Raw genomic sequence first — 57,344 nt, forward strand, 5'->3', positions numbered from 1 at the left:
CCTTTGTTAAAAAGCTGTAATTCAAGTTGCCTAGGTCATGATACACAGCACCGCCACCGGACAGCCTGCGGACTGGGATTATCCCATTTGCTTCAACAAAATCAGTATTTATCTCTTCTATCGTATTTTGGTTTCTCCCAATAATAATGGAAGGCTGATTTATGTAAAACAGAAGAAAAGAATCCTTTTCAACGTCCATTGTATTCAATGCATACTCCTCAATAGCTAAGTTAATGCGTGGATCTGTTATTCCTTTATTGTCGATAAAATACATGTTCATCTCTCCTTTATCATTATTTTATCAAAAGTTCCGATAATATGTTGACAAATTGAACTGTGTTATAATACAATGATGATAATAAAGTTAGTTATATAACAGATGGAGGTGGAACAACTATGTTAGAAAACGTAATTGAATTTTTCCGTAACCTGCCCGCTAAGAAATGTGCATCATGTGGTGAAGCAATTGAAGAACAGCATGAATGCTACGGGAACCACTGTGATAAATGCACTAAAATTTAATTAACAATTAAAATCCCACTAGATACTCCCCTTTCTAGTGGTTTTTTTATTAATTAAAAAACGCACACACACTTTAATACCATTACCTATTTCTATCGTTTTCACTGGTCTTAGAACAGACTTGTTACTATTTCATTACTGCGCAATTTTTTTATAAGTCTGTACTAACTTAAGAACTACTCACTTTATTGATTGTAGTGGACGGCGTACGCCTGGAACGGAAATCAGCGGTCTGATTGGATTATACTTTAAACCAAAAACCCACCTCTTTTATGAGATGGGTTTTAAAAATTATACTTCCGCTGTTTCTTTAGAATGACGTTTTTTGAATAATAGCATGAAATAACCCAAAGTTAAGGTCAGACATACTATCATAAATCCTAATAACACACTATTAGTGGACCAGAAATTGCTTATGTCTCCTGTTGAAATGGAAGCTTTAAAGCTTTGTACTGAGTAAGTCATCGGTAAGAATTTATTAAAGATTTGTAGCTGCTGAGGTATTAGCTCCAATGGGAAAGTACCTGCGCTAGTTGTCAATTGAAGTATTAAGATAACAATTGCAACAAAGCGACCTGGATCACCAAGTACTGTTACAAGTAATTGGACAATAGCTAAGTAGGTAAAGCTTGTAATGATGGTCGATAATATAAACAATCCTACACTTTGTGTCTCCAATTTTAAAGCAAATAAAGCAATAGCTACAACAACTAAAGATTGAATAATCCCTACTACTCCCAAAACTGAGATCTTACTTAAAAACCAAGATGCTCCGCTGGTAGGCTTAATCGCGGCCTGTACGAATGGAAATACGATCGAAATGAGTAATGCACCTACAAATAATCCAAGAGATAAGAAGTATGGTGTAAATCCTGTACCATAGTTTGGTACCTCATTTACTCCTTCGACATTCACATCTACTGGAGATGCTACCATTTCATATGTGGAATTATTGGCTGATACCTCTTTAGATTGTTCACTAGCATCCTTTAAGCTCGATTGTAAAATTTCCGTTCCTGCTGCTAACTGTTCCGTTCCCTCTGTTAATTTTGTTGAGCCATCTGCTAATTCTCCAGATTTCTCAGCTAATGTTCCTGTTCCTGTTTTTAACTGACTTGAACCAGATGCTAATTTATTTAGACCGGCTACTAAACTAGAAGAACCATCATATGCTTGCTGCATTCCAGTTGTTAAGTCGTTCATTTTAGCTGCAAGTGTATTAGTTCCTGTTGCTAAACTTGCGGAACCTTCCATTAATGCACTTGAAGAGTCATTTAATTGTGAAATACCTTGTTTTGCCTGCGTGTAACCTGCACTCAATTGTTCAGCTCCGCTACTCACTTGAGTAGTACCTTTTGATAGGGCATCTGTACCATTAGCGAGCTTTTCTAAACCAGCCGATACAGTGGAACTACCATTTTCTATCTGTTTTATTGTTTCTTTTAAGGTTGCTGCCTGTTCAGCTGGTAATGATTCTGAAAGCTGATTTAACTGTTTCGCTAATGCTTGAATGCCAGCAGTAACCTGAGTAGAACCTTCAGATAACTGTATTGCGCTATTATTAATAGCTTCACTGCTTGATTGTAATGTAGCTAATGATTTAAGTATTTCTTTTTCTTTTGCACTTAATAATTGATAACTTTCGTTTAGTTTAGCTACTCCACTTGTATACGTTTGAATTCCACTGTTTAATTTACCTGCACCTGTTGCAGTTTGATTGATGCCGTCTGCTAATTGCTTTGTTCCATCTGTAAGTGTGGATAATCCATTATTTAAATCCGTAGAACCAGTTGCAGCTTTCTGAATACCATCCACAACTGTACTAGTTCCATCTCGAAGTTCGATTGTACTACTTGCCAACTGTCCTAAATAGCCTTTTAAATCAGATGCGCCTGTATTAATTTCTACAGCACCATCTTTTAATGCACCTGCTCCATCGGAGGCTTCAGCAAATCCATCTCCCAATTTCGTAATAGAATCAAATAATTGTTCCGCATAAGTTGCAGATACTTGTTTATTTACCTCCGCCCGAATTCGATCCATTGCGGTTTCACCAATTTGAGAGGATAGAAAGTTATATCCTTCATTTGCTTTGTAAGTAATAACCATCTTTTGAGGTTCTTCATCTAACAATGTTGTTGCATGTTGTGAAAAGTTTTCTGGAATCTCGATTAATAAATAATAGTCTTCATTTACTAATCCTTCATCTGCTTCTTCCTTTGAAACAGAAACAAACTTAAATTGTCCACTTTCCTTTAATTTCTCAGATAGGTCATTTCCTAACGATAAAGTAGTATCGTTATACGTAGCACCCTCGTCTGCATTCACAACTGCTACTGGTAGATCACTTAAATTTGCATAGGGATCCCAAAATGCCCACAAAAACATTCCTGCATACATAACAGGTATGAACAATACTGCAATTATAGGAATAAGTAATTTCCTATTTGTAAAAATACTTTTCCATTCTGATTTAATCATCTCATTCACTCCCAGTACTGAATGACCAATTCGTTCATTCAGTCATTTCATTTTAAAAAATTAGTCTCAATTAATGAGACTTTGAAAAATAGTATCTTGGAAAAAGTCAGCAATTTCACGTTCTGTTAGTGGTTTTTCATGCGTTAAATTCCAGTCGTTTACAAATGCCAAATACCCTTTTAATAATAAATATGCAACGAGTTCACTATTTACTTGGCGTACTTCCCCTGCATTTATATACTTATCAATCTTCTGTTTTATAAAAGAAACAATTGCTTGCTCAATTTGTGCTTTCACAAGTGTAACAGGTGGCGTTCTCCATTCCTGTTCCTCGGCAATTATTTTAGCAAACAGCTGATGTGTATCTCGGAATTCTAGCATTTTCATCAAGGCAGCATACGCATTTTCTTGAAAGGATGCTTCTTCCTTTATCACTATTGTTGCTTCCTGTTTCATTTCTACGATAATACGAAGTACAATTTCTTGAAAAAGTACTTCTTTATTCTCAAAAAAAGTATAAATTGTACCTTTCCCTACATTTGCAATTTTAGCTATTTGCTCCATCGTTGTAGCTTTATAGCCAAACAAGGAAAAAGATTTAGTTGCTGCATCTAATATTTCCTGTCTGCGATCCACATGTTCAACTCCTATCAAAAAATGACTAGAAAACCATTTCGGTCATCTAGTCACTATAATACACTTCTCTTATTTCTTTAGCAAGTTTTTACTCATGATTCATGTGACTCATCGAATCATCCGAATCATCCGGAATTACTTTAGTCATATCTGGATCTCCAACGATCAGTTCCTGCTTAGGCATAACATGAAGTCCTCTTGCATTCGTATGTGCAAACATATAATAGACGCCATCATGATCAAATGTAAAATTCGCTTCATACACGCCGTCTTTCGTTAAAGTACCTTCAATCATATGTCCTTCCTCACGCATACCTGACTCCCATACTTCGAATTCAACAGAAGCATCATCTACCGCTTCACCTGATTGAGATACTTTTGCAGATAATACAACGTCTTCTATAGCAAGTGTTTCATCCGTTTGGATGTCAACTACTACTTCCTCTAGTGTACCTTCATTATGATGTGTTGCATTGCTTCCCGTTTCTTCTTTGTCCCCACAGCCTACAAGTGTCATGGTTGCAAATGCTAGAATTGCTAATGTTTTTTTCATCGTGATACATCCTCCCAATTTGTTAAGGTATATAATATAAATTTTATACTTTGTTAAAAAAAAGTCTTAAACACCTGGCTGATGTTTAAGACATTTAACAAAAGATTTATTTTAAATGCTTTAATACAACATCGGCCATTGCATCAACAAATTGAGGCTGTGCATTTGGCATTTCTGGGCGCACGTATGTCGCTCCGATGTCATCGCATACTACTTTACATTCATAGTCATTATCATAAAGGACCTCTAAATGCTCCGCTACGAATCCTACTGGAGTGTATACAAATGTAGTGTATCCTTTTTGTTCATGTAATTCACGAGTTAAATCCTGTACGTCTGGCCCAATCCAAGGCTCTGGTGTTTGTCCTGCACTTTGCCAACCTACTGCGTAGTTTTTCACGCCTGCAGCTGCGGCAATTAGATCTGCTGTTTCTTGTAATTGGTCTGGATATGGATCGCCTAGTTCTTTTATTTTTTCTGGTAGTGAGTGTGCTGAAACGATTAGACATGCTTTTTCGCGTTGCTCTTCTGTCATTTCTGCGAATGCTGCGCTAACCTTGTCGTTCCAATACTGGATGAATTTTGGTTCATCATACCAGCTTTCTACGGAAGTAATTTTCAAGTTACCAAGCTTTTCTGCTTCCTCTTGAATACGACCATTATAGGACTTAATAGAGAACGTAGAGAAATGAGGTGCCAATACTATAGATACTGCTTCCGTAATGCCATCTTTATGCATTTCCGCAACCGCGTCCTCTAAGAAAGGCTCGATATGCTTCAATCCAATGTATAGCTTAAATTCAATTTCATCCTGCAATTCATTTAAACGGTTACATAATCCTTCTGCTTGGCTTTGCGTAATTTTAGCAAGCGGAGAAATCCCGCCGATTGCTTCGTAACGTCCAGTTAGATCAGCAAGCTGCTCATCACTTGGCTTACGACCATGTCTGATATGTGTATAATATCGTTCAATATCTGCCTCTGTGTAAGGAGTTCCATATGCCATTACTAATAAACCCATTGTCTTTTTCATCATATTCACCTCAAAAATTTAGTTTGATTTTGCTGCGATAAGTTCTTTACTATAATCATGCACAAAAGAGGTTAAACGTTTTAAAGTATCTGGATCTACTTCTGGGAACACTCCATGTCCAAGATTGAAAATATGTCCTGGCTGTGCCACCCCTTGTTCTACAATAATTTTTGCACGTTTTTCAATCTCTTCCCAACCGCCAATTAGATAGGATGGATCTAAATTCCCCATTAACGGCTTCGTTAATCCTTTTGCACGAGCTTCTTCTATAGATAAACGCCAGTCAATCCCAACCACGTTCACAGGAAGGTCATGCCACTCCATTGCTAAGTGGCTCGCACCAACACCGAATGTAATTAGCGGTACTCCTGTTTCACGAAGCTCCGTGAAAATACGTGTCATCACCGGTTTGATGAAAATACGGTAATCCGCTACATTCAATGCGCCAACCCACGAATCAAAGATTTGAATTGCCTTCGCACCCGCTTTAACCTGTGCTTTGATATATACAATAATCATATCCGCAAGCTTGTCCATTAATGCAAACCACGCTTGTGGTTCGGATACCATAAATGCTTTCGTTTTGTTATAGCTTTTAGAAGGTCCCCCTTCAATCATATAACTTGCTAGCGTAAATGGAGCCCCTGCAAATCCGATTAGTGGAACATTTAGCTGCTCTGTCGTTAATAATTTTATTGTCTCTAAAACGAATGGTACATCGTCTTCAGGTGATAATTCGCCTAAATTAGCCACATCTTGTACAGTACGAATTGGATTGGAAATAACAGGACCAACTCCTGATTTGATCTTAACATCTACGCCAATACCAACGAGCGGTGTAACAATATCCTTATAAAGGATGGCTGCATCGACATTGTAATTTTCTACTGGTAAACGTGTAACGTAAGCACATAATTCAGGTTCATGTGTAATTTGTTCCAAGGAATACTTTTCTTTTATTTTTCTGTATTCGGGTTGTGATCTTCCAGCTTGCCTCATAAACCAAACTGGTGTGTGTTCTACTTGCTCTCCACGTGCTGCGCGAAGAAGGGTATCGTTAAATTTAGTCATTAAAGGTACCTGCCTCTCATTATATAAACGTACTGTTTTTACTATACGTTACCACTATAGACGTTCTTTTTTCTAAAGTATAGCAAAATAGGGTATTTGTCATAAAATTGTTCGGATTATTATATGATACTTGTGTATTATGTTTTTAAAGATTAGATTATGGGAAAGATATAATAAATAATAAGAAGGGAGATATTTTCCATGTATTTATATATGACATCCGGAACACCGGAATTTATGCAATCCATAAAGAAGAAATACCCGAACGAACAGCTCTTTCTATTACACGGAACTGGAAATTCAGTTCTTATCCAAGAGTCTTCCAATAAGACAGTTTTCCAAGTTCCAAGAAAATATGAAATTTTGGAATCTGTAGGACAATTTTCACATAAAGGTTACTTCGTATTGCAACATATACCCATTACAGATGAAGGAAAATCTATTTTCGAGCACAAATATACGAACCTTGGTTCTACAGCGCAAATAGAGCCTGGGTTTATCGCATTGCGAGTGTTAAAACCTATTAAATCCGATACATATATTATTTTATCGGAATGGTCTGGTCCAAATAGCTATGAGGTTTGGGAAAAATCAGTCAATCTAGATTTTTCGATGGTTGCTGACAAACAAAATTTATTCACAAGCGCTCCATATATCGCAACTTATAAATCCACAGAAGAAGAGGAAGCTATTTAAAGCTTCCTCTTCTTTTGTTCATATTTTACTAATTCGTAAAGTCAATTCAGAAATAATTATCATCACTAGTGGTATAACGAGCAACTCCATTTTGAATCCTGCTTGTACTAAAATTACAATTAACACGAAAACTGCTTGAATTAGTTGAATCACTCTGATCAATTTATCAACAGCTTTTTTCCGTGTTCCTTCATTAATAGGAAACAATAAATCCATTCGGAATTCTTCGCCAGTAGATAAGGATTGACGTAGCTGTATGACCGTTGCAAATGAAAGTGCACTTGTAAATATAATTGCAACGATTGGAAACGGGATGAATATAGCCCCGACCATCGCAAGCGCCGTGAGACGAACCCACAAATAGAAATAATCATTTGTGCGGATAAATGTACGTAAAACTAAATAAAACTGTGTATTTTTTTGTTCATAAGGTGCTAGTTTGTACAGAACATCAAGCCATTTTCTTCGCTTTGTCATACCTTGAATATGGGGTACATCCGTAAAATAATTGGCAAAACGATAAAAACGCATCATACGCGCCTGTTCCACTTCGATGAAATGATCAAAAGGAAACGGTACTTCTGTTTTCTTCTTCTTCCAAGCTATTAAATACAGCACTTGAATAATGACGATTGCTAATAAAAAGAAATAGTAACCGCTCAACAAGAAATATAATCCCGCGAATAATAAAATCATTCGCATGAAATAATCTATCCAAACGTTTTTACCATTGGATGCCCAGCGATATTGGAACTCTGTTTGTATGCTCCAATACTTCCATATAAGGATTGCAACAAAGAAATATAAAATTTCCCCTGAGGTGGATCCTGCTATTCTTGTTAACAGTGGTATTGATACAACTAAAGCTGCCAACGGTACAATAATGGATGAAAAGAATGTCCAAGAAAGAGCGAGCTTCAGATATTCACCTAGTTTTGTTTCTAAAGGGAGAAAGTAAACACTATCCGCTTTTTTCATTAACGTAACTGGCGTACTAAGCGCTATTAAAATACTCACAATGAAGGACACAACTAAAAAGGCGGGAAAATCCTTTGGAGCTGTATTTAGCCATTCACTATACGTATACCCTGCAGCACCAATTACGAATACAATAACAATTGCGATATGCCCAGAAATAATATACTTCAAGTATTTTTGCAATTCATTTATATAAAATAAAAACCGTTTACTCCATACTTCACGCAAATTGTTCATTTTGCTGTTCCTTCGTCATTTCGATGTAAAGATCATCCAACGTTGCATCAGGCATTTGAAATGCAGCCCGTAGATCATCCATTGTCCCCTGAGCGCGAATTTTCCCATTATGCAAGAGCAATATACGATCGCAGTATTTTTCAGCAGTAGTCAAAATATGAGTCGACATTAATACGGATGCTCCCTCATCTTTTCTTGATTTCATCTGATCCAGTAATGATTGAATTCCTAATGGATCAAGTCCAACAAATGGTTCATCGATAATGAATAATGCTGGATTCACTAGAAACGCACACATAATCATAACCTTTTGTCTCATTCCTTTAGAAAAATGAGCCGGAAACCAATTTAACCTTTTTTCCATACGAAACTCTTTTAGAAGAGCCTCTTTTCTCGCTTCAAAAACAGATTCATCTAGATTGTAGGCCATAGCTGTAAGCTGTAGATGTTCCTTTAATGTCAATTCATCATATAGCACTGGCGTTTCAGGGATATAGGAAAATGATGTACGATATTGTGCTGGATCCTCTTTCAACGTTTTACCATTAAGTAGAATTTCACCCTTTAAAGCGTTCATTGTCCCAATGATATGCTTGATGGTCGTACTTTTACCAGCACCATTCAACCCGATTAACCCTACTAGTTCTCCCTTTTCAATCGAAAAGTTTAAATCATGCAACACAGGCTTTCTAGTATAGCCGCCTGTCACGTCTTTGACTTCTAATACAGTCATCTTACGCACCTCACTTCTTATTCATAAGTTTACCAAAATAATTTCAAAAAATCCTCTATCTTTCCACGGCCTGTCCTATTATATGTTAAACTTTTCATAACGATGAATATGGAGGGTATATGATGAGTGAATGTATTTTTTGTAAAATAATTGATGGTTCTATCCCGAGTGCGAAAATCTATGAAGATGAGTACGTGTATGCTTTTATGGATATAATGCCATTAACAAAAGGTCACACGCTAATTATTCCAAAAAATCACAAAGAGAACGTTTATGATCTTTCTGAAGAGGAAGCAAGTAACTTATTTAAAGTTGTCCCAAAAATCGCTAGTGCACTGAAAGAAAGCTTTGGTCCAGTAGGCATGAACCTATTAAATAATAATGGGGCACCAGCTGGACAAAGCGTGTTCCATTTCCATTTACACTTCATCCCACGCTATGATCAAACGGACGGCTTCCGCGCAACTTGGATCACGAAGGAGAAAATCTATACTCCGGAGGTCATTCAAAATTTAGCAGGAGAATTATATGAAAAATTGAAGAAGTAATTCTTGCTTTTGATACACAGAGCACGTACAATCATAGATAAGATTCTTGCTAACGATCACGAGGATACGTTAGAGGAAACCAACAAACAGAGCTTAGAAAAGTTGAGGAGAGATGAGAAAATGAATACAAAGAATTTAGTCTTGATGGCCTTATTAGTAGGGGTCGGCGCAGTGCTTTACATTATTATCCCTGGAATTAATGGTGGGATGAAACCAGATTTCATGCTGACGATGATGTTCATAGGAATTCTGTTGTTCCCGAATGTTAAAAGTACTTTCTTACTTGGCATTTCAACAGGAGTTATTTCTGGACTGTTTTCTACTTTTCCAGGAGGATTCATTCCTAATATCATTGATAAAGCAGTGACAGCATTTGTTTTTCTAGGACTTGTCTTATTGCTAAACAAATTAGCCAATAAAGTTGCAATCGGGGTAGTACTTACAGGAATCGGTACACTTGTATCTGGTACAGTTTTTCTATCCACTGCTATTTTTGTTTTTGGTGCAGGTGCTATTTTCCAAGAGTTATTTGTTCTAGTTGTACTTCCAGCTATAGTCATTAATGCAATTGCATTCTTCATCATTTATCCGATTATCGGAAAATTGATCAAGCGTACTAATTTTGACACTGCACTTACAGCATAAAATATAAACTATTTGCTTTCCTTTTCGGAGGAAAGCTTTTTTTGTATAAAATAATATGTTTTAATTATCATAAGGTAAGGAATAATACATACAAGCAAAGGAGTGAATTATTATGAAACTAGCACCATTATTTTACGGTATTGCAACGGGTTTACTAGTGGGGGCTTCAACTGTACTTATGACCACTCCAAGATCAGGTTCGGAAGTTCGATCTTCCTTGAAGTCAACTTCCAATGATTTTCGAGATAAGCTTTCAGATGTAAAGCTTCAGCTAGCGGATGTGAAACAAGCGATAAACAACTTAACAAATTCATCTAAAGAAGTTGTTCCAAGTACAATTGAAGATATTAAATCTAGTATTGCCCAATGGAAAACGGAAACTGCCCCTCTACAAGCACATCTTCAGCAAGAAATTTCATCTATTCAAGAGGCAATGGCAGAACTTGAAAGTAAATTGCCAAAGAAAAATGAAGCAACAGTTTAATACCAATGAAAGAATATATCCCATCACTATCGGGATATATTTTTTTATGTGAGTTAATTTCATAATTACTTAATTATTTTAAAACACGATTGTTCACTTAACTTTTTATTCGTTTTTAAGGTTATTCCTGTTGAGTGAAGAGGCAGGCGGCGACTCCAGCGGAAATCAGCGTTGTTCAGTTTCCCTATGTAATATGCTTTTTGGAATTGATTATGTAAAGGTCATTTTAAATCTTCTATACCGACAATTCATTATAAGTATAATAATATTTTTTTAACCTATATTCACTTACATACTTTCTTGCTATAATGTTTGAAAGAAAATAAATACAGAAAGCAGTGTTTATATGGCAGATCAATTTTATACGATGAAAGAAGCAATGCTTTACAGTCAGCGAATAGCTCAACTATCTAAAGCACTTTGGAAAGCAGTAGAAAAAGATTGGCAAACATGGATAAAACCTTTTGACTTGAATATAAATGAACATCATATTTTATGGATATCATACCATCTACAGGGTGCAACTATTTCTGATATAGCAAAATTTGGTGTAATGCATGTTTCTACAGCATTTAATTTTTCGAAAAAATTAGAGGAACGAGGTCTACTTTCTTTTTCTAAACGGGATGACGATAAGCGTAATACATATGTGGATGTAACCAAAAAAGGAAAAGTACTGTTAGAAGGAATGTATGAAAATTATCACGACTCTCCACATGCTGTGCTCGAAGGATCTCTTCCTATAAAAGAGCTATATGGAAAATTTCCAGATTTCATGGATGTAGCGGCTGTTATTCGCAATATTTATGGGGATGATTTCATGGATATTTTTGAAAGATCTTTAAAAAACATCGAAGATACATTTAGCTTCAAAGATGAATAATACTGCATTTGAAAGCGGTTAATAATTCTTTACATTAAAGTAGTTGCTTTTTAGTAAAAAAAGGATTATCTTATGTATCTAATATCAAATTAATATATAGGAGTTGCATACCGTGCACTGCTGGAAAACAATAAACGTGAGAAAACAATATGGTTTAGAGAGATTGTTTATACTATCCTCTTTAGTAGTTATATTAGTTTTTTCATTTGCATATGCCTTATTAGGAATTATTAATAATGAGCATAAATCGGATGATTACTTTTGGATATTCTTAATCGCATTTTTAGGTGTTTATCCTCTTCATAAATTATGTCACTTTATCCCAATGTTTAGCCATAGAGATAAAATAAAGTTCATCGTCGTTAACCAATTTAGATTTATCCCTATTTTGCATTTACGTATAATAGAACCAATTCAAAAGCGTAGATTTCTATTTATCTTAATATCTCCTTTTATATTTGTTAATGTATTACTTATTATCGGTGCTTTTGCAATTCCTAATTTCGCTCACTACTTCACAATGTTATTTGCCTATCATTGTGGCATTTGTTTAATCGATTTAATCTATGTGAAGAATTTAAATAAGTCACCAAAGTCAGCCTATATCGAAGAAACAGACGCTGGGTACGAGATTTTAATAGTGGAACCAAACTATTAACAATATGTAACACTTGTATATCCCCCTCATTGTTTGTTATGCTAAATAAGGATATGAAGGGAGTCTAGACATGATTATATTCACGTTAGTTCTATTCTCAGCATTTTATTTGCTACAAATTAACCGAATGACATATGCTTTAGTAATGTCAAAAGAAATTCCGGAAGAGAAACATCCAAAGATTTTTCGTACAATCAATATTTTGATCACGATTCTTCTTGTTTCCTTTTACGTTGAGCTCGTTTATGCAGTTTAAGAGAAAAAAAGTGGACCCAAATCATATTTGATGATTTAGGGTCATTTCTTTTTTTCGCACTACCATCTGAAGGAAACTAAGATCGTTTTTAAGCAATCTTAGTTTCTCTTTTAAAATTAGTAGATAAACGCTGCGCCCACAATGATCAACAAAATAAATAAAACTACGATCAAAGCAAAACCAGAGCCATTGTTATATCCACCGCCGCCGTTATATTGTCCGCTCATTTAAAACACCTCCTTTTCCATGTATCCTATGCGCTATTTTAAATATTTGGTAGGCTAATGAAGGGAACTATTTTTGTTTTTATTTCGTTTATGTTATAGTTACAACTGGCAACACAAAGAAGTTAGGAGAGAATATTTCATGAAAAAAACAGTATTAACACTAACGCTTGCAGCATCTGTTCTTGCACTAGGAGCTTGTAGTGGTGATTCAGCAGCAGATAACAGTGAGGTAATTGCAACATCAAAAGTTGGAGACATTACACAGAATGATTTGTACGAAGAGATGAAATCATCCATCGGCGACCAAGCATTCCAATTGCTAATGATTGAAAAAGTACTTTCAAATAAGTACGAAGTAACGAAAGAGGAAGTAAACAGCCAACTAGAAGCTGATAAAGCTCAGTTAGGCGAGAACTTTGAAGCGATGATCGCTCAACAAGGCTATACAGAAGAGTCATACAAAAAATACTTAGAACTAAACCTATTGCAAGAAAAAGCTTTAATAGAGGATATTGAAGTATCAGAAGAAGAAATTAAAGCTGAATATGAAAATATCAAAAATGAAATTAATGCTCGTCACGTATTGGTAGAAGACGAAGCAACGGCGAAGAAAGTAAAAGCTGAGTTAGAGTCTGGTAAAGACTTTGCAGAAGTTGCAAAAGAATACTCTACGGAAGAAGCAGCCCAATCAACTGGTGGAGAACTCGGCTGGTTTGGTAAAGGTCAAATGGTTGCTGAATTTGAAGAAGTAGCTTTTGGTTTAGAGAAAAATGTAATATCTGATCCAGTAAAATCAAACTTTGGTTACCACATTATCGAAGTAACGGATAAACGTACAATTAAAGAATCATATGAAGATAAAAAAGCTGAAATTGAAAAACAATTGAAGTTAGACAAAGCTGATCAATCTGCATTGTTACCAAAAGTAGCTAAAATGATGAAAGATGCTGATATCGACATCAAAGATGAAGATCTAAAAACATCTCTAGATCAATTTTTAACAGCAGCTGAAACAAAAGCACCTGCTAAAGATGCTGAGGCTAAAGAAGGTACAGAAACAGATAAAGAAGCAACTGAGGATGAAAAGTAAGTAAGACAAGCATAATGGTTGGCCTGACTTCGGTCACGGCCAACTTTTTTATTTGCTAAGCCTTATAAATAAAAAAGTCGGTGATAAGCGTAAGCGTCCATAAGAAGTTAAACCAGTTTCTATCGTTTTCGAAGGGCTTTGGACAGACTTGATGCTATATGATTACCATTAATTTTTTTAGGAGAGGTTGATCGTGACTAACGTCACGACCATACTCTCCTAGTTATAAAGGAAGCTCTCGAAGATACTATTTCGTTCGCTATTTCGTTTTTATATACTTTCTTGATCATAAAAAAATCGTAAAGGCCAAATGCCTTTACGATTTTTTTCTTATTCAAAGGTAGGCTTATAAAATGAACGGTTTTCCAATGGGAATAATCGCTCGGAGAATTCACCTGGGTTTGTTTTATCTAATGCACGATTTAGCATATTCATTTTTGCATCTATATTATCGATATAATGCAGCATCTCTGCCTCCCGGAGTGCAGGACGTTTCGGGCTACCCCATTCTTCTTTTCCATGATGGGATAGTACCATATGCTGAAGAAGCATGACCTCTTCCCCTTCAATTTCCAACTCTTCAGCTGCTTTAGAAATTTCATTGACCATGATCGTAATATGTCCAAGTAAATTTCCTTCAATTGTGTAAGTTGTTGCAACAGGTCCTGAAAGCTCTATAACCTTCCCTATATCATGTAAAATGATGCCAGCGTATAAAAGGTCCTTGTTGATCGTTGGATACAGTTCACATAGCGCTTTTCCTAGCTTTAACATCGACACCACATGATCGATAAGCCCAGAGGCATAATCATGATGGTTTTTAGTTGCTGCCGGGTATGTCATAAATGCTGTCTGATGTTTTTTCATTAAGTGTCTTGTAATTCGTTGAATTAATGGATTTTTCATCTCAAAGAAGTATTGCAAAAGCTCTTCCATCAACTCTTCTTTTGGTTTGGCTGAGGATGGAACTAAGTCATTAATCGAGATAGGCTCTTCTGATTTTACCGGTCGAATACTTTTTACACGTAGTTGGAACTTTCCGCGGTAATCCTGAATTTCCCCTCCTACGCGAACAATTTGACTAGCAGCATAAAGTTTTTCATGCTCCTCATTTGTATCCCAAAGTTTTGCTTCAATATCTCCGCTCTTATCTTGTAATAATAGTGACATAAATGGTTTTCCAACGGTTGTTACACCTTTTGTTGATTGTTTTATCAGTAAGTAATGATCAACTGGATCCCCTACTCGTAATTGTGTAATGCCTTTCATTTCACAACCCCTACCTTTCTCGGTAATAATGTCGTCACTTGAATGACTGATGCATCTTCCCATACATATTGCATATTGTCATGACAGGTAAAATACAAAAGTTGGTGTTCTTTTTGTAACTCTGCCATTAATTGTACCACTTGTTTAAGTCTGACACGATCGAAATGTACAAATGGATCATCCAGGATAATTGGAAATGGCGCTTTGCTTTGCAAAGAAACAGCAAGTGCAAGTCTCAAGGAAATATAAGCCTGCTCTTTTGTTGCTTGGCTTAGCTCCGCTATTTTAAATCGCTGTCCAGTCGTTTTAACAGCTTCAAAGCTTCCCTCTGGAGATAGTATCATTTGTTCATATGAATTGTTTGTAAGCAGCTTAAAATAATGCTGGGCACTTTCTAATACTTCTGGAAGTCGCTCTTCTTTTAACTGTTTCATGATCTGCTTAATTGATTCCACAATTGCTTTTTGAGCAGCCCATTTTTTCACGAGTTCATGTAGTTCTGTTTTTTTCTGTTCGAGTAATTGTAATTGCTCGCTTTGCTCTTCATCTTCTAATAATTTCTTTGTTTGATAGATCAGTGATGCTTTTTCCTCATTATTATCATGTCTTTGCTTTTGTAAGTGAACTAGCTTTTCCTTACACTCGTCCTCAAATACATCATCAAAATCATTCAGATTTATTTGTTTTCCAGCTAACTGCATGTGAATATGGTGTAGTTCCTTTTCAAGCTCCACTTTTTGTTCATTGATAGAATTTGCTGAATAATAATCGCTTTCTATATCTACATTTGCCTCACGAAACAAAATTTGGATTTGTTCGGTATAGGAATGTTGAAGTAACAATAGTTCATGAAGCTTATTTTGGTGCTCGTAAATTCTTGCCTCTTTATATTGCACGTCTTCAGATTTTTTCTTCTCATCTAGGTAGAACTCTCTCAATTGGTGAAACAGCATATCTTCAGAAAGATTTTTAGGAGTTTTCTCCACAGCTTGTTTAAACAACTGCTGTATTCGCATACGGACTTCATAAAGCTTAGTTTCCATCTGGTCAAGCTCTATTTGCTGTTCCTGAATTATGCGTAGACGCTTAAATAATTCAGGTAATAGACTTGGTGATAATTGTTCACTAATATGATAGCTATTTAAAAACTCGTTTACTTGTTTTGATATATCTGTCTTCTTACTTTCTAACTCACCTATTTCTTGCTTCAATATAGAAATATTTTGTTGTAATGACTCCTGTTCCTTTTTCAATAAATCGACATATGTTTGAACATCATTCGATTGGTGCCATGTTTTCATCATCTGGGTAAAGCCTGCATATACAATTCCACTAATGACAATAGCTGTAAGGGCAACCATCCAATTCGATTGCGTAAAGCCTATGATTATCCCAACAAGGACAATGGCTGCAATGATAGCGTACATTATCCCATTCGCTTTTTGGTTAGCAGATGATTTATTTGCTCGTTTGGTCTCTCTCACTCTTTGTTGTTGCTGAAGGAGATCCTGTTCCTTCATTTGTAATAATCGTTTTTCCTGTTGCAGTTCGAGCTCCAAGTTTCTTTCTGTTTGAAGAATCGTAACTAGTTTGTCCTCTTGCTGGATTGAAACATCTGCTTGGACAATATGCGCCAAGCTTTTTTCCCAGTCAACTCCGACTAATGCCAACTGTTGCATTTGGTTCTGAAGTGTTTTACTTTGTTCCTCTTCTATTTGTATTCGTTTGGAACGAAGCTGATGCCATTCTGTTTCTCGATTTAGAAAGGACTGTAATTCTTCTAATTGCTGTGGGGTTAAGATAGTTGCATGGATTGTTAACAAATCCAATTCTTTTTTCAACTGCTCCATTTCTACATCATTACGATTCAATTTGTCTTTTATTAATTCAAATCGACGGATACCATCTGAGGGGAAGAGCTGGTGCTTTATTAAGTCTAGCTCCTGATTTAACTTAGTTTCTTTTTCTTTCAATGGTTTCAGTTGTTTCCATTCCAAATATCGTTGTAACTGTGTAGAAATCTCTTTCTCTTGTTGATCTAGTTCCTCCACAATTGTTTCAAGCTCGTTAAGACGTTTAATGGAAGGTTCATATTTCTCTACTTCCTCAAGCTGATGCTTATAGGTAGTCTCTAATTCACGTAGCTCTTCTATTTTTTGATTGATAAGAGGCTTTCTACCAGTTGGCTTAAATAGCTCGCCCATATCTTTTATAAATTGATTTTCGACGACTGCTAATGTATCGATCCCAGTCGTTCCAGAGGATAATAATGTTCTCGTTAGCTCCTCTTCTGTCATCTTCTCGAAGCCCTGTAACTGAAGCAATGAAAAAGAGAAAATTGCCTCAAAATCAGCCCGAGAGTACCCATGCAGAATTTTGGTCAGCTCCCTTTCTCCTCCTCTGCTTCCGTCAGGAAAGTATACCGTAACATCCCCGCTTGCCTTTCCTTTAACTCGTTCAATTGTTATAGATTGGCTCTCATGGTCGAAAATCTGGACACTCCCCCCGTATGTGGAACTGTTTTTAGGCTCATAGCGAAGTAATGGAGAATTTCGTTGTGGAAAACCAAATAAAATATGCAAAATAAATTGTTGGATAGTTGTTTTTCCTGCTTCATTCTCACCGAAGAGCACATTGATACCGTTAATCAGATCAATTTCCACATTCTCGTGCTTCCCAAAGCCGTATATATGCAGTTTTGTTAGCTTCAATTATTACTCCCCCTCGCTAAAGCCTTTGAAACTATCAAATCTGCTTCTGTTAACACTTCCTCGATAAAGTCCTGGTCAATTGGCTTTAAATATCTACTCCCTTTAGGATGCTGATAAAGCTCTTTTAAAGCATGCTTCCATCCCGAAGTATCCCATTCATTTAAAGCAGATAGCAGCATAGTAGTTTCTGCGCTCTGCTCAATTGGAAATTCTATATGTAATTCTTTAATTATTAAAAAGTTGTTTGCTTGTTCTAGACTCTCTTGAATCAAAAATAGCCATTCATCTTTATTAGTCGACTGTAATAGTTCAATCGTTTCTTCCGTTATTCCGTTTATTGTAAGCTCAATAATCGCTTTCCCTACTTTTTGACTATAGCTTATCAATTCCTTTTCAAGATGTGTAATTAATTCATTGGCGTGAATCATCCCAGCACACTCTATCGAAAGCTCATCATAAATAAAAGCAGCTGAGGGGACAAATTGAAGCTCTGCCTGATTGTTAACTAACGATACTTCATAAAACCCTTTTACGCCTCTTTCGTTACGATGCCTGCTTTGGGTATTTCCTGGATAAACAATTGGCGGGTCTGAATGAATAATTTGGCGTTTATGTATATGACCGAGCGCCCAATATTGATAGCCTTTTGCTAGTAAATCATTTTTTCTAAATGGCGCATACACATCATGATCATTGTTTCCTTCTAAACTACCATGTAGCATCCCAATATGAATCTCATTGTGTTCTGCAATGGGATAATGGCTATACATAGGTTCTAAAATATGACGCTCTTTGTAACTAAATCCTGTTATATTTACTTTTTCTTCGCTTATTATAAGTGTTTTAGTTTCTACTTTCTCACCGAATACATGAACATTTTCAGGTAGCTGAAAACGAACCCAATTACCACTTAAGTGATCATGATTTCCATGGCAAATAAGCACTGGAATATTTTCTTCATGCAGAGCTTCCATTCCTTTTTGAAATAAATGCTGAGCACGAAGACTACGATTTTCCCCATCATAAATATCACCGACTATTAAAACGAAGTCCGGTTTACTTTCAACTGCATAATTAATCATGTTTTGAAACGCTTGGAAAGTACTCTCCCTTATATCTTTCCATCGATTTTCAGGAATAGAGGAGATACCTTTAAAGGGGCTGTCTAAATGTAAATCTGCCACATGTAGAAAACGTATTCTTGCCATTTAGTACACCTCATTCGAAAATAGAATATTTGTTCTAATTTTACCATAATAGAAAGACTGTATACAACTAAATGCAGGTAGTAAATCATATTATTATTTGCTGTCATTTTTACTAGATTAGAGATTACATTCAAAATAATATAATTTTTATGTATAATATATATAAGTATAATAAAGGGGTGTTTGATTGATGAAAGCATACAAATTTACTGCATTTGAACCAACAGGGGAACTAATTTTAGAAGAAACTTGGGAGTATGAAAATGATGAGGAAGCAAAGCAAAAAGGGGAAGCAGTTATTGGAGAAAAAGGTTTTGCCAATAAAACACATCGTTTAGTAAACAGCTCTGGAAAACTAGTATTATTTCATGTATAGAATTAAAGGGACTTAAACCATTTGATGGCTAAGTCCCTTTTTGTTATTCTCCCTCCCAGTTCCAATAGGTGATTTCACCTAATTGAACACTATGAATTTCATTATTAACGTGATTGAATCATTTGGTCATTAACAAATGCCTTTATGAAAAATAATTCATTATCATTTGGCTCCCTATTGTTCTCTGCCTTAAAGCACTCTAAAGCATTTTCTAATGAAGTGGATTTTACAACTCCACTAGCCGTTGTTAACTCTTTCCAGTAAATATCCATTTCATTCAAATCGCAAATAGTTTCATGACCAAGTAAGAACATTTCAGCATCATATTTTTGAATATCTTTAATCATACTTAATAACCTAGATTGCTTGTAATGAAATAAAGAGTCTGTGGTTGTACCATATGCACAATCACCTAAAAAAACAATTTTTTCATCAGGAATATAAATGATTGTGGAGTCATCTGTATGAGTACTGTCGATTTTTTCAAGTATACAAATTTTATTACCCAAATCAATAGTTAATGTATTTTCGAAGACTATATCTGGAGAGTTCAGCTTAAAACTATCCCTGTTTGGCATATCAGTTTGTATAATCTTCATACACATAGCACTAATTTGATTAGTATTCACATAGTTTTGGAGTGATTTATCGTCAAAAGAATAGCTATTCCATTCTTTTATCGTTTCGTTTGTTTGACTATTAGTTATAACAATTGCATCAAATTCATTCATTCCTAAGAAATGATCCCAATGTGCATGGGTGATAACCATATATTTAATTGGTGGTACATTTAACTTTCCTATTTCTCGTAAAAAGTCTTTAGCATGCTGAGTAGAATTACCAGAATCTATTATTAGACTAAATTGGTCACCACATACTAGTCCTAATGTTGGTCGTTCGTTCTCATCTTGATTTGATAAATAATAAATATCATCACTGAATTTATTTAACATGTTATCTCTCCTCTATTCTAAACATAATTCTACGAAAGAGAAAACCATGTTTATTCTAAAATTAATAAAATAATTTAAGATTTTCTCATTTTCATTTTTTTACCATTGGACTTGTACCTCCTTTTATTGCTAAGAAAATCTGAAATATACTTTTTAAAATTGAGTATTACGCCAAGGACACTGGGTTCAAATCACTCAAAATTTATTTCCCTTTAAACTCAGGTTTCCGCTTTTCAACAAATGCTTGAATACCCTCAATATGATCTTCGGTTTTTCGCATCGCGGATTGTGTTACGGCTTCTTTTTCTAAAACTAATTGTAATTCCTCTAGTTTTGTTGCGTGCAAGATTTCCTTTGATGCAATCATGGCAGCAATTGGTGATTGGATAAGTTTTTGTGCATAGGATGCTGCAGTTGCTGATCCTAACCCATCTGAAGCAACTTCATCCACAAGTCCGATTTTTTGTGCTTCTTTTCCTGAGAAAAGCTGTCCTCTCCACATAAGCTGTTTCGCTTTTGGAATTCCAACTCTTTCTTTTAGAAAGAAATGGCCTCCTCCATCTGGAACTAACCCAATTCCGATAAAGTTCATGGCAAGCTTACTATTTTCTTCTGCAATGATAATATCGCAGCCTAATACCATACTAAATCCTAAACCTGCTGCTGCCCCGTGCACGGATGCAATAGTAATCTGTGGTAACGTATATAAAGCTTTAGCAATTCGAGTAAGGTAGGTCATGGCCTCATCCATATCAAAAGGATTCTCTTTATCTAGCATCGCTTTAATATCTCCACCAGCAGAAAATGCGCGCCCCTCTCCTTTAATAACTAACACTTGAACAGTTCTGTCTGATTGTAGGGATTCAAGGCTTTCTGCCAACTCTCTCATCATTACTCCATTCATCGAGTTCATTGCTTCTGGACGATTCAATGTTAAAGTCGCAATACGACCTTCTTTTTCTAAAAATAAAGTATTATACATATACATTCCCCTTTGTAAGTGAATAGTCATTCATTCTTCTATTAGATTCGTCATGGGGCTATTAATATCCTGCTTTAAAAGGTTTTTTTATATAACTACATAACGCCTTGTGAGTAACAGAAATGGGTACCCCTATACAATTTTGCTTTTGATATTTTTATAAAATAAATAAATATGAAAGTGTTCACTTAAACAACGCCTCAGGTTAGTTGAAGATGAAGGTATTTTTGTGATTGTGTGGAATAAGTTATTATATGTAAATTGTTGGAAATTACTTCTAGTCTGGTGGTGTTAGTTTTTTTCTTGAACTAATGTCACAGTTTATTTTAACAATGATTAAAGATGCTAGCATATCTCTAATTGATACGAGGAGAGGTAATATGAAGAATGAAAAGGTTATTAAAACTTTACTTAGTTTCCTTTGCTTTCCATTAACATTAGTAAATATGTACTCTAATAAGAAAAATAAAGTAAATGGATTGGGCAATCTAGTAAAAATAAATGATAGATTAATTCATGCTATTCATTCTGGGAGCATTGATTCAAAATATACAGTAATATTAGATGCTGGATTAAGTTGTTGTTCAATTGATTGGTATTATATCCAACCACAGGTTTCTAAATTTTCGAAGGTTTTTCATTCGATAGGGCAGGATACGGGTGGAGTTCCTCGGTAAAAGGAAAATATACAAGTGAAACCGTAGTTGAGGATTTAATAATAGTGTTAGAAAAATTAAACGTAAAACCTCCGTACGTATGCGATTGTTTGCTAGTAAATATCCGGAGAAAGTGGCAGCTTTAATTTTAATTGATTCAGTACACGAAAAAAGGTATTTAAGTAATGAATGGGATGAAGGGCGTAAGAACATCCATAGGAAAAACTTGAGGTTATTTAGATTGGGATACATAACTTCAAGCTTAGGTATTCCTAGACTACTAAAACAACCAGTTGGCAGAAAAAGTTTACCAGAACCTTATCAAAAATTAGTTAACTATATTGGTTATAACCCAAAAACATACGAAGCAGTATATAAAGAATTCTTATATAGTGAAGAATCTGCCATTCAATTAAAAGACTCAAAACCATTAAATAAAGAACTACCAATAACTGTTTTAAGTTCAAATAATAATGATGCTTCTTGGGTAGAACATCAAAATATACTTTCTAATTTAACAAATAATACGATTCAAATTAAGACTGACGATGGGCATTCAATTCATTTGGAAAATCCAAAAATTGTAATAGATACAATTAAAGAAATTATTAGCGAACTTGATAAAAACAAGTCCTTATTAAACTAACGGAGTGCATTAGTTAAACCAGACCATCATTTCGATGGTCTCTATTCTCATGTCTAAACATCAAGTAAATGACGACGACAATCCAATGTGAAATGTTAACGAAGCAGGTTAGCTGAAAAAGACCAAAATATCCAACAAGTATTATACTTGTTACATATTTTCATATTGAAGGTATTCTAAAATATTTCCGAAGGGGTCTCTAAAACTAATATATTTTCCGGGAGGGCAATTAGTTGGTTCACCTACAATAAAATTTACTTCTTTCTCTTTTAAGAATTTAACTTTTTCATAAATATCTTCAGTTTGAAACCCTAAAACAACACCTGAAACATCTTGATTGTAGGTTGCATTATCTTTCTCCTCTAAAACAATTGGTAACTCACCGTGTACAAGTGATGCAATCTTAGGACCATACTGTTTGTTTAATTCAAAACCTAAAGTATTCGTATAAAAGTCAATTGCTTTGTTTAAATTTGGCACGTAAATGCTTATAACACAAACCTGATTTTTCATAATATCCTCCTATTATTGGTATTATTATAAACATTCTACATCGCTTAATGATAGTCCTTTCTTTTAAAAAATTTACTTATCTATTCTTGAAATAATGGTGTGCTTTAGTAAAAAAACAGGAAAAAATGAACTTGGAAGTGCTACTCCAAAACGATTTTCTATACAAAAGCAACCATTAACATTAACATAGCCAAAAACAAAAAAGAACCTCTCCTAAAATAGGAAAAGTTCTTTTAAATTATTGCTTAGATACCTTCATAAAGTTCTTGAACAGGCTTGATCAAGACACGATTTACTTCTTCAATAAGTTGGCTTAAGGCCATTTCTGCTTGAAGCATATGGAATATCTTTTCGTTTCCTTGCGCTAACTGAGCGGTTTTTTGTGCATACTCAATCTCTTCTCCAGAAATTTCTTCCCCGTTCATTTGCTTCTCTTGAAGAGACAATTGAACTTTACGGAAACTTTGGAATAAAGCTAGAGCTTGTTCATCAGCTTTTACAGATTCTACTGCAGTTTTTACATTGGAGAATTCATCCGTTTGGCGCAGTGTTTTTTCTAGTTTGTTAATGTCATCATAAATGTTAATCATGTTAGTTAGCCCCTTTAGTTTAAGTAGTAAAGAATACGATCAGTCCTTGAATAATACCGATAAGTCCACCAAGAACACCACCTAAAATGGTAATCATTTTGAACTCTCTCTTCGAAATACCAAGAACAATTTCCTCTAAGCGAGATACTGGAAAAGTATCTACTTGCTCTTTTACCATATCTTCTAATTTCATTTTACGCAAGACTTCTTCCAGCTTTGTTTCTGCTTCCTGGAATGCAAACGTCGTCACTTTAGGTATAAGATATGACGCTGTCCATCCAGTTGCTCCTGGAAAATAATGAAGGAAGCTATAATTCAATTTTTCTTCGATCGCCAATTGTTCTGCCAAATATTCCTTTACATTTTTAACAATAGGCTCAAAGTCAAAGCCTTCCATCATTTCATTAAGTGGACGGTCCTTTAATTTCTCCCATTCGTTTCGTACAATTTTTTCTAGCATATTTTTCGTTCCAGGTGCTCTTAGGAATTTTAGTATTTCCGGTTGAACTTTTCCAGCAAGTGATGATGATTCACCCATGAACATTTGAATCATATTGCCGAGTGTCCCTTTAGTAGATAGGAAATCATCAATAAGATTTTTTACGGTCATCTTACCTTCTTCTGATTCAAAGAAATCTTCACCTTTAACTAGAATATACGAAACAATTTCTCTAACTTTGGTATCAGCTCTTTGTTGCCAATCGATTGGTGCAAGCTGACGTATAGTTTCCTGTTCGAATCTAGCTTTTAATTGGCTAAATTGAACATCCACCTGGTCTTCTATTTTTTCATTTACAATAGTTGGAACGTTTTCAATTCCAGCAAGTTTCAACCAATCTTTTATCGTTTTTTCCGATTGAAAGACTTTGTCGTTCAGTTGCTCCGTTAGGAAATGAGCTGCTTTATTTTTCATTTCTTCATTGAAATACTTTTTCTTAAAGATATCAGGCGTCAACAAATGTTGGATAACAGTGTTCCCTAATTGTCTTGCTAGCTCATCGCGTCTTTTAGGGATTAAGCCTGGAGTGAACGGGATGCGCCACGAGCCTATATATTTTGCCTCATGTGGTCTAAATAACATTTTAATCGCAAAGTGATTAGTTATTGATCCAATCGCTGCTCCGACCACTGCCATAAATGTGATTGTCCATATAAAATCCATCAATTTCACCTTTTTCCTCTAGCTTCTAAATTATTATAGCAGAGGAAAGGCAAACACTAAAAGAATTTACAAAAAATGAAGCATAGTAGAAAGACGTATTGCATGCTCGGTCTCATCATGCATCGCAACAAATAGCGGTGCATATGCTTGTTGGATTGGTATTAACAATAACATTTCTTTATAAACCTCGGCAGCCTCTAGTTCATCCTTTATTGCATCTTTTATGCAGTCCTTCAAATCTGTACATAATTGAGGTTCCGGAAAGTTTTGAACAAATGTACCAGTCAGCATATAATAGAGTTGTTGGAACATTTCGTAATGGCTTTTTTCATCCTCATAAATATGTTCGATAAAACCTTGCAAATACGGATCATCAGTCAATTTATACATAGAACGATAAAAATGATAATCATGATATTCATTAAGTATGGCTTGCCTTAATTGCTCATTAAACAATTCGATGCTCCTTCACTAGTCATTTATACTAGTGTATGCGAACAAATTCGCTCACATGAAAGGTTGATATTCTTGCTACAACATTTTAGCTTTAAACCACTCTATGAAAACAAACAACTTCCAGGTTGGTCTGTCTCTTTCTTTTATAAACAGCAGAGATATACTGCAGAATATGAACCAGATGGCATGATAAAATGGCTCGGGGAAACACCAGCTGATGAAGAAACAGTGAAAAAAATGATACACGAGCTAATGTTATTTCATGTGTATGACTGAGGTATTAATATGAATATGCCAAGTTGTATGGAAATGATTTCTTCACTTCCATACACTTTTTTATTTCCACAAATATATATTTAATTGTTACTAATCTTCTTTCGTCCAAACACAAAATAGAAATAGCTAGAGGCAATAATATAAAGTATTCCTGTAATCGTAAACGTATAAGCATATCCCCAGTAGAAGCCAAATGTTACTACAAGACCTGTAGAAATAGCTCCAGTACTTGCCCAGCCTACATTGAAGACCATTTGGTTTACCGAATTTGCAAGTCCTTTATATTTATCCTGGACGAGATCCATTGCAATTGCACTTTGAATAGGATTCCCAGCATTCATCAAAGCCTGACGCATTAAAAAAGCAATAGAAGCGATGATTAAAGAATTGGTATAACCCGTGATGAATAAAAATGGAATTGAGAGCAGTTGAAAAATTACTAATGCCTTTACTTTACCAACTCTTTTCACTAAAGCAGGTCCTAGCAACATAGCTACCGCGGTCATTGCAGAGCCAAGTGACAATATGAGACCAATATATGTATTTGATGCATCAAAGCGATTAGAAAAATATAAATTCAAATAAGGAATGACAAGCCCTGATCCAGTTCCAATTAATAGATTTGCAAAACCAAATAATATTATAACCTTCAAATTATTGCGGAAACCTTTCGGTGTACTTGTTTCAATTTCTTCAACCTTGGTATTTGTATCTTCTTTAACTTTCACAGGTTTAAGCTGGAACAAAGGAAGCAAGCCCAATGTAAAAATGATTGCTCCTATGATTAACACATACTTAATGGAATCTACCGTAGGAATGTCTCCAATTACATGAAGGGCATCAGCTAACACCCCTCCCCCTAAACTTCCCACTACACTAGCAATGGTCATTAAAGAAAAGTGAATACTAAAAAGGTGCATACGCTCACTAGAATCTGTATTTTCAGCTAAAAAGGGAACGCCGGATACCTGGACTAAGGCCATAAATAAACCTGTAAAGAATGCTGCATAAATCAGTGATTGTTCTCCAGTAACTAAACTTCTGTAAAATAGAGTAATAGCAGCAACTATTGCCCCCACGATTATGATTCTTTTCCTACCTAACCGGTCACTTAAAAAACCTGCTGGCACTAACATTAGGGCAGAAGCGAGCGACGTCATAGAGATGATTTTACCGTTAAGTGTTTCAGGAAAACCAAGTTCTTTTATGTATAGGTTGTACATAACCATAAATACACCCATTCCAATTTGAATGAGTATATTCGCAAGCATAAACATTTTCACATTTCTATTAAAGGAGGATATCTTCTTTTTCCAATCAGCAAACCAAATAAACATAGAGTACCTCTTCTCTTTATTTCGGTACTCTAAATATATGATTTTCGAAGTAAAATTTCAATCTAATATTTTTATTGATTCGTTGCTATCATAGAATTTTAGCCTTACCTTATCTCTTAATTTTGTAAATAGGACTTAAAAGAAACTAGATTATTGGCCCGCTAAAGGTGTTTGGTTAGTAAGATTCTCCTCAAATAGATCAATAATTTCTATAAAACGTTCTGCTTCTCTGAACGTGTGATCTGCTAATAGTGGATGAATGTTACTCTTAATTCGACACGCCTCTATTAAATCGCGTGCTGTTTTCTTAAAGTCTCTTAATGAAACGACAGATACTCGATTTTGATCTAAAAATTGATCAAGCAGTGGAGGAGTCTCTGATTGTGGTTTCATATGTTCCAAGTCAAGTGCCTGATATAATAATTGATCAAAATCGTGGCTAAATTCTCTTGCCTGTTCGACTAATTTTCGTTCACTTGGGTCCAAAAGATGACCAATAAATTTAGCATGGTCTGCCATAATTTTAAGGAAAAATACATTTTCTTTAATGATTGCTTCTGGTAAAGGCTGCAGCTTCCCTTCATTTAATTCTTTTAACCTTTTAGCAAAATAAGCTGCCTCTCTACTTGTATGATCAACTAATAATGGAAAATTGTTCGTTCTGATTTCGCATCTTAGGATGAGTCCTAAAACTTTTCGTTTATACGCCCAAATCGATACTGCCGCTTGATACACATGTGTATTGAAAGCTTTGACCTGCTGTGGATCAGAATTCACAGAGTAACCCGCTAACTGCTCTTCAATTTTTTCGAAAATTGCAATGTACTGTTGTGCTTCTTCAATCAACTTTTGCTCATTAAAAGTAAATCCTAAGCTTAAAAAAAATGCATGTTCCTTCATAATTCTTGACCAAAATGCAATTTCATTCAATGACCTTACAACAAACTCATTCGCCAACCAACCACCTCCAAGTTTTCTTCCTTACATTGTATGATTCGTTTTATAAAAAAATTTTCAAGCCAAGCTAAATAAGAAGATCAATCAACGCGGGATCTCCGCTCTAGGCGAACGCTTTCCGCGGGCACGGCTCGAGCCTGTAGTCTCTCGCTCGTGCTATTCCCGCTGGAGTCGTCGCCTAGAGCGGAGATCATAAAGTTCAGCTTTTATATTTGAACAATATTTTCTTTATAAGAAAATTCATTTCATTTATTCTCAATATAACAAGTACCTGTAGTATAAAAGACGACATTATATCTAAATTTTGATTAAATATTAGTGTCTTTAAGCCGTATGCTATGACCAATCTAAATATGGAATACTTTACCAAGTTGATTGTTGTGAAAGTTGGCGACTCTAGCGGGATAAGCGAGTAAGTCGAAACACCGCAGAGAGCATTTTATAGAAACAAAGGCTTAGATCGACGCCTCGTGTGGCCACGCCTTCGTGACCAACTTCCTATTGGCTTGAGGAGGATTGGCCTCGCCCGCGGAAAGCGTCCAACTGAAACGGAAATCAGTTGTATTATTTTTTTATTTTCCAATACTCTGTTTTCACTGCTCATTTTTATTAACATCATAAAAAAAGGGAGTATCCCCGCATGTGTTATACATGCTGAGACACTCCTGCTTGTAACTTATACATTTGTTCATAACGACCTTGCAACTGTAATAACTCATCGTGAGTTCCACTTTCTACAATTTCTCCACGGTCTAGTACTAAAATGCGGTCTGCATTTTTAATTGTAGACAGACGATGCGCAATAATAAATGTAGTTCTTCCTTTTTTCAATACGTCCATCGCATGCTGAATAATCTCTTCGGTTTCTGTATCAATATTAGAAGTCGCTTCATCCAAAATTAATATCGCCGGATCAAATGCAAGAGCTCTAGCAAAAGATACGAGTTGTCTTTGTCCAGATGATAATGTGCTCCCTTTCTCGATAACCGGTTCATCCAATCCTTTTTCTAGATTTTTTAACACACGCTCTCCACCAACAGCCTCTAAAGCTGCCTCTACTTTTTCTCGTGAAATACGTGGATCGTTTAAACTTACATTGGATTCAATCGTTCCTGAGAACAAATAAGGATCCTGCAACACAATGCCCATATGCTCTCGAATCGTTTGTCTTGGTAAAGTTGTTATATCCGTTCCATCTATTAGAATTTTCCCTTTAGAAGGATCATAGAAGCGGAACAACAGGTTCATAATAGAGCTTTTACCAGATCCAGTATGACCTACAAGTGCCACTGTCTCTCCTTTATTAGCTACAAAATTCAAATTTTTCAATACATAATCGTCCGCTTTATATGCAAAGGATACATCTTTAAATTCTACATTTCCTTCATAACGCTTCATACGTTCATCTTTTACTTCTTCTCCTGATTCATCAAGTAATTGGAACACTCGATGTCCAGCAACCAAGGATCTTTCCAACTGCGAAAATTGGTTAACTATACCTGTGATTGGGTTAAATAATCGAGTCGTGTAGTCAACAAATGCATAGAGCATACCTGCTGAAATAATTGTATTTGGCTCTAGAGATAAGCTTCCAAAATACCAGATGAACATGACAAACATAATCGTACGGAGCACACTTACTAAGTTAAATGAAGTTGCTGAGTCTAATGTTAATAACTTTTTCTGATAGCGATAATGTTCTTCATTCATCTCCTCAAATTCGTGTTCCATTTGCTTTTCGCGTTTAAATGCTTGAATTATGGACATCCCTTGAATGGATTCATTGAGCATGGCATTTAAATCAGCAATTTTTGTACGAACAATATGATTATATTTGGATGCATATTTTCGATAAGCAATCATCCACACATACACAATTGGAACAACAAATAGTGCCATTGCAGCCATTTGTACATTTAAGATGAACAAAGCTACGTAAACCCCTGCAATTGAAATAATACTTGTAGCAAACTGAGATAGTACTTGCACATACAAGTTACGAATTGCTTCTGTATCGTTCGTAACACGTGCTACAACTTTTCCAGCAGGTAAGTTATCAAAATACTGTATTGGCAATGTTTGCGTATGTTGAAAAACATCATTTCGAAGCTTTTGTACAACTCGGTTTGCACCAATCTGTAAATTAATAAACATAAAATATCTAAACACTGCTGTTACGATCGCTAAGCCGAAGTAAACTGCCAACAGCATTAATATAGGCTGAAGATTAATAGCTCCTTCGGTGATATGGTCGTCGATAATTTTCTTCGCAATGAATGGACCAGTTAAATCTGCAAACACTGCAATAGTTAAAAAGATTAGGCCAAGAATAATTGGTTTTTTATAAATTAACGCATAATGGTAGAGTCGTTTTCCTGTACTCATGACGACACCCCCTCAAGCTGTTGACGATCATATTGCTCTTTGTACCAACCATTTTGTGCAAGAAGTTCTTCATGAGAGCCTTCTTCTACAATTAGACCTTCATCTAATACGATAATATGGTCCGCATGCTGGATACCTGATAATCGATGCGTCGTAATAATTGTTGTCTTTCCACTACGTTCATTTTGAATATTTTCAATAATTTTAGCCTCTGTTTTTGCGTCTACTGCTGAAAGTGAATCATCTAACAGTAAAATTTCTGGGTTCTTAATAAGTGCTCGTGCTATAGATACACGTTGTTTTTGACCACCAGATAAGGATACCCCTTTTTCTCCAACTAACGTTTCTAAGCCCATTGGTAAATTCATTAGATCTTGCTGGAAATGTGCTAAACGAATTGCTTCTTCTAGCTCATCCTCCGTTGCATCCTCTTTACCAAATAGAATATTTTGGCGAATCGTTCTAGAAAACAGCACATGGTCCTGTGGAACATAACCAATCCATTCAAGTACCTGATCTTTTGTTTGTGCGGAAATAGCCGTATCTCCTATTGTTAACTGACCCACTCCAATTGGATATTCCTTTAATAATTGCTTCATAAAGGTAGTCTTTCCAGAACCGGTTTTCCCTACAATTCCTAAGGTTTGACCTTTCTGCAGATTCACTCGAATATTTTGCAGATTTTTTACTTGAGACAGTGGGTATTGGAACCCAACATCCTCGAAGCCAATGGAATCCACACTATTTAGATGTACCGGTGAAGTCGGATCTTTTACATCCTGGTCGTAGTCCAATGTTTCTTGCACTCGATCAAGCGAAGCATTTCCACGCTGCATAACATTGATAAGCTCACCAATTGCAAACATGGGCCAAATCGCCATACCTAAGTAGACGTTAAAAGTGATTAAATTTCCAACCGTCATTTCACCCTTTGATACTAAATAAGATCCGTAACCTAAGGCAACGACATAACTAATACCAGTTCCGACTTTAGTAATCGGTCCGAAAAGGGCATCAATTCGTTCCACAACCATATTTTTTTCATAAACCTCTTCACTCATATCAGCGAATTTTTGTTCATCCGCTCTTTCCTGGACATAAGCGCGAATAACACGAACCCCAGCAACTGATTCTAAAACTCGGTCATTTAAATCACCAAATGCATCCTGTGCAACCATATACTTTTCGTGAATAATCTTCCCAAGATATTGCATGATAAATGCTAAAATAGGTATTGGTAATATTGCAAAAAAAGTAAGCTTCCATGAAATGATAAAGCCCATCGCAAGTATAAGTGCTGCCATATACATCGTTGAATCGATCAATGTCATAATTCCAAATCCTGCTGTTGTTGCTACCGCATTTAAATCATTTGTTGCACGGGCCATCAAATCTCCCGTACGATTTTTTTCATAAAATGTAGGTGTCATATTCAAAAATTTCAAGTTTAACTTCGAACGTAATATACGCTCGATCGTTATCGAGCCACCAAATAATTGGTATTGCCAAATAAAATTTAGTGCATAACCTACAATAATTATTCCCACAAAATAAAGAACATATTGCATTAACGACTCTTTTGTCATTACACCCGTCGTTATGGAATCGATTGCTTCACCAACTAACCATGGTGGTAAAACCTCAAATGCACTAGCAATTATTAATATACTAACTGCAACTGTATAACGTTTCCAATGATCTTTAAAAAACCATTTCAATTTAAATAAAACAGAAAACATTGTCTAATCCCTCTTTTCTTCTTTCTACACTGTACTTCTTAGCTATCCACCTTCAAGAGATTCCTTCAATAAAATTTGCTTTTTCCGTTGAATTTTCATATCCAACACTCCTTTTTGAATTTTTGCACCAAAATATGGAAATAAAAAGACATAAAAAAGCGCATTACCCATCTAGAGGTAATGCGCTTTAATAGTAGACAATACAATACGAATACGTAAATGTCTGTTATTAAATCATTTCCGGTCTAATGGTAGGTATGAAAAACTTATTGTGTAATTAGCTTTGTCTTTTAAACGAATCATTTTGTCATACCTCCATTTCCATTTTTTTGTGTATATTAACAGTAGCATACTGAAAATTTAATTGTCAATACTTTTTGAATTTTTATAAAGCATGAACAATTGCACCTAATAAAACACTTACGATTACGACTTTAAATGGCGCTAATTTATAGACGACTAAAAGAGTAAATGTCACTAATACAATAACAAAATCAATCGGACTCTTCACTGCACTCGTGAATACTGGATCATAAAGTGCTGCAAGAAGAATTCCTACAACAGCTGCATTAACTCCCTTTAAAGCAGCTTGGATCCCTTTTTTAGAACGAATAATAGACCAAAAGGGCAATGTTCCAATGACCAACAAAAAGGATGGTAAAAACATGGCAACCACAGCTAATAATGCTCCGCCTGTTCCAGCAGTTATTTGTCCTAAAAAACCAGCTATTGTGAATAATGGACCAGGCACTGCCTGTGCCGCTCCATATCCTGTAAGGAACATATCTGCAGATACATCTACCTCTTTTTGCAGCATTGGTAATACAACATGCCCACCACCAAACACAATCGATCCAACCCGATAATATGTATCAAAAATAGTATAATAGACAGATTGTACAAAAGGCTTTAGCAAAGGTAGCAAAACGAGTAACAGAAAAAACAGACTCCAGCTAATTATTCCCGTTTTTTTCCCGAAGCTAAGCTTCATCTCTGGAGCAGCCTCTATTGTTTCATTTTTAAAATAAATATAACCAAAAATGCCGGCTGTAATAATAATTGCTATTTGTCCAATCGCGGTAGGAATAAGCAATGTGAGTATAGCGCATGCTATGGCAATAGAAATCCTTATATGATCTGGTGCTAATGATTTTTGCATTCCCATTAATGCATGCGCTACAACAGCTACAGCTACTATCTTTAAGCCCTGGATCCATCCGCTATCAAAAGAACCCGAACCCGATATAACTGCAGCAAATAGCATTAAAAGAATTACAGAGGGCATCGTAAAACCTAGCCAAGAAATAATACCTCCTAGTATTCCACCTCTTAATAAGCCTATAGAAATTCCTACTTGAGAGGATGCTGGTCCAGGTAAAAACTGGCACAATGCAACGATATCTGCATACAATTTGTCGTCTAACCATTTTCTTTTTTCCACATACTCATCGCGAAAATAACCTATATGTGCAGCTGGTCCCCCAAAGGATGTTAAACCTAGCTTAGTAGACGCTTTTAATATTTCTATATATTTATTTTTCATCAGGAGCCTCCACAATAATATTAATCTCTATTATCTAATATTCTTCATCGCAGTGATATTAAGCTTTTGTAAAAATTGATAATGGAATATATGCATTTAAAGTAGAAAGATTTGTAATTTCATTTTATATATTTTATTATTAAACGTATAAACTATTTTTTAGAAAACAGGAGGTGTACACTTTGTCTTACCCCTCATTTGGGTTAGGGACAAAGTAATTATTTGGACATAGCCATACGATTGACAGCGTTTGCTGTCTTAATCGCATTCACTGCATTTTTCGTTGCGAGTGAGTTTGCAATTGTAAAAGTAAGAACTACAAGAATTGATCAGCTTATAGCTGAAGGGAACACTAAGGCGATAGATGCCAAAAAAGTAGTTTCCAATCTGGATGAATATCTTTCTGCATGTCAGCTCGGAATCACCATAACAGCTTTAGGGTTAGGTTGGCTCGGAGAACCGACGATAGAACGGATTCTACATCCGGCATTTAATTATTTTGAGCTCCCAGAGAGTGTTGCCTCTTTACTTTCATTTATTATTGCATTCTCTCTTGTAACGTATATTCATGTAGTCGTAGGAGAGTTAACACCAAAGACATTCGCCATTCAAAGGTCCGAACAAATTACGTTAGCTGTAGCAAAACCGCTTATCATTTTTGATAAACTTATGTACCCAGTAATTCATGGGATGAATGGTTCCGCACGATTCTTAGCAACTAAAGTACTTGGTTTAGATGCGGTATCAGAGTCAGAGGTAGCCCATTCCGAAGAAGAGCTTCGTATGATTCTTTCCGAGAGTTTTAAAGGCGGAGAGATTAACCAAGCGGAGTACAAATACGTAAACAAGATTTTCGAATTTGATGATCGTATTGCCAAAGAAATCATGGTTCCACGTACAGAGATAACTTCAATCGATAAAGATTTTACGTTAGATGAAGTATTTCAGCTTATCGGAGTCGAGCAGTTTACGAGATATCCAGTAACTGATGGAGATAAAGACCATATTATTGGACTTGTTAATATGAAAAACTTATTAACCGCATATATTAAAGACCCTACAAATGCGACTACTCCAGTTAGCGATTATATGCAACCAATTATCCGTGTTATTGAGAATATGCCAATCGCCGATCTATTACTTAAGATTCAACGTGAACGTATCCATATGGCAATCTTAATGGATGAATACGGTGGAACATCTGGACTTGTAACTATTGAAGATATTATCGAAGAAATCGTAGGGGATATTCGGGATGAGTTCGATACCGATGAACTTCCAGAAGTTCAAAAGTTAGCGGAGAATCATTATATTGTCGATGCGAAAATGTTAATCGAAAACGTAAACGACTTACTAAGTATAGATATCGACGAAGAGGATATAGATACTATAGGAGGTTGGTTTATGACCAAAAGCTATGAAACCGTAAAAGGTGAAAAAATTCTAGAACAAGGCTTTGAGTTCATGATTAAAGAGATTGATGGGCATCATATTCAATACCTAGAGATCATTAAAAGTGAGCCGCTTGTTGAAGAACCTGAACCTATAGAAGAACAATAAAATCCATTATAGATAACAAAAACGACTCTCATTTGAGGGTCGTTTTCCTATGTCTATAATTGTTGAAATGAGGAAACAATGTGGAGCTTTATACAAACTTAAGAGAAGGGGAAAAAGGTGCTTGGATAAGTATTACCATTTATCTATTATTAAGCACACTTAAGCTAACCATTGGTATAGTTGGTTCCTCCGAGGCCTTAAAAGCAGATGGTCTAAATAACTTTACAGATATCATTGCCTCTGTCGCTATACTAATCGGACTGCGTATTTCTCAAAAGCCACCAGATAGTCATCATCAATATGGACATTTACGTGCGGAAACCATTGCTTCCCTCGTTGCTGCATTTATCATGGCATTTATCGGAATCCAAGTACTTATTCAAGCAATACAACATATTGCTACTCCTATCAAGGAGACTCCTTCACTTTTAACCGCAGTTGTTGGGCTAGTTAGTGCTATTATCATGTACATTGTCTATCGATATAATTTGCGGCTTAGTAACCGTATTAATAGTGCTGCCTTAAAAGCTGCTGCTTATGATAATCGATCTGATGCATTAGTCAGTATCGGTGCAACCATCGGGATTGTCGGATCTATTTTGGGCTTTCCAATTTTAGACGGATTAACTGCCCTGTTAGTCGGTATAATCATTATTTATACCGCTTATACTATTTTTCATGATGCTGCTTATACACTTTCTGATGGTTTCAATGTGGAGGAAGCGGAATCCCTATCTACAATAGTAAGAATGGTCAAGGGTGTCGATGAGTTAAAGGATTTTAAAGCAAGAATGCATGGGAATTTGATGTTTGTAGATATTACCGTAACCGTAGACCCTAATTTGAATGTGGTCAATAGCCATCGCATCACAGAAGAAATAGAACAACGAATTATGAAGGTCAAGCCGTTTTCCGTGGTATTGGTACATATTGAACCTAATATGGACATGTTTGCTGAAAAGTAAGTAGTTTTTGTGGTCGAGCGATTTTTAGGGCTAGTCGAGCGATTATTGGAGTCCATCGATCGATTTTTGGTGTCCATCGATCGATTAGGAGGAACTATTGATTATTACGCAACATTCTTCAGCTTACTTGCAACTTTCCAATGCGTTTGCGCAACGTTCAATTCGATATGCGCAACTTTTTAAGGTTTCTATCTTATTCGCGAACAAGTTCTAGTAGGTTAATGGTCTACATTAAAAAAAAGCACGGTGGATCGCATAGTCTTTGCGATCCACCGTGCTTCTTCATTGTCCACTCGGCTCTGTTAAACCGTGCTTTACTGCATAAAGAGCTGCTTGTGTACGGTCTTGAACATGAAGCTTGGCAAATATATTGGAAATATGTGTTTTTACTGTTTTTTCGGTAACAAACAAAGATGAAGCTATTTCTCTATTACTTTTCCCTTTTGTCAATTCGGATAGTACATCCTGCTCCCTAGGAGTTAACGGATGTTCTTCGTGTGGACTTAGTACCACTGGCTCCCACTCTTTCTCTAACTGAGTTGTCGCATCTGGATGTAGCGTATTTTCTCCACGCATTAGCTTTCGAATGGCGTCTGCCAAGTCATCTGGTTCTATATCCTTCAGTTGATAGCCAGCTGCACCCGCTTTTAAAGCTGGAATAACATGGTCTCGATCTGAAAAACTAGTGAGCATTAATATTTGAATTTCAGGATACGTATCCTTTATGCGTTTCGTTGCTTCTATTCCATCCATTACGGGCATGACCAAATCCATTAATATGACATCGGGATTCAAGCTTGTTGTTAGCTCTACAGCTTCTTTTCCATTGGTAGCCTCGCCTACAATATCCATGTCCTTTTGTGTTTTTAGAAAAAACATTAACCCTCTTCTTACTACATGATGATCATCTGCAATTAGTACACGTATCATAATAACTCCCTCCTAGTAAGGCAATCTTACTAATATCTCTGTTCCTTTTCCCCATTCTGTTACCCAATCGACGGTTCCTCCAACAAAATTTGCTCGATCTTTCATGCTTTGGAGACCGATTGAGCGCAGTTTTTTAGGTTCTTTCATATGAAACCCACAGCCCTCGTCTTTTACAACTAACAAAACATCTGTAGAAGTAACTGTTAGATATAGTTCAGCTTTGAGTACACCAGCATGCTTTCGAATATTATTTAGTGCTTCCTGAGCAATTCGAAACAGTGTTTCTTCAATGATAGTCGGTAGGTTAATGACCCCTTTTACCTTCACATTCAATGAAAGTCCCAAAATTTCTCCATAGCCTTTCAGACCTTCAATAATTCCTGATTCCAATCCTTTTGGTCGCAGCTGCCAAATGAGTGCACGCATTTCTGTTAATGCTTCCTGAGTTAAATATTGTATTTCTTTAAATGTATTTTTTATCTCCTCTTGCTCTGTCATTTCAACTCCGCCGCGAGCAGTTAACGTAACCGAAAATAATAATTGGTTTACCGAATCATGTAAATCTCGTGCAAGCCGATTTCGCTCCTGTACTAGGGCTACCTGCTGCTCCTGTCTAGTGAGTAATATTCGCTTGATAGCTGAACCAATTTGAAAGGCTACAGATTCCAATAAGGCAAGCTCTCCATCTGAAAACCTTATCGTGTCTGGTGTCGCGACATTTAATAGTCCGAAGCTTTCCTGACCTGATTGTAAAGGTACTGTTGCATGATGCGTAATTCCACCACTATCTTCATTACTCATCTTTCTTGCATTGACTATTCGTTTACATTCAATGATATTCGAAGCTTTTTTTAGCTCCCCTTTTTGAAACCTAGTAACACACCAGCAGCCGCCTTTTTGCAAATATCTGCAATCATTTTGCTTTAGTGCGTTCGGCAAATTTTCGTGTGCAATTAGCTGTTGCTTTCCTTTTTCATCAATAAAAAAGATCCAACCCGTTTCAAATAATGTACCTTCTAATAGTTTTTGCAAAGCACCTTGTAGCATTTTTTCCATTTCTGTTTCTTCATTTAATAATTCCGCTATTTCTTTTAGTAATTCAATGTTCGAGAGTTCATTTGATTGCATGTAAACTCCTCCAAATATATAATTCATCTATTTCCATATTATCACTTATCCACTATTCACTGTAGGATCTGGTTATCATACTTTTGACCGAAAAAAAACAGGAAAAGCAAGTTTACTTTTCCTGTTTCTCTATTAATCTACTAAGTATTGATTCATCTTCAAAGAAAAATCATTTTGTAGGGCTTGTAGTTTTTCTGAGCTTTCTGCTTCTGATCCACTAAGCACCCCATAGTAATATTTAATCTTAGGCTCGGTTCCACTTGGTCTTACACAAACCCATGAACCGTCTGATAGGAAGTACTTAATAACATTCGATTTTGGCAGGAATATTTCCTCTGTTTCTCGTCCATCCGTAAATGTTCTTACGGAATGCAAGTAATCCTCTTGAGAAAGAACACTAATTCCTGCAATTTCTGTAATAGTATTTGTACGAAGCTGTTTTAGTAAGTTTTGAATTGCATTTACTCCACTTACCCCTTTTTTCGTAACAGATTGAAGGCCTTCTAAATAGTAACCATGTCTTTCATATAACTGAGTTAATACTTCGAGAAGTGTCATCCCTTGTCTTTTATAATAGGCAGCTGCTTCAATTATCGCTAAAACACTTTGTACAGCATCTTTATCACGCGCGAAATCTTTTATCAAATAGCCATAGCTTTCCTCATAGCCAAATAAAAACTGGAATTCCTTCGTCTCTTCGTATTGTTTAATCTTTTCACCGATAAATTTGAAGCCAGTTAACACATTTTCTGTGCTTACTCCGTAATATTCTGCTATCACTCTTCCCAAATCAGAGGTAACTATTGTTTTAAACACACGTCCATTGGCTGGGATATTCCCTTTTTCTTTAAGCTGTGACAGCAAGTATTCAATGAGAATGGCTCCGGTTTGATTGCCTGTTAAAAGTTTGTATCCTGAAGCAGATTTAACAGCAATTCCTACTCGATCACCATCCGGATCGACTGCTATTAAAATATCTGATTCGGTTTTTTCACCGTGCTGAATAGCGTATTCAAAGGCACTCTGCTCCTCCGGATTTGGAGATTCTACTGTAGGAAAATCTCCATCTGGCTCCATTTGCTCCTCTACATAATAAATGTGCTTGTAGCCAACCTCGTTTAATATACGTTGGACTGTTGTTCCAGATGCCCCATGTAAAGGAGAGAATACTACCTTCAAGTTAGAAGATGGTGCGAATTCTTCGTTTTCCTGCACTGTTTTTAACGCATCCATATAGATCTGATCTAGTCGTTCATCTAATTGAATGATTAATTGTTTGTCGGGATTTCGTTGATCGATATGAAGTGCATCCCCTGCATCATTCACATGCTCGATAACGACTTCTGCATCCGCCAAATTTAACTGTGCCCCGTCCTCTCCGTAAACCTTGTAGCCGTTATATTCTGGTGGATTATGACTCGCTGTAATGACAATTCCCATGAATGCATTTAAATGTCTAACGGAAAATGACAGCTGGGGTGTCGTTCTCGGCTCCATATATAAATATGCTTTAATCCCATTAGAGGCAAGTGTATTGGCTGCTTCACGTGCAAACTCTGGAGAATACCTGCGACTATCATACGCAATGACTACCCCACGCTCCATCGCTTCTGCTCCAGCTCCTTTTATATAAGATGCTAGTCCAGTAGTTGCTTTTCGAACAGTATATGTATTTATACGGTTCGTACCAGCTCCGATTTCGCCCCGCATCCCACCTGTTCCGAATTCTAAATCGCGGTAAAAGGCATCTTCTATTTGTTTTTCATCCTTTGCAATGAGCTGTAGATTCTCTTTCCAATTGGATTCTAGATCAGTGTAGTTATTCCACTGATCATATAGTTGTCTATATCGCATATTTGTGAACTCCCCTCCATCACTTTTTATATTCGACACTGTATATATCACGACGTCTGTCTTTTAACTGCTTGACTGTACCATCTTGACGTTGGCGGCGAAGGATTTCTAAATCGACATCCCCTATTAAGACCATTTCCACATTCGGCTCCGTTTCTCCTACAATGCCGTCACGTGCAAATTCAAAATCAGACGGAGCGAAAATAGCAGACTGAGCATATTGGATATCCATATTTTCTGTTTGCGGTAAGTTTCCAACAGTCCCTGAAATTACTGTATAGATTTGATTTTCAACTGCCCGTGCCTGTGCACAATAGCGAACACGTAGATAACCTTGACGATCCTCTGTACAAAACGGTGAGAAAATAATATTCGCCCCCATATCAGTTGCAATGCGTGCTAGCTCTGGAAACTCTATATCATAACAAATTTGAATGGCGATTTTACCACAATCCGTATCAAATACTTGTACAGAATCACCCGCACTAATCCCCCACCATTTACGTTCGTTCGGAGTAATATGGATTTTATATTGCTTGTCAATTGCACCATCTCGATGGAACAAATAGGCGATATTATATATTTCTTCATTTTCTTCTTCCACAAAGTGGGAGCCCGCGATAATATTAATATTATAACGGATCGATAAATCTGAAAATAACTCCATATATTGCGGTGTATATTCCGTTAATTTACGAACAGCCTGGCTTGGAGATGGCTCATTCAGGAAAGACATTAACTGTGTTGTAAAGATTTCCGGGAACACGACAAAATCAGATTGGGCATCAGACGCCACGTCAACAAAATATTCGCATTGGTTAGCGAACTCTTCAAAAGAATTAATTTTACGCATCATGTATTGCACTGCACAAATCCGTACAGGATAGCTCGTTTTAAAATGTCGTTTCGATAGTGGAATATAATCAATATTGTTCCACTCCATTAGTGTTGCATATTTCGCAGATGCCTTGTCATCTGGTAAATAGTTTGGGTTAATACGCATCAACGTAAAGCCATTCATTAATTGGAACGTTAAAACTGGATCATATATTTTATGGCGAGAAACAGATGTCACATACTCTCTTGGAGACATCTCTTCTGCAAATTTATGATAGTTTGGAATACGCCCTCCAATAATAATTGACTTTAGATTGAACTGCCTTGCAATATCTTTTCTGCCTTCATATAAACGCTGTCCAACCTTCATACGTCTATATTCAGGGTGTACCATTACTTCAATTCCATATAAATTATATCCTTCTGGATTATGATTAGTTATATAACCTTTATCCGTCACATCAGACCAAGAGTGGCGGTCGTCGTACTCATCAAAATTGATAATAAGACTTGAGCAGGAACCAATTACCTTTCCGTCCAACTCAGCAACCAGCTGTCCTTCTGGAAAAATAGTTAAGTGACTACGTAGATGAGCTACCTGCCATGGTTCCATACCAGGAAAACATAAACGCTGAATTTCTAAAATTGACTCTATATCGGAGAAAGACATTTGTCTTATAATCATGCTTTGTTCAAACGGTGATAAATCAAATTCTTCAGTCATTTTATCGGCTCCTCTTTATATAAGTAACTTTCATTATATAGTTCTTTTCCCTGCAGTTAAAATATTTTACTTGTATTTAAAGAAGGATTATACTTTTATTTGAGTTCAAAGTAATCTAAAGGAGTTCCTATGACAAAAAAACTAGAAAATCTACTATTATTTATGTGGACAGTTGCCTTGACCGCAACACTAGGATCTCTCTATTTCTCAGAGATAAAGGGATACGAGCCTTGTGATTTATGTTGGTATCAACGAATACTCATGTATCCACTTGTGCTAATATTGGGGATTGCATATATTCAAAAAAATCCGAAAATCGCTATGACTACACTTGCATTTTCGGTGATCGGTGGATGTATTTCTGCCTATCATTATAGCATTCAAAAGCTTTCGTTCTTGCAAGAAACTGCACCAGCCTGTGGAAGAGTTCCTTGTACAGGGCAATATATTAATTATGCAGGATTTATCACCATTCCATTTTTAGCGCTTATTGCATTTATTTTGATCGCAATTACGAGTGTTACAGTGTTAAAGACTATCAAGGAGGAAAAATAATTTTGAAGAAACTACTTATATTTGGTGGAATTATAGTTGCAGTCTTTGTTTTAATCTTTGTTCTAAACTCCCAGAAAAACAAGGATGCGTTAGCTAATAATCCATACGATACCGACGATTTAAGACAATCTACAATTGATCTAATCGATGATCCAAACTATCAAAACATTATTTTACCAGATGAATTGGAAAAGAAAATCGCTACTGGAGAGCCTGTTACAGCATACTTCTTTAGTCCTGAATGTGTACATTGTCAGGAGATGACTCCTCGTTTATCTCCACTTGCTGAAAAAAATGATATTGAAATTGTGAAATACAATGTACTTGAGTATGAAGAAGGTTGGAATGTCTATGGCATCAAAGCTACACCAACGATGATTTACTTTGAAGGTGGCAAAGAAGTTGTACGAGTAGAAGGCGCTATTTCTAATGATCAAATTCAAGGGTTCTTTGATCAAGTCGTTTTAAAATAACCAAAAGGGTCTTGTCTAGTAGACAGGACCTTTTTTTAAAAGGAGCAAAAAAATGATACATACATTTACGTATACTGTACAAGAAGATGGCTTAACAATAGATAGTCTTTTTCAAGAGAAATGGAAACTCGGCAAAAAACTAATACATGAACTACGAATGCAAAAGGCTGTCAGCAATACAAGTGGAGAACTTCTACAATGGAAGCTTCCTAATAAAAAAGGTGATGTACTTGTGATTAAATGGGAAGGAGAATCCTCTAACTACCTACTTTCCGATCAAATTCCATTGTATGTTGCGTATGAAGATGAGTATTTATTGATTGCTTCTAAACCTCGTGGTGTATCAACTCACCCAAATGAAGAAGGGCAAAATCATACCTTTATGAACACCGTGACAAATTATTTACATAGTAAAGGTCATCATTACGGGGAACATGTACATCGTATCGATGAAGGCACAAAGGGTTTAATCGTCATTGCAAAAAATCCCCTTGTCAAAGGCATGCTTGACCGTATGTTAGAAAACAAAACAATCGTCCGCACATACGAGGCAATTGTAGAAGGCCAAGTAAAAAATCAGCATGGTACCATTCGAGCTGCGATTGGTAATGACCGCCATCATCCAACGAGAAAAAGAGTTTCACCATCAGGACAAAATGCGATTACTCATTACGAAGTCGTAGGAAAGCACGAACAGTTCACGAAAATACATGCAATTTTAGAAACTGGACGAACACATCAAATTCGAGTTCACTTAGCTCACTTAGGACATCCAATAGTAGGCGACGAGCTATATGGGGCTAAAAAAACACCTACTAAACTGTATGAGCTCCATGCATTTAAAGTCCAATTTAATCATCCAATTACAGGCGAAGTGCTTGTTGTGGAAGATAAACGATAAACATGGTGTAACTAATTTATGACTATTGCAGAAAGCTTGCGAAAGTTTTGCAATAGCATTGGAGCCGCTTAGGCGCAACTCTCCACCAATTACTCACCACATTTAGATGCTATTGCAAAACGTTGCATATAAGCTGCGGAAAGTTGCGCATTTGCTTGCCGATGTTGCGAGTATATGCCCAAATGTTGCGCAAACAGAAAAAGTAGATGAGAGATTTTCGTTTCTCATCTGCTTTTTAAAATTCTAAATATTTTTATCTAACTTTACTTCAAACTGAGGATTCGTCACGTATTCCATATATTTTACCGTGCCATCAAAGTTTTCATATGCCTCATATCTTGTTCTAATGGCAGCTGCAGTAATGAACTCTAGTACTTGCTCCTTCTTAACCCAACGACTGTCAGAAGTTTCCTCGGAGATACTTAACACTCCACCAATGGGCTTACATACAAAATCAAACATTACTTTTGTAGGCACATCCGTAACCTCGTCATACCATTTATATATTCCTGTATTTGAATAAGTTCCTAATAAGTGACCTACCTCAATATCAATTCCACTTTCTTCCTTAACTTCACGAACTAACGCCGCTATTAAATTTTCTCCAACCTCCACCTGTCCACCAGGATAGACCCACCCTCCATGCTGCGTTTTTACTAAAAGAATTTCCCCTTGCTCATTTTCAACAATTCCTCCAACAGCAACTATATGCGTAGGCATAATCATTCAAATTTATCCCCCTTATTAATTCTACTCTTTCTTTTTAAGCATAAACCTCACAATTCGCCCTCGAATGCATGTTGCTCATACTTTCTCCATTTATAAAAATTATAAAAAAATTGACCAACAAACCCCACACAGTATATAATTGCGAAAATAAAAAATATCTTAGTCGACCATACATCAAAATGATATATGGTAAAAAGGCATAAGATTACAAACGGGGCTGTCCATATCGTGCGAATCATCTTTCTTCTATAGGTTAGCTTATGGTAAGTAATTGCTAATCCTTTATCTACTTTCGGCTCATTTTTATAAATCAAAGATAAAATAATATCGACAAATAAAACAATTAGTATAATTACGATAATTGGCATTAACTCTAGATCAAAAATAATAATCACACCTCAACTTTTTTATGTCTATTTAGTTGATTTTCAGAAAAAAAGATCTTTGCCTGAAAATATGCATTAGCTGTAAAAAGCTGTGTTTTTATCTTATTCGTTTTTATTAAGGAACCCAAAGAATCAAAATTGATCAATTTCACACTAATCTCTTCGGTCTCATCTAAATTTTGTTCAAATTGTTTAAATGCATCCAGCAAAAGATATGTTCTAATTTTGTTATTTTGTGTAGCGGGATTTATCATAAATTCGCCTAGCAAAATTGGCTTCTTATATGAAACAAAACCAGTTTCTTCTCTAATTTCTCTTCTAATGGCTTCTTCGTCCGTCTCATTATCTTCTTTTTTCCCTGCTGGAATCTCTAAGTAAATATCATTTCCAGCATGTCTATATTGTTCAACAAGCACCATCTGGTTTTCCTTAGTAAGAACTACTGCATTCACCCAATCGGAATATTCGTTTACAATATACTCATCGATAACAAATTCATTGGGGAGCTCACATGTATCTTTTCTAATATTCCCATAAGGACTTTTATGCACATATTCCGATTTTAATACTTTCCACTTTTCCATATTTACCCCCATTTAACCTTTCTATTTCATCATCTCATTAATAATATAAAGATTGTACATTGCAGGAATTAGCAATCCTAGGGCTAGGCAAATTACCGCACCGAATTTAGATTGTCTAGTTAATCGAGCATCACCTTGTTTTAAGTATTGAAAAAAAGTAAGTGTAAAGTAAAAGCACATTATTATTAATACTGTAGAAAAGATTCCTAACCAATTTCCTGTTCCCATACATGCTCCACCTTTCTTTCGTTACTGAAGAAAAAAAGCAATTAAGAAAAACAAGATTCCTAATCCTATTTCTTTTCCTACCGTTATCTGGCCTTCTTTTTGAAAGTAGCTTTCGATTCCTTCTACAAGGAAATTAATACCTAATAATATAAATACTAACTTCACATAGATAATATCGATATCATTGACAATGGCCATTACTAGCATCGCGATCATAAAGACTATTAGTAGCACCTTGAGTATTAAGAGTGGCGTACTACTCTTTTTTTTCCTCGTCTTTTCGAAAAATATTCTCATTAAATTGACCCCATCTATTATATATTTATCTATATTATTTATACGTTAAAATATGTAATAGGTTTCATTTTTTGAGTAATATTTCCATTATATACAAAAACACGGTAGTTTAACTTCTAAAGACGAAGTATAACTAACGTGTTTGTTTGACTTTATTATTAAAAATTAAAATTATCCGGATCTTTACCAGTGCGCTCATTTAAATTAAGTGCATCAATATTTTTCATGTCCTCGAATGATAATTCGAAATCATACACATCCATATTTTCTGCGATTCTAGATGGATTTTCTGACTTAGGAATGACGATTAAATCATGCTGTAGATGCCATCTAATCACTATTTGTGCAGTTGACTTCCCATACTTCCCACTTATACGTTGAAGGGTTGGCTCTTCTAAAATACGACCTCTTGCAAGTGGTGACCACGAAGTTATCGCGATTCCCTGCTCTGCACAATACGCACGTAGATCAAACTGAGTGAGACGTGGATGACATTCAACTTGGTTTACCATTGGTTTAACATTCGCTTTTACGGCAATCGCCTCCAAATGATGGACATGATGATTCGCTACACCAGTTGCACGAATTAGCTTTTCATCATAAAGACGCTCTATTGCCCGATATGTATCTACAAAAGTTTCTTTAACTGGCCAATGGGTTAAATATAAATCTACATAATCCATACCCAATAGCTCTAGCGATTTTTCAAAAGCTCTGAGTGTTTGATCGTAGCCTTGATCGGTATTCCACACTTTTGTTGTGATGAATATGTCCTCACGTGAAACATCAGAAGCTCGAACAGCCTCGCCAACCTCTTTTTCGTTTGCATACAAACTTGCCGTATCGATATGACGATACCCATAATCTAGTGCAGTTGTTATTGCTCGAATAGCAATATCAGAATCTGTCAATTTATAAACACCTAAGCCCAGTCTTGGCATTTCTATTCCGTTAGCTAATTTTTTCGTTGAATGTATATTTAGAGTCATGAATGCTTCTCGCCCTTTCTTATGAGGAAAACGACTGATAAATCAGTCGTTTTCTCGTTTCTTCATGGAGGAAGTATCTTCAGCTTGAGCAGGATCAGATACACGATTATCCTCTTCTAGCTCTTTGTTGTCCCTCATTCTATCCATCTGTTTTCCTAATAGTTTTACTTCTTCCATATTCGTTGCCATTGAACCGTTCTCTGGACCATTTTTGAATTCATTCATTCCAAAAATCACTCCTTTTCTTTATGTTAGTAGAATATTCGAAAGGTTGCAACATTCAAATGAACGATTTTCGTCAAATTTCATTTTTTCGTATTATTTCTTTTTCAAACAAATTAGGGTATACTAGTTGCAGAATACTATAGAGGAGGCACTCCATATGAAACTAATCCTTATTCTTGGTGTTTGTATTTCATTCCTTGCAGCAATTTTCAAAGCAGGATACGACGACAAACCAGGTGCATCTGAAAAATAATCTATTTTTAAAACGGACGAGTCTATAATGACATCGTCCGTTTTTTTTAGTGTAAATTTGGGTAGTTTTGTTGACGCAATGCTTCATAGATAAGTATTGCTGCTGTGTTAGATAAATTCAACGAACGAATATTATCATTCATAGGAATTCTCAATGCCCGGTCGGGATGTGCCTCGATAAACTCGCGTGGTAATCCTTTTGTCTCGCGTCCAAAAATAAAGAAGTGATCTTTCTCCAAATCACTAAAATCAAATGTAGTATGTGGTTTAGCACCAAACTTTGTAATTAAATAGTATTCTCCTGCTGGATGAGCAGCAAAAAATTCATCAAGACCATCATAATAAGTAATATCAACATGCGCCCAATAATCAAGTCCAGCCCTCTTTAACATCTTGTCATCTGTCGAGAAACCTAAAGGTCGGATTAAATGTAATTTAACTCCTGTTCCCGCACATGTTCTAGCTATATTCCCTGTATTAGCAGGTATTTCTGGTTGATATAAAACAACATTTATACTCAATTATTCCACTTCCTAGTTCTCAATTGTATAGTATTCTAATCCTTTTCGAATCTCATTTAAAACTTCTTCGACTTGTTCATTCTGTTCAGCTTCTTTAAGGGCAAACAAGCCGTCTTCTGTATTTATTTTACCAATAGCCCATGCTGCAGTACCTCGAATTACTGGTCGAGCATCATGTTGCATTAAATCTATAAGTGTAGGAACAGCTTCCTGCTCTTTAAAATGGGCTAATGCAATTATAGCATTTCGTTGAATTGGATTCTTCCCTCTCCAAGCTCCGGACATATGGCCATACGTATCTTTGAACGTACGATTTGTCATTTTTAATAAAGGGAGTAGTAAAGGCTTAACTAACTCAGGATCAGGCTTAAACGCCTCTTGGTGAAGATTAGCCTTACCTTTGTTCTTTGGACAAACTGTTTGGCATGTATCACAGCCATAAATTCGATTGCCTATTTTCGCTCGAAACTCGTCTGGAACCATTGTTTTCGTTTGAGTAATAAAGGCAATACAGCGCTGTGCATTTAATTGTCCGCCTTCTATTAATGCTCCTGTGGGACAAACATCCAAGCATAACCGACAATCACCACATTGGTCTTCCATCTGCTCACTCGGAGCAAAAGGAATTGAAGTAATCATTTCCCCCAGATAGACATAGGAACCAAACTCAGGGGTAATAATGGAGCAGTTTTTCGCACTCCATCCTATGCCTGCCCGTTCCGCAACAGCACGGTCAGAAAGTTCTCCCGTATCTACCATCGAACGAAGTTTAGCGTCTGGAATATGCGTTAAAATATATAATTCTAATAGTGCTAACTTTTCTCGTAAAACTGTATGATAATCTATACCCCAAGATGCACGTGCGAAGATTCCTCTTCTTTCACCTTTCACACTTTGTGGTGCATTCTTCATTTTTGAAGGGTACGCAATTGCAATAGAAATGATACTATTAGCTTCTTCTAGCAAAGTTTTAGGATGCACTCTTTTGTCAATATCAGGTTCTTCGAATCCAGAAGCATACCCTAACTCCTGCTGCCTGATCAATCGATTTTTTAATTCGTGAAATGGAGAAACAGAAGTAAATCCAATTTTATCAATTCCAATGGATGCAGCGTAATCTATGAGGTTTTGTTGAAACTGAATGATATTCACAAATGTTCTCCTTTCTTATGCTACACTAAAGAAAATAAGTGTAAGGATGGTTGATATGATCGTAAAACTGGATGATTTAATAGTTGAAATAGAGCCTACCTTTAAATTAGGCATTATCCATTATAACAAAATTATTGTTACTTCTTCGCCTCAAATGCTTAAAGGGCGCCTTCAATTATTTCAAGAACAACTTTTCTTTGAACTGGAAGACAAAGCCGTCACAGATTTCGACGGAATAAAGGAATGGAGAGCTCTTTGGAAAAAATTCGGAGCAGATCCAAATCGTTATCGCCCTTCAATGGAAGCTATGTATAGAAGGATTGCAAAACAAAATTATATCACACCGATGCATTCGGCTGTAGATTTAAACAATTTCTTCTCTATGCAATACGAAATTCCAATGGGAATCTATGATGTTGCAAAGATTCATGGTGATATTACACTAACAGTTGGTAATGCAGAAACAACATATAATGGGTTAAATGGTCGAGAAAACAAATTACAACACATACTTACGCTTCAGGATGACGTGGGACCATTCGGCAGTCCGTTTGTAGATTCCGTTCGAACTGCTGTATCTGAAAACACAACCGATGCTCTGCATGTAGTATTTTTACGACCTTCGATCAGCAAAGAAGATGGACAGCAATTGATTACTTCCATGGGGACAATGTTCACACAAATACATGGAGGAAGTTTTGAAACTACTTTTATTGGCTAGTTTACACATAAATTTAAAGGAGAAAAATAATGGTACTTAATATTTGGTTCAATAGATGGTTTTCCACTGTGTCACATTATATGGAGTTGATCCGGCACAACCCAGATCAACAGGAGTTTGTTATTTATGGAACGCATCCTAATCCAGACACGGTGTATTTTAAGTATTGTGATGTGTCTGGTACAGAGCCAGATATTGAGGGAGAAGAATATATACAGTTTTGTTTAGACTACTGTATACAAAATCAAATTCATATATTTGTTCCTAGAAAAGAAAATGTGCTTATTTCCCGCCACTTAGACAAGTTCGAACAAATAGGTGTAAAAGTGCTCGTATGTCCAGATGGTGATTTAATGGGTATGGTAGATGATAAATCAGCAATGTATCGATCTTTACAGAACGAAGAAAACGAAGGTAATTTCATCGTAACCATTCCTTCCTACCGAATTGTAAACAATGCGAGAGACTTCCAACAGGCTTTTGCCGAATTAAGTAAGGATAATACCAAATTATGTATTAAACCGGTAATTGGAGAAGGAGCAAGTGGATTCCGTATTATAGATAATACTGCAGATACTATTCCTTTTATTTTCAGTACGGCTTCATCTCAAAAGATTTCCTACGAAACTGCAGTGAAGATTTTACAAACGCAGGAGCATTTCCCAGACTTAATGGTTTTAGAATATCTAGATGGCTATGAGTATAGCATTGATTGTTTAGCCGCTGCAGATGGAACATTACTTACTGCAATACCGAGGAAAAAAGGAAATGGACGTATTAGAGAGATTGAATACAATGAAGAACTAATAGAAATCGCGGTAAAAATGGCTGCACAATATAAAATTCCTTATGTGTTTAATATCCAAGTTAAGTATAAAGATGGCGTCCCTAAGCTACTAGAAATTAACCCACGCATGAGTGGTGGTTTACATATTAGCTGCCTCGCAGATATTAACTTCCCTTATTATGCTATTAAGTTACTACTAGGTCATCCATTGGAAGCTCTTTATCCTAAGTTTGGTATTAAAGTAACTCATATAGAACAGGCCGTAATTTTGTCTTCAGAAGAGTCTGCAGTTTTAGTATAGGTTGACAATATTAAAGATTGAACTGATAGGTATAATTAGAATAATAGTGTTGAGGTGGACGTGATTATGGGTATGTTAGTCCTGTTCAGGGAGTATACCGGGGCGGTAGTCATAAACTAGAACAAAAAGTATCCGGAAGTTTAACAGAACAATAAGAAAAGCACCCTACAAAAGTGGGGTGCTTTATAAACTTATAAACAAAAATTAAGAACTTATACCCTTAGGATCATATGTACCTCAAGATGATGAATTGTGATTTTAGCGAATAAAGACCTCATGTTCACCTTCACTGTCCAGCACAATTAGAGTCAGGGATTTGTCAGGCTGCGCTATTGCGAGCGGTACTTGTGCATAGATATGAATCTTTTGTTCCTCTAAAGGATCTATGCTCGCTCCTTGAAACTTGGATCCGTCAAGTGACTCTGTATCTGCTAGGAAATCGAATTCATGTTTGTTATCATAAATCGCTTTAAATTTTACACCAGCTAGTTGATGACCATATTGGAATGCTTCCATCGTATCATTGCTAATAGTCCCTGTTAAATGCAGAAAAATTTCTTTATCGGAAATAATATTACGTGGACTAGCGCCTGTAGATGTCGCCACTTCTTTCGTAAATTCCGCGTAATCAATTGTCATAACTACGTCGCCATCTTCGTATTCAAATACGATATTTTCTTTTAGTATATTTTCTCCATGTGCAAGATTGTTAGCAACTTCATCCTTACTGTCTTCTTTCGTTTCTTCAGTAGCTTTCGTCTCGTTATCTGGCTGTTCAGCATTTGCTGTTTCCGTTTGTGTAACTTCGGTCACTTCTTTTTCTACTGTTGCAACATCTGAATCTTCACCACAAGCTGCTAACATTAGTGATATTGAAGCTGCAACAAATAACATAACTTTTTTCATACACTCATCTCCGAATCAAGTTTGTTTTCTTTTATTATAATCAGTCAAATTCTGACATAGCAAGCTGTTATGGGTGATTTTGGTAAAAATGGTACTTTAGAAACTTTCAAAATTAAGACTTTCAAACTAGTGAGTAAGTATTTCATACTAGTTGAACATTAGGCTTACAGTATAATGCGATGAACTTGTTGTTTTAAAATTTGGATATTATTTTCTTGCACACTTGGGGAAATACTTACCATATAAAAAATCAACCATTTGAAAAATAATGGTTGATTTTTTTATTGTATCTACTATTTCATTAGTACGCACGACCGAACCATACAGTATGTTTCGAATCGTTACCACAGTTAATACATGTTGTTTTTTCAGCTGGTGGGTTGAATGGAATATTACGTGTCGTAAATTTTGTTTCATTTTTCACATTCTCTTCGCAAGCGTCATCCCCACACCAACCTGCAAGAATCCATCCTGGAATTTCTCCTTTTTCCGTTGAATCCGTAAGATGTTGCTTTAACTGCTCAAGAGAATCCACATTTGTATGGGAATTTTCATCACGGAAAGCTCGAGCTTTTTCAAGTAAGCGTGTTTGCATTGTAGTTAATTCTTCTTCAATACGTTCCACTAAAACAGCAATTTCCACTGATTCTTTTTCTGTCAGGTCACGTGCTTTGATTAGTGCTTGATTGTTTTCTAAATCACGTGGTCCTAATTCAATACGGACTGGTACACCTTTAAGCTCCCATTCATTGAATTTATAACCAGGAGATTGATCGGAATCATCAAGACGAACACGAATACCTTTTGCTTTTAATGCTGCATAAAGCTCATCTAATTTCTCCATAATTGCTGGGTTCTTCTTCCAAGGTCCTACTGGAATTAGCACTACCTGAGTTGGTGCAACCCGTGGTGGCAATACAAGGCCTTGCTCGTCACCATGTACCATAATAACCGAACCGATTAATCGAGTAGATGTTCCCCAAGATGTTGTATGCACATGCTGATGTTTGTTTTCTTTATTTAAATATTTTATATCAAATGCTTCTGCAAACTTTGTTCCAAGGTAATGAGAGGTTCCCGCTTGAACAGCTTTCCCATCTTTCATCATAGCTTCGATTGAATACGTGTCTACAGCCCCTGCAAAACGTTCTGAAGGTGTTTTTTGACCATCGTATACAGGGATGGCTAAAAGTTCCTCTACAACCTCTTTATAGATGTTCAGCATCTGCATTGTTTCTTGACGTGCTTCCTCTTCATCTACATGAGCTGTATGCCCTTCTTGCCATAAAAATTCAGAAGTACGGATAAATGGAAGAGTTTTCTTTTCCCAACGGAACACGTTTGCCCATTGGTTGATAAGCACTGGCAGATCACGATAACTCTTAATCCAATCTGAATACAAATGACCAATCATCGTTTCTGATGTTGGACGTAACGCTAAACGCTCTTCTAATTTTTCACCAGCTGCTTCCGTTACCCATGGAAGTTCTGGAGCGAATCCTTCAATATGATCCTTTTCTTTTTGGAAAAAAGATTCAGGAATTAGCATTGGGAAATAAGCATTACGATGACCTGTTTCTTTAAAACGTCTGTTCATTTCATCTTGAATATGTTCCCAAATTTCAAAGCCATCTGGTTTAAAAGCAATACACCCACGAACTGGTGTGTAATCCATTAAATCTGCTTTCTGAATTGTGTCGATATACCATTTAGTAAAATCATTTTGCTGCTGATTTGTCATAATAAAATCCTCCTATTAAATTAATCAATCAATTACGCCTCGGCGTGATTGCGTCCGGATTTTGAATTGTGCTTGCACGATTAACTCCTTTCAAAATCAGTGACATCCACCGGAGGCTTTAATTCAATTTAGTAGGGTCACCCCACCTGCTGAATTGAATTAAAAAAGCACAAAGCCATCCTCGTAAAAGGACGTCTCTGTGCTGAATAGACGTGGTACCACCTTAGTTTAGCTTAAAATAATTTTAAGCCCTCTAAACGTTTGTTAACGAAAACGAATCGGTTATGTTTGCATAACATCTCCGTGATAGGTTTCAACAAGAAGTGGTGATATAGCTCTCAGCGTACACTATATTTTCTGTTTCACAATTCTCATCTACTTGGTCACTTCGCAGATTGTATTACTAATAATATACCAAATATCCTACTTTAATACAATGTGGATTAAGGCATGCCTATCATTCTCTATTTTATATGTTGGAGTGCGACAGTCATACTTGCCATTTGCGGACTAGAATTGCTATTCATTGTTCTATACTTACTCATTAGAAATAGGTATTCACCCATATGGTTACTTTCGAGTATCTTATATTTAAAATGCTATTTCATGGAGGAATCAGTGTGGGTTACTTTGTAAACGTAGAGCAAGGAGTAAATTTATTTGTAGAGGATATCAACTCTAATGCAAGTAAGACAATTGTATTTTTACATGGTTGGCCATTAAGCCATGAACAATTCGAATATCAGTTTGATGTTCTACCCTCAATGGGATACCGCTGTATTGGTATTGACTGGAGAGGATTTGGAAAGTCAGATAGACCAATGCATGGCTATAACTTTGATAGACTAGCGGATGATATTCATGCCGTAGTTAGAGCACTGCAGCTAGACTATTTCACACTAGTTGGCCACTCGACTGGTGGAGCCATCGCTATTCGCTATGCTGCTCGTCATAACGCTTACGGAGTATCAAAGCTAATCCTAGTAGATGCCGCAGCTCCCACTGGATTTACACAAGAAACTGCCAACAGACTGCTAACAGAAACATTAAATGACCGCCCCAAAATGATGCAAGGTGTAACAGATACTTTTTTCTTTCAATATATTTCAACCCCATTCTCCAACTGGTTTACAGGGCTCGGGCTACAGACAGCAGGATGGTCGACCGCAGCCATCATTAAAACGCTGAGGGATGAAAAGCTTGATGCAGATCTTCCCAAAATAACAGTACCTACATTAATCGTACATGGTGTACATGATAAGGTTATCCCATATGAACAAGCTCAAATACTTAACAAGGAGATAAAAAATTCGCATCTCGTTCCATTTCATTACAGCGGCCATGGGCTTTTCTGGGAGGAACGAGAAAAGTTTAACGAGCTTGTAAAGCAGTTTGTCGGATAATAAGAATGAGAACTAATAATTGAGTCACCTGTAAGACTTCCCTGCTACTCTGTGAACCTTTTTTAGTTTTTAAAACGGTAGTAAATATTATAAGTTTATTCTATACTAATAATTGATAAAATTTTCAGTTATTAAGTGTGGAAGGCGGAGAAATATGAAATTAGGTGCATTTTCAGTAAGTTTGAACGTGAAAGATATAAATGCTTCAAGAGAATTTTATGAAAAGCTAGGATTTAAAACATTTGGCGGTGAAGTTGCTCAAAATTGGGTAATTATGAAAAACGAAGATACAATCATTGGCTTGTTCCAAGGAATGTTCGAGAAGAATATTCTAACCTTTAACCCAGGTTGGAATAGCAATGCCGAAAATCTGGAGTCTTTTATTGATGTCCGCGAACTTCAAAAACAGCTCAAACAAAAAGGAATAAAACTGCAAACCGAAGCTGATGAAACTACAGAAGGACCTTCACATTTTACACTCGAAGATCCAGATGGCAATCAGATTCTAATAGATCAGCATAGATAAGTAAACTGAAAAAGATTTCTATGTTAAAGCAGGTTCAACGAAGAACCTGCTTTTCTTTTGCTAATTTTTATACGTTAGCATCTGGAAATTTATCTGCCACTAGATTCAAAACAACATTATGCTCGAGCCATGCCTTTAAGCCGCAAAGAACAATCGTATATCCACCTGTTGAGTCTACTACTTGATTTACGATTTCAGAGGAATTGCCCTTAAACCCGTAATTTTTGATCTCGACGAATGTACCTTCTGATTCCCTTGGTGTAAAAAGCCATTCAGCAGTTGTATCATCATCAAATTGGATAAGAATTCGTTTGTCTTGTTCAACTTCCTTCACCTCAAGCTCTGCTGATACACCGTACATTTCCCAATCCCAACGAATACGTTTTCCCTTTTCTAATCTTCCATTACTTTTAGTAAACCAAAATTTTGTTGTAATAGTCGGATCAACAAAAGCTTGAAACACCTCGGCAACTGGTTTTCTTATAAGCATACCAACATTTACAATTGATACTATATCTAAATTAGTCATTATTTTCTCCTTCATTTAAAGTAATGGCAGCTTGAATAAGTGAGCGAAAGACCTCTGCTTGAATTTCCTCTAACTTTGTAATCTTAATATGTCTCATACTTTTTCCAGACCCCTGTAATAAATTATTTATGTCTGTACCTACAAGTTCTTTTCCTTTTTGAAAGCCTAAATTAACATGTTTTTTAGCAGTTTGTAGATAACATACTAACCCTTTATACGAATAGTTAGGCATTGACCATTTATATTCCTCCACTAGATCAGGTGAAGTATCTAATATAATTTCTCTTAAAGCATTCGAAATGCTTTGGATATCCTCTGGCAAACCCAATATAAACTGATCTACTTCTATAATTGTTCTTAGGTTATCAACCACTATGTACCTCCTTCATGATAGCATTGAAAAAGCGCCTGAGATCTGAGTAATCTCAAACGCCGATAATTGACATTAAGGTTTCTACTTTGCGTTCTCATCCGGCTGATGTATGCCAAAAACGTTACCTTCCGTATCAACATAATATCCTTGCCACGCCATTCCAGGTAGTGCATACTTTGGCAAAGCTACTTTCCCACCATGCTCAATAATTTTAGCTTCCGTAGAATCATAATCTTCTATGCCCAATGTACAAGAGAAGCCATTCATCGGCTGGTTTTGTTCAGGTGGAGGAGTTTGACGCTTCATTAAAGCTCCATTAATACCAAGTTGACTTGCATCACCAGTAATAGCGCCAAAATAAGGCATTCCAGCATACTCAGTCCAGTCCTCGAATTTCCATCCGAAAATCTCCCCATAAAACTTCTTTGCACGCTCCATGTTATCCACATGAATTTCAAAATGTACTAATCTCCCCATAATTCCCCTCCAATTTAACTTTACAAATCTCTTTTACTTTCTCTAATATTGTAATTAAGTTTGAAAATTAAATCAATTTTAAAATAAAAAACTTATTTAAGATTGATGCTATATTCATTTCTCTAAGAATGCTATCATGTATCTAAAACCTACAAGACCTTGCATCCACTAATTTGCAGCATTTCTAGAGTATATCATACTGCCATGTCGTTATTACTTGATAAAGATAATGCTTAAGTATTGTCCTACCACCTATTCTCTCAACGAGGGTTGACATAAACTTTTCTATAACTTAAACTTCTCTAAAAAGTTAAAACTCTAGTTATGAAAGGATGAGTAAGCTGAGCATTGAACAACAGTCAAGTTCCCTCTCTCTTAAAGAGAAATCTATATCTTTTCTTCAGAATGTAGCATTTGGAAATGTTCGAGAAGCATTCCAGAAATACATTGGTCCTGACTTTCTTCATCATAACCCATTTTTCGCAGGTGACTCCAAATCACTAATGATAGCGATGGAACAAAATGCTACTGAAAACGCTACTAAAAAACTTGAAGTAAAACTTGCGATCCAAGAAAAAGATATAGTTACTGTATACTCACACATAAAGCAAAGGTCAGAAGATCCCGGAGCAGCTGTAGTACATATCTTTCGTTTCAAAGATAACCAAATCGTTGAAATGTGGGATGTAGGTCAACCGATACCCAAAGATTCTCCAAATGAGAATGGGATGTTTTAATAAAAATTGAAATACAAAAACACTCACAAATGTTAACTTAACAACTTTGTGAGTGTTTCTTTT

At 36.1% G+C, this 57,344-nt stretch carries 63 protein-coding genes and 1 other annotated feature (1 of these 64 running past the window's edge); of the genes, 23 read left to right on the plus strand and 40 right to left on the minus strand.

All coding sequences use genetic code 11. The annotated features are described in order from the left end of the window. Positions 1-274 carry the start of a lipoate--protein ligase gene (lplA, locus tag ACIQX2_RS14780; RefSeq protein ID WP_402851962.1) on the minus strand. Its footprint begins 719 nt before the window's first position, so only the first 274 of its 993 coding nucleotides appear in the window; the start codon lies at positions 272-274; the stop codon falls past the left edge of the window. A gap of 122 nt (positions 275-396) precedes the next feature. Between lplA and yhfH the strand changes: the two genes are divergently transcribed. Then, positions 397-522 carry a protein YhfH gene (gene yhfH / locus ACIQX2_RS14785; RefSeq protein WP_402851965.1) on the plus strand — a complete coding sequence of 42 codons (126 nt, stop codon included), beginning with the start codon at positions 397-399 and terminating at the stop codon, positions 520-522. 291 nt (positions 523-813) lie between these two features. On the opposite strand, the gene ACIQX2_RS14790 is transcribed toward yhfH, so the two are convergent. From ACIQX2_RS14790 to hemE, 5 genes are all read right to left on the minus strand, one after another. Then, a complete protein-coding gene (locus ACIQX2_RS14790; protein WP_402851967.1) occupies positions 814-3,003 on the minus strand; it encodes a YhgE/Pip family protein in 2,190 nt (729 codons plus the stop codon). 66 nt (positions 3,004-3,069) lie between these two features. Beyond that, complete coding sequence (locus ACIQX2_RS14795) at positions 3,070-3,639, minus strand: TetR/AcrR family transcriptional regulator (RefSeq protein WP_402851970.1); 570 nt, start codon at positions 3,637-3,639, stop codon at positions 3,070-3,072. Between the two features lie 88 nt (positions 3,640-3,727). Further along, on the minus strand, positions 3,728-4,192 hold the full coding sequence (locus ACIQX2_RS14800) for a FixH family protein (protein WP_402851973.1): 465 nt from the start codon (positions 4,190-4,192) through the stop codon (positions 3,728-3,730). A gap of 106 nt (positions 4,193-4,298) precedes the next feature. Next, on the minus strand, positions 4,299-5,228 hold the full coding sequence (gene hemH, locus ACIQX2_RS14805) for a ferrochelatase (RefSeq protein WP_402851976.1): 930 nt from the start codon (positions 5,226-5,228) through the stop codon (positions 4,299-4,301). A gap of 15 nt (positions 5,229-5,243) precedes the next feature. Next, the gene (hemE, locus tag ACIQX2_RS14810) at positions 5,244-6,296 is read right to left on the minus strand and encodes a uroporphyrinogen decarboxylase (RefSeq protein WP_402851978.1); all 1,053 of its coding nucleotides are present in this window, start codon (positions 6,294-6,296) and stop codon (positions 5,244-5,246) included. Positions 6,297-6,497: 201 nt separating this feature from the next. Here hemE and ACIQX2_RS14815 point away from each other — a divergent pair, with 201 nt between their 5' ends. Then, positions 6,498-6,992, plus strand: a complete 495-nt coding sequence (locus ACIQX2_RS14815; RefSeq protein ID WP_402851981.1) for an antibiotic biosynthesis monooxygenase family protein — start codon at positions 6,498-6,500, stop codon at positions 6,990-6,992. Between the two features lie 18 nt (positions 6,993-7,010). On the opposite strand, the gene ACIQX2_RS14820 is transcribed toward ACIQX2_RS14815, so the two are convergent. Both ACIQX2_RS14820 and ACIQX2_RS14825 read right to left on the minus strand, forming a co-directional pair. After that, entirely contained in the window at positions 7,011-8,207 is a 1,197-nt protein-coding gene (locus tag ACIQX2_RS14820; RefSeq protein WP_402851984.1) for an ABC transporter permease, read from the minus strand. Then, on the minus strand, positions 8,191-8,940 hold the full coding sequence (locus tag ACIQX2_RS14825) for an ABC transporter ATP-binding protein (protein ID WP_402851987.1): 750 nt from the start codon (positions 8,938-8,940) through the stop codon (positions 8,191-8,193). The genes ACIQX2_RS14820 and ACIQX2_RS14825 overlap by 17 nt, the downstream gene beginning before the upstream one ends. Positions 8,941-9,062: 122 nt before the next feature. Between ACIQX2_RS14825 and ACIQX2_RS14830 the strand changes: the two genes are divergently transcribed. The 6 genes from ACIQX2_RS14830 to ACIQX2_RS14855 all read left to right on the plus strand — a co-directional run bounded on the left by ACIQX2_RS14830 (position 9,063) and on the right by ACIQX2_RS14855 (position 12,414). After that, positions 9,063-9,488: an HIT family protein gene (locus ACIQX2_RS14830; RefSeq protein WP_402851990.1), complete on the plus strand. Its 426-nt coding sequence runs from the start codon at positions 9,063-9,065 to the stop codon at positions 9,486-9,488. Between the two features lie 120 nt (positions 9,489-9,608). Next, positions 9,609-10,133: a tryptophan transporter gene (locus ACIQX2_RS14835; protein WP_402851992.1), complete on the plus strand. Its 525-nt coding sequence runs from the start codon at positions 9,609-9,611 to the stop codon at positions 10,131-10,133. Positions 10,134-10,245: 112 nt separating this feature from the next. Then, the gene (locus ACIQX2_RS14840; RefSeq protein ID WP_402851995.1) at positions 10,246-10,617 is read left to right on the plus strand and encodes a YtxH domain-containing protein; all 372 of its coding nucleotides are present in this window, start codon (positions 10,246-10,248) and stop codon (positions 10,615-10,617) included. Positions 10,618-10,963: 346 nt separating this feature from the next. Further along, on the plus strand, positions 10,964-11,500 hold the full coding sequence (locus tag ACIQX2_RS14845) for an HTH-type transcriptional regulator Hpr (protein WP_402851998.1): 537 nt from the start codon (positions 10,964-10,966) through the stop codon (positions 11,498-11,500). Positions 11,501-11,612: 112 nt separating this feature from the next. Continuing rightward, positions 11,613-12,158, plus strand: coding sequence for a DUF3267 domain-containing protein (locus tag ACIQX2_RS14850; RefSeq protein ID WP_402852000.1), 546 nt, complete (start codon positions 11,613-11,615; stop codon positions 12,156-12,158). Positions 12,159-12,228: 70 nt separating this feature from the next. Continuing rightward, positions 12,229-12,414, plus strand: a complete 186-nt coding sequence (locus tag ACIQX2_RS14855; RefSeq protein ID WP_090570160.1) for a hypothetical protein — start codon at positions 12,229-12,231, stop codon at positions 12,412-12,414. A 116-nt stretch (positions 12,415-12,530) separates the two neighbouring features. On the opposite strand, the gene ACIQX2_RS14860 is transcribed toward ACIQX2_RS14855, so the two are convergent. Next, entirely contained in the window at positions 12,531-12,641 is a 111-nt protein-coding gene (locus ACIQX2_RS14860) for a YjcZ family sporulation protein (RefSeq protein WP_402852007.1), read from the minus strand. Between the two features lie 139 nt (positions 12,642-12,780). Here ACIQX2_RS14860 and ACIQX2_RS14865 point away from each other — a divergent pair, with 139 nt between their 5' ends. Beyond that, on the plus strand, positions 12,781-13,731 hold the full coding sequence (locus ACIQX2_RS14865; RefSeq protein ID WP_402852010.1) for a peptidylprolyl isomerase: 951 nt from the start codon (positions 12,781-12,783) through the stop codon (positions 13,729-13,731). A gap of 330 nt (positions 13,732-14,061) precedes the next feature. Here the strand turns inward: ACIQX2_RS14865 and yhaM are convergent, their stop codons facing one another. Genes yhaM through ACIQX2_RS14880 form a run of 3 tightly spaced genes read right to left on the minus strand, consistent with a single transcriptional unit; the run spans position 14,062 to position 18,919 of the window. Further along, on the minus strand, positions 14,062-15,000 hold the full coding sequence (yhaM, locus tag ACIQX2_RS14870) for a 3'-5' exoribonuclease YhaM (RefSeq protein WP_402852013.1): 939 nt from the start codon (positions 14,998-15,000) through the stop codon (positions 14,062-14,064). Further along, positions 14,997-17,711, minus strand: a complete 2,715-nt coding sequence (locus ACIQX2_RS14875) for an ATP-binding protein (RefSeq protein WP_402852016.1) — start codon at positions 17,709-17,711, stop codon at positions 14,997-14,999. Before ACIQX2_RS14875 ends, yhaM begins: the two co-directional genes overlap by 4 nt. Beyond that, the gene (locus tag ACIQX2_RS14880) at positions 17,708-18,919 is read right to left on the minus strand and encodes a metallophosphoesterase family protein (protein WP_402852019.1); all 1,212 of its coding nucleotides are present in this window, start codon (positions 18,917-18,919) and stop codon (positions 17,708-17,710) included. The genes ACIQX2_RS14875 and ACIQX2_RS14880 overlap by 4 nt, the downstream gene beginning before the upstream one ends. Positions 18,920-19,109: 190 nt before the next feature. Here ACIQX2_RS14880 and ACIQX2_RS14885 point away from each other — a divergent pair, with 190 nt between their 5' ends. Beyond that, the gene (locus ACIQX2_RS14885; protein WP_402852022.1) at positions 19,110-19,295 is read left to right on the plus strand and encodes a YhzD family protein; all 186 of its coding nucleotides are present in this window, start codon (positions 19,110-19,112) and stop codon (positions 19,293-19,295) included. Between the two features lie 104 nt (positions 19,296-19,399). On the opposite strand, the gene ACIQX2_RS14890 is transcribed toward ACIQX2_RS14885, so the two are convergent. Together ACIQX2_RS14890 and ACIQX2_RS14895 are read right to left on the minus strand one after the other, a co-directional pair. Continuing rightward, positions 19,400-20,248, minus strand: coding sequence for an MBL fold metallo-hydrolase (locus tag ACIQX2_RS14890; protein ID WP_402852025.1), 849 nt, complete (start codon positions 20,246-20,248; stop codon positions 19,400-19,402). A 202-nt stretch (positions 20,249-20,450) separates the two neighbouring features. Beyond that, positions 20,451-21,230 carry an enoyl-CoA hydratase gene (locus tag ACIQX2_RS14895; RefSeq protein WP_402852028.1) on the minus strand — a complete coding sequence of 260 codons (780 nt, stop codon included), beginning with the start codon at positions 21,228-21,230 and terminating at the stop codon, positions 20,451-20,453. 380 nt (positions 21,231-21,610) lie between these two features. Between ACIQX2_RS14895 and ACIQX2_RS14900 the strand changes: the two genes are divergently transcribed. Together ACIQX2_RS14900 and ACIQX2_RS14905 are read left to right on the plus strand one after the other, a co-directional pair. Further along, on the plus strand, positions 21,611-21,907 hold the full coding sequence (locus tag ACIQX2_RS14900) for a hypothetical protein (protein ID WP_402852031.1): 297 nt from the start codon (positions 21,611-21,613) through the stop codon (positions 21,905-21,907). Positions 21,908-22,019: 112 nt separating this feature from the next. Next, positions 22,020-22,532 (plus strand): hypothetical protein, encoded by a 513-nt coding sequence (locus tag ACIQX2_RS14905; RefSeq protein ID WP_402852033.1) that lies wholly within the window; start codon positions 22,020-22,022, stop codon positions 22,530-22,532. Between the two features lie 150 nt (positions 22,533-22,682). On the opposite strand, the gene ACIQX2_RS14910 is transcribed toward ACIQX2_RS14905, so the two are convergent. The 4 genes from ACIQX2_RS14910 to ACIQX2_RS14925 all read right to left on the minus strand — a co-directional run bounded on the left by ACIQX2_RS14910 (position 22,683) and on the right by ACIQX2_RS14925 (position 25,253). Further along, positions 22,683-23,045 (minus strand): VOC family protein, encoded by a 363-nt coding sequence (locus ACIQX2_RS14910; RefSeq protein ID WP_402852036.1) that lies wholly within the window; start codon positions 23,043-23,045, stop codon positions 22,683-22,685. A 245-nt stretch (positions 23,046-23,290) separates the two neighbouring features. Beyond that, a complete protein-coding gene (locus ACIQX2_RS14915; protein ID WP_093062887.1) occupies positions 23,291-23,635 on the minus strand; it encodes a YlbF family regulator in 345 nt (114 codons plus the stop codon). A 19-nt stretch (positions 23,636-23,654) separates the two neighbouring features. Continuing rightward, positions 23,655-24,797, minus strand: coding sequence for a DUF445 domain-containing protein (locus ACIQX2_RS14920; RefSeq protein WP_402852039.1), 1,143 nt, complete (start codon positions 24,795-24,797; stop codon positions 23,655-23,657). Between the two features lie 66 nt (positions 24,798-24,863). Beyond that, the gene (locus ACIQX2_RS14925) at positions 24,864-25,253 is read right to left on the minus strand and encodes a ferritin-like domain-containing protein (protein WP_402852042.1); all 390 of its coding nucleotides are present in this window, start codon (positions 25,251-25,253) and stop codon (positions 24,864-24,866) included. A gap of 72 nt (positions 25,254-25,325) precedes the next feature. On the opposite strand from ACIQX2_RS14925, the gene ACIQX2_RS14930 reads away from it, so the two are divergent. After that, entirely contained in the window at positions 25,326-25,529 is a 204-nt protein-coding gene (locus ACIQX2_RS14930) for a YheE family protein (RefSeq protein WP_402852045.1), read from the plus strand. A gap of 80 nt (positions 25,530-25,609) precedes the next feature. On the opposite strand, the gene ACIQX2_RS14935 is transcribed toward ACIQX2_RS14930, so the two are convergent. From ACIQX2_RS14935 to chrA, 5 genes are all read right to left on the minus strand, one after another. Next, on the minus strand, positions 25,610-26,866 hold the full coding sequence (locus tag ACIQX2_RS14935) for an MFS transporter (protein WP_402852048.1): 1,257 nt from the start codon (positions 26,864-26,866) through the stop codon (positions 25,610-25,612). Positions 26,867-27,016: 150 nt separating this feature from the next. Then, positions 27,017-27,823: a DUF2935 domain-containing protein gene (locus ACIQX2_RS14940; RefSeq protein ID WP_402852051.1), complete on the minus strand. Its 807-nt coding sequence runs from the start codon at positions 27,821-27,823 to the stop codon at positions 27,017-27,019. A 645-nt stretch (positions 27,824-28,468) separates the two neighbouring features. After that, complete coding sequence (locus tag ACIQX2_RS14945) at positions 28,469-30,208, minus strand: ABC transporter ATP-binding protein (protein WP_402852053.1); 1,740 nt, start codon at positions 30,206-30,208, stop codon at positions 28,469-28,471. Next, on the minus strand, positions 30,205-31,947 hold the full coding sequence (locus tag ACIQX2_RS14950; protein ID WP_402852056.1) for an ABC transporter ATP-binding protein: 1,743 nt from the start codon (positions 31,945-31,947) through the stop codon (positions 30,205-30,207). The genes ACIQX2_RS14945 and ACIQX2_RS14950 overlap by 4 nt, the downstream gene beginning before the upstream one ends. Positions 31,948-32,332: 385 nt before the next feature. After that, a complete protein-coding gene (gene chrA / locus ACIQX2_RS14955) occupies positions 32,333-33,490 on the minus strand; it encodes a chromate efflux transporter (RefSeq protein ID WP_402852058.1) in 1,158 nt (385 codons plus the stop codon). A gap of 222 nt (positions 33,491-33,712) precedes the next feature. On the opposite strand from chrA, the gene ACIQX2_RS14960 reads away from it, so the two are divergent. Together ACIQX2_RS14960 and ACIQX2_RS14965 are read left to right on the plus strand one after the other, a co-directional pair. Continuing rightward, on the plus strand, positions 33,713-35,050 hold the full coding sequence (locus ACIQX2_RS14960) for a hemolysin family protein (protein ID WP_402852061.1): 1,338 nt from the start codon (positions 33,713-33,715) through the stop codon (positions 35,048-35,050). An 80-nt stretch (positions 35,051-35,130) separates the two neighbouring features. Beyond that, complete coding sequence (locus ACIQX2_RS14965; protein WP_402852064.1) at positions 35,131-36,015, plus strand: cation diffusion facilitator family transporter; 885 nt, start codon at positions 35,131-35,133, stop codon at positions 36,013-36,015. A 282-nt stretch (positions 36,016-36,297) separates the two neighbouring features. Here ACIQX2_RS14965 and ACIQX2_RS14970 read toward each other — a convergent pair whose 3' ends face one another. From ACIQX2_RS14970 to ACIQX2_RS14985, 4 genes are all read right to left on the minus strand, one after another. Continuing rightward, a complete protein-coding gene (locus ACIQX2_RS14970) occupies positions 36,298-36,945 on the minus strand; it encodes a response regulator (RefSeq protein ID WP_402852067.1) in 648 nt (215 codons plus the stop codon). A 12-nt stretch (positions 36,946-36,957) separates the two neighbouring features. Beyond that, on the minus strand, positions 36,958-38,073 hold the full coding sequence (locus tag ACIQX2_RS14975; RefSeq protein ID WP_402852070.1) for a GAF domain-containing sensor histidine kinase: 1,116 nt from the start codon (positions 38,071-38,073) through the stop codon (positions 36,958-36,960). A 132-nt stretch (positions 38,074-38,205) separates the two neighbouring features. Continuing rightward, positions 38,206-39,927: a phospho-sugar mutase gene (locus ACIQX2_RS14980; protein ID WP_402852072.1), complete on the minus strand. Its 1,722-nt coding sequence runs from the start codon at positions 39,925-39,927 to the stop codon at positions 38,206-38,208. Positions 39,928-39,946: 19 nt separating this feature from the next. Continuing rightward, the gene (locus tag ACIQX2_RS14985) at positions 39,947-41,488 is read right to left on the minus strand and encodes a carbon-nitrogen hydrolase family protein (RefSeq protein WP_093062874.1); all 1,542 of its coding nucleotides are present in this window, start codon (positions 41,486-41,488) and stop codon (positions 39,947-39,949) included. A gap of 129 nt (positions 41,489-41,617) precedes the next feature. On the opposite strand from ACIQX2_RS14985, the gene ACIQX2_RS14990 reads away from it, so the two are divergent. From ACIQX2_RS14990 to ACIQX2_RS15000, 3 genes are read left to right on the plus strand one after another with little or no spacing between them, the layout of a single operon-like run. Further along, positions 41,618-42,043 (plus strand): disulfide oxidoreductase, encoded by a 426-nt coding sequence (locus ACIQX2_RS14990; RefSeq protein ID WP_402852076.1) that lies wholly within the window; start codon positions 41,618-41,620, stop codon positions 42,041-42,043. A 2-nt stretch (positions 42,044-42,045) separates the two neighbouring features. Further along, positions 42,046-42,516 (plus strand): thioredoxin family protein, encoded by a 471-nt coding sequence (locus ACIQX2_RS14995; RefSeq protein ID WP_402852079.1) that lies wholly within the window; start codon positions 42,046-42,048, stop codon positions 42,514-42,516. A gap of 52 nt (positions 42,517-42,568) precedes the next feature. Then, entirely contained in the window at positions 42,569-43,417 is an 849-nt protein-coding gene (locus ACIQX2_RS15000; RefSeq protein WP_402852082.1) for an RluA family pseudouridine synthase, read from the plus strand. A gap of 243 nt (positions 43,418-43,660) precedes the next feature. On the opposite strand, the gene ACIQX2_RS15005 is transcribed toward ACIQX2_RS15000, so the two are convergent. The 8 genes from ACIQX2_RS15005 to queG form a co-directional block, all read right to left on the minus strand. Beyond that, positions 43,661-44,143 carry an NUDIX hydrolase gene (locus tag ACIQX2_RS15005; RefSeq protein ID WP_402852085.1) on the minus strand — a complete coding sequence of 161 codons (483 nt, stop codon included), beginning with the start codon at positions 44,141-44,143 and terminating at the stop codon, positions 43,661-43,663. Positions 44,144-44,537: 394 nt separating this feature from the next. Continuing rightward, entirely contained in the window at positions 44,538-45,116 is a 579-nt protein-coding gene (locus ACIQX2_RS15010) for an NUDIX hydrolase (RefSeq protein WP_402852087.1), read from the minus strand. Positions 45,117-45,137: 21 nt separating this feature from the next. Then, complete coding sequence (locus ACIQX2_RS15015; protein WP_402852090.1) at positions 45,138-45,344, minus strand: hypothetical protein; 207 nt, start codon at positions 45,342-45,344, stop codon at positions 45,138-45,140. Positions 45,345-45,365: 21 nt separating this feature from the next. After that, positions 45,366-45,641, minus strand: coding sequence for a hypothetical protein (locus ACIQX2_RS15020; RefSeq protein WP_402852093.1), 276 nt, complete (start codon positions 45,639-45,641; stop codon positions 45,366-45,368). A gap of 158 nt (positions 45,642-45,799) precedes the next feature. Next, positions 45,800-46,630 (minus strand): aldo/keto reductase, encoded by an 831-nt coding sequence (locus ACIQX2_RS15025; RefSeq protein WP_402852095.1) that lies wholly within the window; start codon positions 46,628-46,630, stop codon positions 45,800-45,802. A gap of 42 nt (positions 46,631-46,672) precedes the next feature. Continuing rightward, a complete protein-coding gene (locus tag ACIQX2_RS15030; RefSeq protein ID WP_402852098.1) occupies positions 46,673-46,855 on the minus strand; it encodes a hypothetical protein in 183 nt (60 codons plus the stop codon). 299 nt (positions 46,856-47,154) lie between these two features. Further along, positions 47,155-47,628 (minus strand): tRNA (uridine(34)/cytosine(34)/5-carboxymethylaminomethyluridine(34)-2'-O)-methyltransferase TrmL, encoded by a 474-nt coding sequence (gene trmL / locus ACIQX2_RS15035; protein WP_402852101.1) that lies wholly within the window; start codon positions 47,626-47,628, stop codon positions 47,155-47,157. A gap of 12 nt (positions 47,629-47,640) precedes the next feature. Beyond that, complete coding sequence (gene queG / locus ACIQX2_RS15040) at positions 47,641-48,780, minus strand: tRNA epoxyqueuosine(34) reductase QueG (RefSeq protein ID WP_402852104.1); 1,140 nt, start codon at positions 48,778-48,780, stop codon at positions 47,641-47,643. A 55-nt stretch (positions 48,781-48,835) separates the two neighbouring features. Between queG and ACIQX2_RS15045 the strand changes: the two genes are divergently transcribed. Together ACIQX2_RS15045 and ACIQX2_RS15050 are read left to right on the plus strand one after the other, a co-directional pair. Next, a complete protein-coding gene (locus ACIQX2_RS15045; RefSeq protein ID WP_402852107.1) occupies positions 48,836-49,501 on the plus strand; it encodes a B3/B4 domain-containing protein in 666 nt (221 codons plus the stop codon). Between the two features lie 29 nt (positions 49,502-49,530). Continuing rightward, positions 49,531-50,589, plus strand: a complete 1,059-nt coding sequence (locus ACIQX2_RS15050) for an ATP-grasp domain-containing protein (RefSeq protein ID WP_402852110.1) — start codon at positions 49,531-49,533, stop codon at positions 50,587-50,589. Between the two features lie 258 nt (positions 50,590-50,847). On the opposite strand, the gene ACIQX2_RS15055 is transcribed toward ACIQX2_RS15050, so the two are convergent. Continuing rightward, a complete protein-coding gene (locus ACIQX2_RS15055) occupies positions 50,848-51,495 on the minus strand; it encodes a hypothetical protein (RefSeq protein ID WP_402852113.1) in 648 nt (215 codons plus the stop codon). A gap of 301 nt (positions 51,496-51,796) precedes the next feature. Beyond that, positions 51,797-53,236, minus strand: coding sequence for a proline--tRNA ligase (gene proS / locus ACIQX2_RS15060; protein WP_402852116.1), 1,440 nt, complete (start codon positions 53,234-53,236; stop codon positions 51,797-51,799). Between the two features lie 184 nt (positions 53,237-53,420). Continuing rightward, positions 53,421-53,637: a binding site (T-box leader), on the minus strand. Positions 53,638-53,856: 219 nt separating this feature from the next. Between proS and ACIQX2_RS15065 the strand changes: the two genes are divergently transcribed. After that, on the plus strand, positions 53,857-54,639 hold the full coding sequence (locus ACIQX2_RS15065) for an alpha/beta fold hydrolase (protein WP_402852119.1): 783 nt from the start codon (positions 53,857-53,859) through the stop codon (positions 54,637-54,639). Between the two features lie 154 nt (positions 54,640-54,793). Further along, positions 54,794-55,165, plus strand: coding sequence for a VOC family protein (locus tag ACIQX2_RS15070; protein ID WP_402852121.1), 372 nt, complete (start codon positions 54,794-54,796; stop codon positions 55,163-55,165). A gap of 67 nt (positions 55,166-55,232) precedes the next feature. On the opposite strand, the gene ACIQX2_RS15075 is transcribed toward ACIQX2_RS15070, so the two are convergent. The 3 genes from ACIQX2_RS15075 to ACIQX2_RS15085 form a co-directional block, all read right to left on the minus strand. Continuing rightward, positions 55,233-55,694, minus strand: a complete 462-nt coding sequence (locus tag ACIQX2_RS15075; protein WP_402852124.1) for an SRPBCC family protein — start codon at positions 55,692-55,694, stop codon at positions 55,233-55,235. Then, positions 55,687-56,067 (minus strand): DUF1801 domain-containing protein, encoded by a 381-nt coding sequence (locus ACIQX2_RS15080; protein WP_402852126.1) that lies wholly within the window; start codon positions 56,065-56,067, stop codon positions 55,687-55,689. Before ACIQX2_RS15080 ends, ACIQX2_RS15075 begins: the two co-directional genes overlap by 8 nt. An 81-nt stretch (positions 56,068-56,148) precedes the next feature. Continuing rightward, entirely contained in the window at positions 56,149-56,544 is a 396-nt protein-coding gene (locus ACIQX2_RS15085; RefSeq protein WP_402852128.1) for a VOC family protein, read from the minus strand. Between the two features lie 332 nt (positions 56,545-56,876). Here ACIQX2_RS15085 and ACIQX2_RS15090 point away from each other — a divergent pair, with 332 nt between their 5' ends. Continuing rightward, positions 56,877-57,281: a nuclear transport factor 2 family protein gene (locus ACIQX2_RS15090; protein WP_402852131.1), complete on the plus strand. Its 405-nt coding sequence runs from the start codon at positions 56,877-56,879 to the stop codon at positions 57,279-57,281. Positions 57,282-57,344 lie beyond the last annotated feature (63 nt).

The sequence above is a fragment of the Psychrobacillus sp. NPDC096623 genome (assembly GCF_044762655.1).
Taxonomy (GTDB): domain Bacteria; phylum Bacillota; class Bacilli; order Bacillales_A; family Planococcaceae; genus Psychrobacillus.

Coding starts and splice junctions, on each gene's coding strand:
- yhfH (WP_402851965.1), top strand. CDS start 397: ATGTTAGAAAACGTAATTGAATTTTTCCGTAACCTGCCCGCTAAGAAA.
- ACIQX2_RS14790 (WP_402851967.1), bottom strand. CDS start 3,003: ATGATTAAATCAGAATGGAAAAGTATTTTTACAAATAGGAAATTACTT.
- ACIQX2_RS14800 (WP_402851973.1), bottom strand. CDS start 4,192: ATGAAAAAAACATTAGCAATTCTAGCATTTGCAACCATGACACTTGTA.
- hemH (WP_402851976.1), bottom strand. CDS start 5,228: ATGATGAAAAAGACAATGGGTTTATTAGTAATGGCATATGGAACTCCT.
- hemE (WP_402851978.1), bottom strand. CDS start 6,296: ATGACTAAATTTAACGATACCCTTCTTCGCGCAGCACGTGGAGAGCAA.
- ACIQX2_RS14815 (WP_402851981.1), top strand. CDS start 6,498: ATGTATTTATATATGACATCCGGAACACCGGAATTTATGCAATCCATA.
- ACIQX2_RS14820 (WP_402851984.1), bottom strand. CDS start 8,207: ATGAACAATTTGCGTGAAGTATGGAGTAAACGGTTTTTATTTTATATA.
- ACIQX2_RS14825 (WP_402851987.1), bottom strand. CDS start 8,940: ATGACTGTATTAGAAGTCAAAGACGTGACAGGCGGCTATACTAGAAAG.
- ACIQX2_RS14830 (WP_402851990.1), top strand. CDS start 9,063: ATGAGTGAATGTATTTTTTGTAAAATAATTGATGGTTCTATCCCGAGT.
- ACIQX2_RS14835 (WP_402851992.1), top strand. CDS start 9,609: ATGAATACAAAGAATTTAGTCTTGATGGCCTTATTAGTAGGGGTCGGC.
- ACIQX2_RS14840 (WP_402851995.1), top strand. CDS start 10,246: ATGAAACTAGCACCATTATTTTACGGTATTGCAACGGGTTTACTAGTG.
- ACIQX2_RS14845 (WP_402851998.1), top strand. CDS start 10,964: ATGGCAGATCAATTTTATACGATGAAAGAAGCAATGCTTTACAGTCAG.
- ACIQX2_RS14855 (WP_090570160.1), top strand. CDS start 12,229: ATGATTATATTCACGTTAGTTCTATTCTCAGCATTTTATTTGCTACAA.
- ACIQX2_RS14860 (WP_402852007.1), bottom strand. CDS start 12,641: ATGAGCGGACAATATAACGGCGGCGGTGGATATAACAATGGCTCTGGT.
- ACIQX2_RS14865 (WP_402852010.1), top strand. CDS start 12,781: ATGAAAAAAACAGTATTAACACTAACGCTTGCAGCATCTGTTCTTGCA.
- yhaM (WP_402852013.1), bottom strand. CDS start 15,000: ATGAAAGGCATTACACAATTACGAGTAGGGGATCCAGTTGATCATTAC.
- ACIQX2_RS14880 (WP_402852019.1), bottom strand. CDS start 18,919: ATGGCAAGAATACGTTTTCTACATGTGGCAGATTTACATTTAGACAGC.
- ACIQX2_RS14885 (WP_402852022.1), top strand. CDS start 19,110: ATGAAAGCATACAAATTTACTGCATTTGAACCAACAGGGGAACTAATT.
- ACIQX2_RS14890 (WP_402852025.1), bottom strand. CDS start 20,248: ATGTTAAATAAATTCAGTGATGATATTTATTATTTATCAAATCAAGAT.
- ACIQX2_RS14895 (WP_402852028.1), bottom strand. CDS start 21,230: ATGTATAATACTTTATTTTTAGAAAAAGAAGGTCGTATTGCGACTTTA.
- ACIQX2_RS14900 (WP_402852031.1), top strand. CDS start 21,611: ATGAAGAATGAAAAGGTTATTAAAACTTTACTTAGTTTCCTTTGCTTT.
- ACIQX2_RS14910 (WP_402852036.1), bottom strand. CDS start 23,045: ATGAAAAATCAGGTTTGTGTTATAAGCATTTACGTGCCAAATTTAAAC.
- ACIQX2_RS14915 (WP_093062887.1), bottom strand. CDS start 23,635: ATGATTAACATTTATGATGACATTAACAAACTAGAAAAAACACTGCGC.
- ACIQX2_RS14920 (WP_402852039.1), bottom strand. CDS start 24,797: ATGGATTTTATATGGACAATCACATTTATGGCAGTGGTCGGAGCAGCG.
- ACIQX2_RS14935 (WP_402852048.1), bottom strand. CDS start 26,866: ATGTTTATTTGGTTTGCTGATTGGAAAAAGAAGATATCCTCCTTTAAT.
- ACIQX2_RS14945 (WP_402852053.1), bottom strand. CDS start 30,208: ATGAGTACAGGAAAACGACTCTACCATTATGCGTTAATTTATAAAAAA.
- ACIQX2_RS14950 (WP_402852056.1), bottom strand. CDS start 31,947: ATGTTTTCTGTTTTATTTAAATTGAAATGGTTTTTTAAAGATCATTGG.
- chrA (WP_402852058.1), bottom strand. CDS start 33,490: ATGAAAAATAAATATATAGAAATATTAAAAGCGTCTACTAAGCTAGGT.
- ACIQX2_RS14970 (WP_402852067.1), bottom strand. CDS start 36,945: ATGATACGTGTACTAATTGCAGATGATCATCATGTAGTAAGAAGAGGG.
- ACIQX2_RS14975 (WP_402852070.1), bottom strand. CDS start 38,073: ATGCAATCAAATGAACTCTCGAACATTGAATTACTAAAAGAAATAGCG.
- ACIQX2_RS14980 (WP_402852072.1), bottom strand. CDS start 39,927: ATGCGATATAGACAACTATATGATCAGTGGAATAACTACACTGATCTA.
- ACIQX2_RS14985 (WP_093062874.1), bottom strand. CDS start 41,488: ATGACTGAAGAATTTGATTTATCACCGTTTGAACAAAGCATGATTATA.
- ACIQX2_RS14990 (WP_402852076.1), top strand. CDS start 41,618: ATGACAAAAAAACTAGAAAATCTACTATTATTTATGTGGACAGTTGCC.
- ACIQX2_RS15000 (WP_402852082.1), top strand. CDS start 42,569: ATGATACATACATTTACGTATACTGTACAAGAAGATGGCTTAACAATA.
- ACIQX2_RS15005 (WP_402852085.1), bottom strand. CDS start 44,143: ATGATTATGCCTACGCATATAGTTGCTGTTGGAGGAATTGTTGAAAAT.
- ACIQX2_RS15010 (WP_402852087.1), bottom strand. CDS start 45,116: ATGGAAAAGTGGAAAGTATTAAAATCGGAATATGTGCATAAAAGTCCT.
- ACIQX2_RS15015 (WP_402852090.1), bottom strand. CDS start 45,344: ATGGGAACAGGAAATTGGTTAGGAATCTTTTCTACAGTATTAATAATA.
- ACIQX2_RS15020 (WP_402852093.1), bottom strand. CDS start 45,641: ATGAGAATATTTTTCGAAAAGACGAGGAAAAAAAAGAGTAGTACGCCA.
- ACIQX2_RS15025 (WP_402852095.1), bottom strand. CDS start 46,630: ATGACTCTAAATATACATTCAACGAAAAAATTAGCTAACGGAATAGAA.
- ACIQX2_RS15030 (WP_402852098.1), bottom strand. CDS start 46,855: ATGAATGAATTCAAAAATGGTCCAGAGAACGGTTCAATGGCAACGAAT.
- ACIQX2_RS15045 (WP_402852107.1), top strand. CDS start 48,836: ATGATCGTAAAACTGGATGATTTAATAGTTGAAATAGAGCCTACCTTT.
- ACIQX2_RS15050 (WP_402852110.1), top strand. CDS start 49,531: ATGGTACTTAATATTTGGTTCAATAGATGGTTTTCCACTGTGTCACAT.
- ACIQX2_RS15055 (WP_402852113.1), bottom strand. CDS start 51,495: ATGAAAAAAGTTATGTTATTTGTTGCAGCTTCAATATCACTAATGTTA.
- proS (WP_402852116.1), bottom strand. CDS start 53,236: ATGACAAATCAGCAGCAAAATGATTTTACTAAATGGTATATCGACACA.
- ACIQX2_RS15070 (WP_402852121.1), top strand. CDS start 54,794: ATGAAATTAGGTGCATTTTCAGTAAGTTTGAACGTGAAAGATATAAAT.
- ACIQX2_RS15075 (WP_402852124.1), bottom strand. CDS start 55,694: ATGACTAATTTAGATATAGTATCAATTGTAAATGTTGGTATGCTTATA.
- ACIQX2_RS15085 (WP_402852128.1), bottom strand. CDS start 56,544: ATGGGGAGATTAGTACATTTTGAAATTCATGTGGATAACATGGAGCGT.
- ACIQX2_RS15090 (WP_402852131.1), top strand. CDS start 56,877: ATGAGTAAGCTGAGCATTGAACAACAGTCAAGTTCCCTCTCTCTTAAA.